At 72.0% G+C, this 45,545-nt stretch carries 52 protein-coding genes and 1 pseudogene; 28 read left to right on the top strand and 25 right to left on the bottom strand.

Annotated elements, in window-relative coordinates; genetic code table 11:
• Nucleotides 1-100 precede the first annotated feature (100 nt).
• The 7 genes from ABD361_RS29460 to ABD361_RS29430 all read right to left on the bottom strand — a co-directional run bounded on the left by ABD361_RS29460 (nucleotide 101) and on the right by ABD361_RS29430 (nucleotide 6,400).
• Nucleotides 101-253 (bottom strand): hypothetical protein, encoded by a 153-nt coding sequence (locus ABD361_RS29460; RefSeq protein ID WP_344439893.1) that lies wholly within the window; start codon nucleotides 251-253, stop codon nucleotides 101-103.
• 92 nt (nucleotides 254-345) lie between these two features.
• Nucleotides 346-699, bottom strand: coding sequence for a hypothetical protein (locus ABD361_RS29455; protein ID WP_344439891.1), 354 nt, complete (start codon nucleotides 697-699; stop codon nucleotides 346-348).
• Nucleotides 700-765: 66 nt separating this feature from the next.
• Nucleotides 766-1,839, bottom strand: a complete 1,074-nt coding sequence (locus ABD361_RS29450; protein ID WP_344439889.1) for an ABC transporter ATP-binding protein — start codon at nucleotides 1,837-1,839, stop codon at nucleotides 766-768.
• A complete protein-coding gene (locus ABD361_RS29445) occupies nucleotides 1,829-2,815 on the bottom strand; it encodes an ABC transporter ATP-binding protein (RefSeq protein ID WP_344439887.1) in 987 nt (328 codons plus the stop codon). Before ABD361_RS29445 ends, ABD361_RS29450 begins: the two co-directional genes overlap by 11 nt.
• An 11-nt stretch (nucleotides 2,816-2,826) precedes the next feature.
• A complete protein-coding gene (locus tag ABD361_RS29440; RefSeq protein WP_344439885.1) occupies nucleotides 2,827-3,810 on the bottom strand; it encodes an ABC transporter permease in 984 nt (327 codons plus the stop codon).
• Nucleotides 3,803-4,726, bottom strand: a complete 924-nt coding sequence (locus tag ABD361_RS29435; RefSeq protein WP_344439883.1) for an ABC transporter permease — start codon at nucleotides 4,724-4,726, stop codon at nucleotides 3,803-3,805. Before ABD361_RS29435 ends, ABD361_RS29440 begins: the two co-directional genes overlap by 8 nt.
• A 30-nt stretch (nucleotides 4,727-4,756) precedes the next feature.
• Nucleotides 4,757-6,400, bottom strand: a complete 1,644-nt coding sequence (locus ABD361_RS29430; protein ID WP_344439881.1) for a peptide ABC transporter substrate-binding protein — start codon at nucleotides 6,398-6,400, stop codon at nucleotides 4,757-4,759.
• Between the two features lie 211 nt (nucleotides 6,401-6,611).
• On the opposite strand from ABD361_RS29430, the gene ABD361_RS29425 reads away from it, so the two are divergent.
• The 5 genes from ABD361_RS29425 (at nucleotide 6,612) to ABD361_RS29405 (ending at nucleotide 9,275) form a co-directional block, all read left to right on the top strand.
• Nucleotides 6,612-6,932 (top strand): hypothetical protein, encoded by a 321-nt coding sequence (locus ABD361_RS29425; protein WP_344439879.1) that lies wholly within the window; start codon nucleotides 6,612-6,614, stop codon nucleotides 6,930-6,932.
• A 31-nt stretch (nucleotides 6,933-6,963) separates the two neighbouring features.
• Complete coding sequence (locus ABD361_RS29420) at nucleotides 6,964-7,488, top strand: SRPBCC family protein (protein WP_344439877.1); 525 nt, start codon at nucleotides 6,964-6,966, stop codon at nucleotides 7,486-7,488.
• Entirely contained in the window at nucleotides 7,485-8,297 is an 813-nt protein-coding gene (locus ABD361_RS29415) for a hypothetical protein (RefSeq protein ID WP_344439875.1), read from the top strand. The genes ABD361_RS29420 and ABD361_RS29415 overlap by 4 nt, the downstream gene beginning before the upstream one ends.
• Nucleotides 8,298-8,420: 123 nt before the next feature.
• Complete coding sequence (locus ABD361_RS29410; protein ID WP_344439873.1) at nucleotides 8,421-8,636, top strand: hypothetical protein; 216 nt, start codon at nucleotides 8,421-8,423, stop codon at nucleotides 8,634-8,636.
• Nucleotides 8,637-8,666: 30 nt separating this feature from the next.
• Entirely contained in the window at nucleotides 8,667-9,275 is a 609-nt protein-coding gene (locus tag ABD361_RS29405) for a DUF7691 family protein (protein ID WP_344439871.1), read from the top strand.
• 22 nt (nucleotides 9,276-9,297) lie between these two features.
• On the opposite strand, the gene ABD361_RS29400 is transcribed toward ABD361_RS29405, so the two are convergent.
• Entirely contained in the window at nucleotides 9,298-9,462 is a 165-nt protein-coding gene (locus ABD361_RS29400) for a DUF6924 domain-containing protein (protein WP_344439903.1), read from the bottom strand.
• Between ABD361_RS29400 and ABD361_RS29395 the strand changes: the two genes are divergently transcribed.
• The gene (locus ABD361_RS29395; RefSeq protein ID WP_344439869.1) at nucleotides 9,422-10,576 is read left to right on the top strand and encodes a permease; all 1,155 of its coding nucleotides are present in this window, start codon (nucleotides 9,422-9,424) and stop codon (nucleotides 10,574-10,576) included. The genes ABD361_RS29400 and ABD361_RS29395 overlap by 41 nt on opposite strands.
• 43 nt (nucleotides 10,577-10,619) lie before the next feature.
• Here ABD361_RS29395 and ABD361_RS29390 read toward each other — a convergent pair whose 3' ends face one another.
• Nucleotides 10,620-10,973, bottom strand: coding sequence for a hypothetical protein (locus ABD361_RS29390; protein WP_344439868.1), 354 nt, complete (start codon nucleotides 10,971-10,973; stop codon nucleotides 10,620-10,622).
• A gap of 395 nt (nucleotides 10,974-11,368) precedes the next feature.
• On the opposite strand from ABD361_RS29390, the gene ABD361_RS29385 reads away from it, so the two are divergent.
• Genes ABD361_RS29385 through ABD361_RS29375 form a run of 3 tightly spaced genes read left to right on the top strand, consistent with a single transcriptional unit; the run spans nucleotide 11,369 to nucleotide 13,059 of the window.
• Nucleotides 11,369-12,226, top strand: a complete 858-nt coding sequence (locus ABD361_RS29385; RefSeq protein ID WP_344439866.1) for a helix-turn-helix domain-containing protein — start codon at nucleotides 11,369-11,371, stop codon at nucleotides 12,224-12,226.
• Nucleotides 12,223-12,450, top strand: a complete 228-nt coding sequence (locus ABD361_RS29380) for a DUF397 domain-containing protein (RefSeq protein WP_344439864.1) — start codon at nucleotides 12,223-12,225, stop codon at nucleotides 12,448-12,450. Before ABD361_RS29385 ends, ABD361_RS29380 begins: the two co-directional genes overlap by 4 nt.
• 21 nt (nucleotides 12,451-12,471) lie before the next feature.
• Nucleotides 12,472-13,059, top strand: coding sequence for an XRE family transcriptional regulator (locus ABD361_RS29375; protein WP_344439862.1), 588 nt, complete (start codon nucleotides 12,472-12,474; stop codon nucleotides 13,057-13,059).
• Nucleotides 13,060-13,080: 21 nt separating this feature from the next.
• On the opposite strand, the gene ABD361_RS29370 is transcribed toward ABD361_RS29375, so the two are convergent.
• Nucleotides 13,081-13,407, bottom strand: coding sequence for a putative quinol monooxygenase (locus ABD361_RS29370; RefSeq protein WP_344439860.1), 327 nt, complete (start codon nucleotides 13,405-13,407; stop codon nucleotides 13,081-13,083).
• Between the two features lie 96 nt (nucleotides 13,408-13,503).
• On the opposite strand from ABD361_RS29370, the gene ABD361_RS29365 reads away from it, so the two are divergent.
• Nucleotides 13,504-13,860: an ArsR/SmtB family transcription factor gene (locus tag ABD361_RS29365; protein ID WP_344439858.1), complete on the top strand. Its 357-nt coding sequence runs from the start codon at nucleotides 13,504-13,506 to the stop codon at nucleotides 13,858-13,860.
• Here ABD361_RS29365 and ABD361_RS29360 read toward each other — a convergent pair.
• The 8 genes from ABD361_RS29360 to ABD361_RS29325 all read right to left on the bottom strand — a co-directional run bounded on the left by ABD361_RS29360 (nucleotide 13,812) and on the right by ABD361_RS29325 (nucleotide 23,000).
• The gene (locus ABD361_RS29360; RefSeq protein WP_344439856.1) at nucleotides 13,812-14,324 is read right to left on the bottom strand and encodes a cupin domain-containing protein; all 513 of its coding nucleotides are present in this window, start codon (nucleotides 14,322-14,324) and stop codon (nucleotides 13,812-13,814) included. The genes ABD361_RS29365 and ABD361_RS29360 overlap by 49 nt on opposite strands.
• A 10-nt stretch (nucleotides 14,325-14,334) precedes the next feature.
• Nucleotides 14,335-14,820 (bottom strand): hypothetical protein, encoded by a 486-nt coding sequence (locus tag ABD361_RS29355; RefSeq protein WP_344439854.1) that lies wholly within the window; start codon nucleotides 14,818-14,820, stop codon nucleotides 14,335-14,337.
• Nucleotides 14,821-14,925: 105 nt separating this feature from the next.
• Nucleotides 14,926-15,981 carry an ABC transporter ATP-binding protein gene (locus tag ABD361_RS29350; protein WP_344439852.1) on the bottom strand — a complete coding sequence of 352 codons (1,056 nt, stop codon included), beginning with the start codon at nucleotides 15,979-15,981 and terminating at the stop codon, nucleotides 14,926-14,928.
• On the bottom strand, nucleotides 15,978-16,964 hold the full coding sequence (locus tag ABD361_RS29345) for an ABC transporter ATP-binding protein (RefSeq protein WP_344439850.1): 987 nt from the start codon (nucleotides 16,962-16,964) through the stop codon (nucleotides 15,978-15,980). The genes ABD361_RS29350 and ABD361_RS29345 overlap by 4 nt, the downstream gene beginning before the upstream one ends.
• A complete protein-coding gene (locus ABD361_RS29340; RefSeq protein ID WP_344439848.1) occupies nucleotides 16,961-17,938 on the bottom strand; it encodes an ABC transporter permease in 978 nt (325 codons plus the stop codon). The genes ABD361_RS29345 and ABD361_RS29340 overlap by 4 nt, the downstream gene beginning before the upstream one ends.
• A gap of 23 nt (nucleotides 17,939-17,961) precedes the next feature.
• Entirely contained in the window at nucleotides 17,962-19,767 is a 1,806-nt protein-coding gene (locus ABD361_RS29335) for an ABC transporter substrate-binding protein (protein ID WP_344439847.1), read from the bottom strand.
• A gap of 34 nt (nucleotides 19,768-19,801) precedes the next feature.
• The gene (locus ABD361_RS29330; RefSeq protein WP_344439846.1) at nucleotides 19,802-20,752 is read right to left on the bottom strand and encodes an ABC transporter permease; all 951 of its coding nucleotides are present in this window, start codon (nucleotides 20,750-20,752) and stop codon (nucleotides 19,802-19,804) included.
• 106 nt (nucleotides 20,753-20,858) lie between these two features.
• The gene (locus tag ABD361_RS29325) at nucleotides 20,859-23,000 is read right to left on the bottom strand and encodes a S9 family peptidase (RefSeq protein ID WP_344439844.1); all 2,142 of its coding nucleotides are present in this window, start codon (nucleotides 22,998-23,000) and stop codon (nucleotides 20,859-20,861) included.
• A gap of 294 nt (nucleotides 23,001-23,294) precedes the next feature.
• Between ABD361_RS29325 and ABD361_RS29320 the strand changes: the two genes are divergently transcribed.
• The 8 genes from ABD361_RS29320 (at nucleotide 23,295) to ABD361_RS29285 (ending at nucleotide 31,618) form a co-directional block, all read left to right on the top strand.
• Nucleotides 23,295-23,489, top strand: coding sequence for a hypothetical protein (locus ABD361_RS29320; protein WP_344439842.1), 195 nt, complete (start codon nucleotides 23,295-23,297; stop codon nucleotides 23,487-23,489).
• A gap of 52 nt (nucleotides 23,490-23,541) precedes the next feature.
• Complete coding sequence (gene mshB / locus ABD361_RS29315) at nucleotides 23,542-24,432, top strand: N-acetyl-1-D-myo-inositol-2-amino-2-deoxy-alpha-D-glucopyranoside deacetylase (RefSeq protein ID WP_344439840.1); 891 nt, start codon at nucleotides 23,542-23,544, stop codon at nucleotides 24,430-24,432.
• Nucleotides 24,429-24,821, top strand: a complete 393-nt coding sequence (locus ABD361_RS29310) for a DUF6113 family protein (protein ID WP_344439838.1) — start codon at nucleotides 24,429-24,431, stop codon at nucleotides 24,819-24,821. Before mshB ends, ABD361_RS29310 begins: the two co-directional genes overlap by 4 nt.
• 182 nt (nucleotides 24,822-25,003) lie before the next feature.
• The gene (locus ABD361_RS29305; protein WP_344439836.1) at nucleotides 25,004-27,877 is read left to right on the top strand and encodes a hypothetical protein; all 2,874 of its coding nucleotides are present in this window, start codon (nucleotides 25,004-25,006) and stop codon (nucleotides 27,875-27,877) included.
• 165 nt (nucleotides 27,878-28,042) lie between these two features.
• Nucleotides 28,043-28,996 carry an ABC transporter ATP-binding protein gene (locus tag ABD361_RS29300; protein WP_344439834.1) on the top strand — a complete coding sequence of 318 codons (954 nt, stop codon included), beginning with the start codon at nucleotides 28,043-28,045 and terminating at the stop codon, nucleotides 28,994-28,996.
• Nucleotides 28,993-29,733, top strand: coding sequence for an ABC transporter permease (locus tag ABD361_RS29295; protein WP_344439832.1), 741 nt, complete (start codon nucleotides 28,993-28,995; stop codon nucleotides 29,731-29,733). The genes ABD361_RS29300 and ABD361_RS29295 overlap by 4 nt, the downstream gene beginning before the upstream one ends.
• 29 nt (nucleotides 29,734-29,762) lie before the next feature.
• A complete protein-coding gene (locus ABD361_RS29290; protein ID WP_425583361.1) occupies nucleotides 29,763-31,016 on the top strand; it encodes a sensor histidine kinase in 1,254 nt (417 codons plus the stop codon).
• Between the two features lie 29 nt (nucleotides 31,017-31,045).
• The gene (locus ABD361_RS29285) at nucleotides 31,046-31,618 is read left to right on the top strand and encodes a response regulator transcription factor (RefSeq protein WP_344439899.1); all 573 of its coding nucleotides are present in this window, start codon (nucleotides 31,046-31,048) and stop codon (nucleotides 31,616-31,618) included.
• 37 nt (nucleotides 31,619-31,655) lie between these two features.
• On the opposite strand, the gene ABD361_RS29280 is transcribed toward ABD361_RS29285, so the two are convergent.
• The gene (locus ABD361_RS29280; protein ID WP_344439831.1) at nucleotides 31,656-32,504 is read right to left on the bottom strand and encodes a transglutaminase family protein; all 849 of its coding nucleotides are present in this window, start codon (nucleotides 32,502-32,504) and stop codon (nucleotides 31,656-31,658) included.
• Nucleotides 32,505-32,535: 31 nt separating this feature from the next.
• Complete coding sequence (locus tag ABD361_RS29275; protein WP_344439829.1) at nucleotides 32,536-33,549, bottom strand: GNAT family N-acetyltransferase; 1,014 nt, start codon at nucleotides 33,547-33,549, stop codon at nucleotides 32,536-32,538.
• 114 nt (nucleotides 33,550-33,663) lie between these two features.
• Here ABD361_RS29275 and fdxA point away from each other — a divergent pair, with 114 nt between their 5' ends.
• Together fdxA and dapC are read left to right on the top strand one after the other, a co-directional pair.
• Complete coding sequence (gene fdxA / locus ABD361_RS29270; RefSeq protein ID WP_344439827.1) at nucleotides 33,664-33,993, top strand: ferredoxin; 330 nt, start codon at nucleotides 33,664-33,666, stop codon at nucleotides 33,991-33,993.
• Between the two features lie 109 nt (nucleotides 33,994-34,102).
• A complete protein-coding gene (gene dapC / locus ABD361_RS29265; RefSeq protein ID WP_344439825.1) occupies nucleotides 34,103-35,200 on the top strand; it encodes a succinyldiaminopimelate transaminase in 1,098 nt (365 codons plus the stop codon).
• A gap of 77 nt (nucleotides 35,201-35,277) precedes the next feature.
• On the opposite strand, the gene ABD361_RS29260 is transcribed toward dapC, so the two are convergent.
• The gene (locus ABD361_RS29260; protein ID WP_344439823.1) at nucleotides 35,278-35,682 is read right to left on the bottom strand and encodes an ATP-binding protein; all 405 of its coding nucleotides are present in this window, start codon (nucleotides 35,680-35,682) and stop codon (nucleotides 35,278-35,280) included.
• Between the two features lie 311 nt (nucleotides 35,683-35,993).
• The gene (locus ABD361_RS29255; RefSeq protein WP_344439822.1) at nucleotides 35,994-36,932 is read right to left on the bottom strand and encodes a VldE C-terminal domain-containing protein; all 939 of its coding nucleotides are present in this window, start codon (nucleotides 36,930-36,932) and stop codon (nucleotides 35,994-35,996) included.
• A 73-nt stretch (nucleotides 36,933-37,005) separates the two neighbouring features.
• On the opposite strand from ABD361_RS29255, the gene dapE reads away from it, so the two are divergent.
• Both dapE and ABD361_RS29245 read left to right on the top strand, forming a co-directional pair.
• Nucleotides 37,006-38,085, top strand: coding sequence for a succinyl-diaminopimelate desuccinylase (gene dapE, locus ABD361_RS29250; protein ID WP_344439820.1), 1,080 nt, complete (start codon nucleotides 37,006-37,008; stop codon nucleotides 38,083-38,085).
• 62 nt (nucleotides 38,086-38,147) lie between these two features.
• Entirely contained in the window at nucleotides 38,148-38,897 is a 750-nt protein-coding gene (locus tag ABD361_RS29245; protein WP_344439819.1) for an LOG family protein, read from the top strand.
• Nucleotides 38,898-38,913: 16 nt separating this feature from the next.
• Here ABD361_RS29245 and folP read toward each other — a convergent pair whose 3' ends face one another.
• A complete protein-coding gene (gene folP, locus ABD361_RS29240; protein WP_344439818.1) occupies nucleotides 38,914-39,774 on the bottom strand; it encodes a dihydropteroate synthase in 861 nt (286 codons plus the stop codon).
• 107 nt (nucleotides 39,775-39,881) lie between these two features.
• Here folP and ABD361_RS29235 point away from each other — a divergent pair, with 107 nt between their 5' ends.
• Together ABD361_RS29235 and ABD361_RS29230 are read left to right on the top strand one after the other, a co-directional pair.
• Nucleotides 39,882-40,253: a DivIVA domain-containing protein gene (locus tag ABD361_RS29235; RefSeq protein WP_344439816.1), complete on the top strand. Its 372-nt coding sequence runs from the start codon at nucleotides 39,882-39,884 to the stop codon at nucleotides 40,251-40,253.
• Nucleotides 40,250-40,840, top strand: coding sequence for a DNA-3-methyladenine glycosylase I (locus ABD361_RS29230; protein ID WP_344439814.1), 591 nt, complete (start codon nucleotides 40,250-40,252; stop codon nucleotides 40,838-40,840). The genes ABD361_RS29235 and ABD361_RS29230 overlap by 4 nt, the downstream gene beginning before the upstream one ends.
• 163 nt (nucleotides 40,841-41,003) lie before the next feature.
• Here ABD361_RS29230 and chcB read toward each other — a convergent pair whose 3' ends face one another.
• Nucleotides 41,004-41,804, bottom strand: coding sequence for a 2-cyclohexenylcarbonyl CoA isomerase (gene chcB / locus ABD361_RS29225; RefSeq protein WP_344439897.1), 801 nt, complete (start codon nucleotides 41,802-41,804; stop codon nucleotides 41,004-41,006).
• A gap of 326 nt (nucleotides 41,805-42,130) precedes the next feature.
• On the opposite strand from chcB, the gene ABD361_RS29220 reads away from it, so the two are divergent.
• Nucleotides 42,131-42,298: a DUF3117 domain-containing protein gene (locus ABD361_RS29220; RefSeq protein WP_079123638.1), complete on the top strand. Its 168-nt coding sequence runs from the start codon at nucleotides 42,131-42,133 to the stop codon at nucleotides 42,296-42,298.
• Nucleotides 42,299-42,429: 131 nt separating this feature from the next.
• On the opposite strand, the gene ABD361_RS29215 is transcribed toward ABD361_RS29220, so the two are convergent.
• Nucleotides 42,430-43,095: an O-methyltransferase gene (locus tag ABD361_RS29215; RefSeq protein ID WP_344439812.1), complete on the bottom strand. Its 666-nt coding sequence runs from the start codon at nucleotides 43,093-43,095 to the stop codon at nucleotides 42,430-42,432.
• Between the two features lie 176 nt (nucleotides 43,096-43,271).
• On the opposite strand from ABD361_RS29215, the gene sigE reads away from it, so the two are divergent.
• The 3 genes and pseudogenes from sigE to ABD361_RS29200 form a co-directional block, all read left to right on the top strand.
• Entirely contained in the window at nucleotides 43,272-44,036 is a 765-nt protein-coding gene (sigE, locus tag ABD361_RS29210; protein WP_344439810.1) for an RNA polymerase sigma factor SigE, read from the top strand.
• Complete coding sequence (locus ABD361_RS29205; protein WP_344439809.1) at nucleotides 44,033-44,731, top strand: zf-HC2 domain-containing protein; 699 nt, start codon at nucleotides 44,033-44,035, stop codon at nucleotides 44,729-44,731. Before sigE ends, ABD361_RS29205 begins: the two co-directional genes overlap by 4 nt.
• 93 nt (nucleotides 44,732-44,824) lie before the next feature.
• Nucleotides 44,825-45,545: pseudogene (locus tag ABD361_RS29200) on the top strand (hypothetical protein); the annotation flags it as partial.

Raw genomic sequence — 45,545 nt, 5'->3', positions numbered from 1 at the left:
CGCCCGGACCGCACATGTGCGGTCCGGGCGCCCTTGTGCGCAGGGCCGGCTCGCCGGGCCTCGGAACGGCGGGACGCTGTTCGGAGGGCCGAGAGTGGACTCAGCCGAACCAGGAGACCTGCACGACGACGATGCGCTCGCCCCGGACATCGGTCAGGTAGGTGATCATCGCGCGGCCCCGGGTCTCGGTGCGGAGCCCTGGCCCGGGGCCGGTGTACGACGCGCCATCGAGGAAGACCGTGGAATCACGCATGGTGAATCTCCTGTGCCAAGCGCTCGACCTCGGCGACCGCTTCGGTGGGAAGGCCGTCGAGGAGATCGTCGGGATCGTGCTTCCAGCGCCAATCAGCCACCCTCGACCTCGCGATGCGCAGCCCGGACGATCTCGCCGACCTCACGGATCGCCTGATCTCGTACGGCGGCGTGCTCGCTGTCAACGGCACGTTCGGCCTCGTGCAGTCGACGCGCCGTCATCGGATGGCGTTCGATCTCGACGACCACACCCCAGCGCCGGTAGAACATGCGAATCGGTACGACCCTGCCCTCCTCCCCGGCCTGGACGAACGCGTTCTGCATGTCCTCGAAGAACTCGGGCAGACGTGACGGGGCCACTGCGGCAACGGCCTGGCGCAGGGCCGGGAGCGTCAAAGGGGGTTTGGGGATGAGCGGGCCGTCGTGTTCGGCGTGTTGTACGGTCACGCGCCATCCCTCTCGATCGCGGAATCCATCGTCAGCCCCCGTGAGAGTAGCGTCGCCCCGACGACGTCAACCATCTGCACGATGAGGGCCCTGCTCCGTCGGTAGAATCCCCCGCTCCTCCGCGTAGTGGCACGCCGACGGGTGGGCCGCCGGGCCCGGGGGGTCGCGGAGCCAGGTGGGGGTCTCCAGGGGCGGGACGACCTCGGCGCACTTTGCGCGGGCCTTCCAGCAGCGGGTGCGGAAGCGGCAGCCGGACGGGGGGTTGGCCGGGGAGGGGATGTCGCCCTTCAGCAGGATCCGCTCGCGGCGCTCGCGCGCCGCCGGGTCGGGGACCGGGACCGCCGAGAGGAGGGCCTGGGTGTAGGGGTGGGTGGGGTGGTCGTAGATCTGGGTGTCGGTGCCGAGTTCGGCGAAGCGGCCCAGGTACATCACGCCTACGCGGTCGGAGATGTGCCGTACCACCGACAGGTCGTGGGCGATGAAGACGTAGGAGAGGTCGAAGGTGTCCTGCAGGCGCTCCATCAGGTTGACGACCTGGGCCTGGACGGAGACGTCGAGGGCCGAGACGGGTTCGTCCGCCACGATCACCTCGGGGCGCAGGGCCAGGCCGCGGGCGATGCCGATGCGCTGGCGCTGGCCGCCGGAGAACTGGTGCGGGTAGCGGTTGATGTGTTCGGGGTTGAGGCCGACGACGTCGAGGAGTTCGCGTACCTTCTGCCGGCGGCTGCCCTTGGGGGCGGCCTCGGGGTGGATCTCGAAGGGCTCGCCGATGATGTCGCCGACCGTCATGCGGGGGTTGAGCGAGGTATAGGGGTCCTGGAAGACCATCTGGATGTTGCGGCGTACGGCTTTGAGCGCGCGCCCCGACAGCTTGGTGATGTCCTCGCCCTTGTAGCGGATCCGGCCCGACGTCGGGCGTTCCAGGTGGACCAGCAGCTTGGCGACGGTGGACTTGCCGCAGCCGGACTCGCCCACGATGCCGAGCGTCTCGCCGCGCCGCAGGTCGAAGGAGACGCCGTCGACGGCCCGTACCGCGCCGACCTGCTTCTTGAAGAGGATGCCCCGCGTCAGCGGATAGTGCTTGACCAGATCCCGCACCTCGAGGATCGCCTCGCCGGTGGTGCCGCCGTCAGCTGTCAACGAGCGTCTCCTTCCAGAAGTGGCAGGCGCTCGACCGCCCGGGCGCCACGGTGTACAGCGGTGGCCGGTCGGTGCGGCAGATGTCCTGGGCCCTGGGGCAGCGGGGGTTGAAGGGGCAGCCGGGCGGGATGGCGGTCAGGCTCGGCGGCAGGCCCTTGATGGCGTACAGCTCCTGGCCCTTGCGGTCGAGGCGCGGGATGGAGTCGAGCAGGCCGCGGGTGTACGGGTGGGCCGGGGCGGCGTACAGGTCGCGCACGGGGGCGTTCTCGACGATGCGGCCGGCGTACATCACCGCGATCTTGTCGGCGACGTCGGCGACGACGCCGAGGTCGTGGGTGATGAGGATCAGACCCATGTTGTACTCGCGCTGCAGCTCCGCGAGCAGGTCCATCACCTGCGCCTGCACCGTCACGTCCAGCGCCGTGGTCGGCTCGTCCGCGATGATCAGGTCCGGCTCCAGCGCCAGCGCCATCGCGATCATGATGCGCTGCCGCATGCCACCCGAGAACTGGTGCGGATAGTCACCGGCGCGCTGCCCGGCCGCCGGGATGCGCACGCGGTCCATCAGCTGCACGGCCCGGGCGCGGGCGTCCTTGCGGGCCATGCCCTCGTGCACCTGGAACATCTCGGCGAGCTGGGCGCCGACGGTCATGACGGGATTCAACGACGACAGCGCGTCCTGGAAGATCATGGCCAGCTTGGCGCCGCGGATCCGGCGCCGGTGCTCCTCGCCCATGGTGAGCAGGTCCTGGCCGCGGAAGCGGACCTCCCCGCCGGTGACGAAGCCGGGCGGCGAGTCGAGGATGCCCATGACGGCCTGGGCGGTCACCGACTTGCCGGAGCCGGACTCGCCGAGCACGGCCAGCGTCTCGCCCGCCGCGACGGTGCAGTCGACGCCATTGACGGCCTTGGCCACCCCGTCCCGGGTGCGGAACTCCACGTGCAGGCCGCGGACGTCGAGCAGAGCAGTGGTCATCTCGCGGTACCTCAGCGCAGCTTGGGGTCGAGGGCGTCGCGCACCGCGTCGCCGAGCATGATGAAGGCGAGCACCGTGATGCTCAGTGCCGCCGCCGGCCACAGCAGCATGTGCGGGGCGTTGCGGATCATGGTCGAGGCGTTGGAGATGTCGATCCCCCAGGAGACGGTGGGCGGCTTGAGGCCGACGCCCACGAACGACAGCGTCGCCTCCAGCGCGATGTACGTGCCGAGTGCGATGGTGGCGACGACGATGACGGGGGCGACGGCGTTGGGCGCGATGTGCCGCAGCAGCAGCCTCCCGTTGCCGGCGCCCAGGGCGCGGGCGGCCTGGACGTAGTCGTGCTGTTTGGCGCCGACGACCGCGCCGCGCGCGATGCGGGAGACCTGCGGCCAGCCGAGCAGCACGATGAAGCCCACGACCGGCCAGACCGAGCCGCTGGGCACGACGGACAGGAAGACCAGGCCGCCCAGGATGATGGGGATGCCGAAGAAGACGTCGGCCAGCCGGGACAGCAGTGCGTCCCACCAGCCCCCGTAGTACCCGGCGAGCCCGCCGAGCAGGCTGCCCAGCAGGGCGGACCCGGCGGTGGCGCACACCCCGACGGTGATGGAGGCCCGCGCCCCGTAGACCGTACGGGTGTAGACGTCGCACCCTTGCGCGTCGAAGCCGAAGGGGTGGCCGGCCTGCGGCCCGTCCTGCGCCTTGGCCAGGTCGCAGGTGAGCGGGTTGCCGGAGGCGACGAGCGAGGGCCACACGGCGATGAGCACGAGGAAGACGATGACGAGGGCGGAGGCGAGGAAGACGGGGTTGCGCCGCAGGTCGTGCCAGGCGTCGGACCACAGGCTGCGGGCCTTGCCGCCGGCGGCGCCGGGCAGCGGGCCGCGTTCGAGGGTCTCGGCGTCGCTGGTGGCCAGCGACATGGCCCCGCCGCCGCCCGGGGTGATGGTGTTCTTGGCCTCGTGCTGCACCGGCGGGTCGTCGGGCTCAGGCATAGCGGATCCTCGGGTCGAGCACGGCGTACAGGAGGTCGACGACCAGGTTGGCCACCAGGAAGACGATGACGAGGATGGTCACGAAGCCGACGACGGTGGGCGAGTTCTGGCGCAGGATGCCCTGGTAGAGCTGGAAGCCGACGCCGTGGATGTTGAAGATCCGCTCGGTGACGATGGCCCCGCCCATCAGGGCGCCGATGTCGGTGCCGATGAAGGTGACCACGGGGATGAGGGAGTTGCGCAGCAGGTGCCGGGTGACGACCCGGTGCCGGGGCAGGCCCTTGGCGACGGCCGTGCGCAGGTAGTCGGCGCGGGTGTTCTCGGCGATGGAGGTGCGGGTCAGGCGGGTGACGTACGCCAGTGAGGTGAGGGCGAGGACGACGCCGGGCAGCAGCAGTTCGTCCAGCGGGGCCTCGGGGGAGACGGACGGGGAGGCCACGGCCCACTTCACGCCGAAGAGGAACTGCAGCACGTAGCCGCTGACGAAGGTGGGGACGGAGACCACGACCAGGGTCAGCAGCAGGACGGTGGTGTCCGTCCCGCGGCCGCGCCGCAGGCCGCTGAACAGGCCGAGGGTGAGGCCGATGACGATCTCGAAGGCGATGGCGACGAGCGTCAGGCGCACGGTCACGGGGAAGGCGGTGCCCATCAGCTCGGTGACCGGCTGGCCGTTGAAGGCGGTGCCGAAGTCGCCGGTGAGGATCTGCCCCATGTAGTGCACGTACTGCTTCCACAGCGGCTGGTCGAGGTAGAGCTCGGCGCGGATGCGGGCGGCGGTCGCCGGGTCGGGCGCCTTGTCGCCGAACAGGGCGGCGACGGGGTCGCCGAGGGCATAGACGAGGAGGAAGATCAGGAAGGTGCTGCCGATGAACACGGGGATCATCTGCAGCAGCCGCCGGATCACGTACCGTCCCATCAGGGCTCCTCGCGCCGCTTGCTGTTCGGGCTACTTGACGGTGATGCGCTCGTAGACGGGCACGCTGAAGGGGTTGAGCTCGACGTCGGAGACGGCGGTGGAGTAGCCGGCGCTGCCGTTCTGGTACCACAGCGGGATGGCGGGCATCAGGTCGGCGAGGACGTGCTCGGCGGAGCGGAACCGCGCCACCGCCTTGGCCGTGTCGGACTCGGCGTTCGCCTCGTCGACCAGCCGGTCGAAGTCCTGGTTGGAGAACTTGCCGTAGTTGGACGAGGCGCCCGTGTAGTAGAGGGGCTGCAGGAAGTTCTGGGCCAGCGGGTAGTCCATCTGCCAGCCGGAGCGGAACATCCCGGTGATGCGCTGGTCGGTGACCTGGTTGCGGAAGTCGGCGAAGGTGCCGACCGGGTTGACGGTGCACGCCCCGTTGTTGCCGAGGGCGTTGTTGATGCTGTTGCAGACGGCGTCCATCCACACCCGGTGCGAACCGGTGTCGACGTTGGAGGTGATCGTCACCTTGCCGCCCGGCAGCCCGCCGCCCTCCTCGATCAGCTGCTTGGCCTGCCCGGGGTCGTAGGTGCAGGCGTCGCCGCACAGCCCGGCCTGGTAGCCGCCCTTGTCGCCCAGCACCGGCGAGGTCCAGTCGGAGGCAGGGGTGCGCGTCCTGCGGTAGATCTGCTGGGTGATCCGGTCCCGGTCGATGGCCATGGAGATGCCGCGCCGGACCTTCTCCTTGCCGGGCGCGGCCCAGGCGGGGTCGTACATCGGGAAGACGAGCGTCTGGATGATGCCGGCGGGCTGGTTGATGTAGCGGTCGTCGAGGTCGCTCTTGACGTTCTTCAGCTGGTTGCTGGGGATGTCGTCGACGACGTCGAGGTTGCCGGCCTGCAGGTCGGTGTAGGCGGTGTTGCTGTCGGTGTACACGCGCAGCTCGACGCCGGCGTTGCGGGCGCGGTCCTCGCCCGGGTAGCCCTCCCAGCGGCTGAGCCGCATCTGCGAGCCGCGGGTGTAGGAGTCCACCAGGTACGGGCCGTTGCCCACCGGCCGCTTCAGCCAGCGGGCGTGGTCGTCGAAGAACGCCCGCGGCAGCGGGGCGTACGCGGCGTAGCCGAGGGTGTCGGGCCAGGTGGAGAACTTGGTGCGCAGGGCGACGGTGAAGGTGCGCTCGTCCTTGAGCGCCAGCCCGGAGAGCGTCCTCGCGGTGGGGGAGCCGGAGGCCGGGTGCACCTTGTCGTAGCCCTCGACGTCCTGGAAGAAGGAGGCGTTCTTCTGCTTGTTGGTGACGAGGGCGGCGTAGTTCCACGCGTCGACGAAGGATCGTGCCGTGACCTTCTCGCCGTTGCTGAAGCTCCAGCCGTCCTTGACGGTGACGGTGAAGTGCTGCTGATCGGCGCTGTCGATCCTCTCGGCCAGCATGTCCTTGGCCTCGCCCGTCCTCGGGTCGTACTGCTTGAGGCCGCGGAAGATCATGGCGAGCACCTTGCCGCCCTGCACCTCGTTGGTGTTGGCCGGCTCCAGCGGGCTCTGCGGATCGCCCCAGGAGGCCCGTACGACACCGGCGCCGCTCGCGCCCCCGCCGCCACTGCAGCCGCCCGCCGCCGCGGCGATGCCGGCGACGGCGGCCAGGGCCAGTACGGCCCTGGCGCGGGCGGCCCTGGCGCGGGTGCGTGCGCGCATGGAAGTGCCTCCTCGGGGGGACCTCCTCGGGTGGTTTGTCCTCATAACACCTCATGCGATGCCCTGGGACGGTGCGCCGGGGACGGCCGGCAGCAGAAACCGCCCATATGCGGGAGCGGGGCCGAGTGGCAGATCGGTCCATATGTGTGAGTTGTGGCTAGTGTGCTGTTTGTCAGGAATCGCCGGGATCAGCGAGGAAAGGACGACCGACATGCGCGACGACATGGGCGACGAGGTGTGGGGCCGGGTCCGGGAGCAGGTCATGGACGAGGTCATGGACGTGGCCGGGCTCATGGGCGCCACCCCGGCGCCCGCCGTACCGGCCGGACCCGCCGTCCCGGCCGGACGCCGGGCCGACATCGACGACGTGGACGGTGACGACCTGATCGGCGACGACGACATCACCCTCGACACCGCCATGGGAGCCGCCGCGTTCATGGAGCGCATCGTCGTCGGAGCCGGCCTCGGGCCCAACGCCAGCGCCGGCGAACTGCTGCGGACCCGCAGCGAGGCCCTGCGGACCCTGGGCTGAGGCGGCGGCGGGGCGGACGGGAGCGGTGCGCATGGACCCGTACGCGTACGCGTGCGCCGCGGCCCTCGCCGCATGGCTGCTGCTGTCCGCCGCGGCCCAGCTCGGGCCGCTGCTCCCACGACTGAAACAGTGGCACCAGCGCTACGACCCGCTCGGCTTCGTCCCCCGCTACCACTTCTTCGCGCCACGGCCCGGCACGTACGACTACCACCTGCTGGTCCGTACGGGCCCGGACGGAACCCCGTCCTTCGGGCCGTGGCGCGAACTCGCACCACCCCGGCGCCGGCGCTGGTGGCACGTGCTCTGGAACCCCGACCGCCGGCAGCGCAAGCAGCTCTTCGACCTCACCATGCGGCTCTGCCGGGCCGACGCCCGGTGCGAGGACCCGGCGACGCCGCTGTCCATCCCCTACCTGCTGCTGCTCGGCCACGCCGGCGGTGCCGTCGGCGACGACGGGCAGGTGCAGTTCATGATCGCCCGGTCGGCGGGCTACCGCCGGGGCGAACCCCCGCAGGCCGTCTTCGTCTCCCGCCCCCACCGGCTGGGCACCGGATGACCGGCCTGCCCCCGCACACCGCCCTGCGCCTGGTCGAAGCCGTCGCCGCGGCCGGCGTCCTGCTGGGCTCCCTCGAACGACTGGCACGCCCGCGCGAACTCGCCGACACCTCGCTCGCCAGCTGGCCCGTCCTGCGCCTGCGCCACCCGAGGTACGCCTTCGGGCTCACCGGCGCCGCCCTCCACCCCGTCGTCGCCTACCCCGCCGTCCTCTGGCTCGTCGCCGCCCGCGCCGCCGCCGCGGCCTGCCTCCTCGCCCCCGGCGCCGCCGCGCACCGGCCCCTGCACGTGGCCCTGCTGACCGCCGTGGTCACCACCGGCGCCGCCCTCGGCCTGCGCGGCGCCGGCGGCGGCGAGGGCTCCGACCAAGTACTCAGGATCGTCTTCGCCACCCTGCTGCTCGTCGCCCTCCACCCGACGGCGGCGGTCGTGCGGCTGGGCCTGTGGTTCCTGGCCCTGCAGGCGTGCCTGGCCTACTTCGTCTCCGGCATCTACAAGGTCACCTCCCGCCCCTGGCAGGACGGCACCGGCCTGACCGGCATCCTGAGCACCCGCTGCTACGGCCACCGCGGCGTGGCGACCTGGCTGACGGCGCGTCCGGCGACGACCCGATGGCTGTCGCGCGGGCTGAGCACGGCGGAGATGCTCTTCCCCCTGGTCCTGCTCGCCCCCGCCCCCCTGGTCCCCCTCGCCCTGGCGGCGGGCGCCCTCTTCCACCTCGCCTGCGCGGCGGTCATGGGCCTCAACTGCTTCGTCTGGGCCTTCACGGCCCTGTACCCGGCGGTGGCGTGGGCGGCGCTGGGACAGTAGGGCGGGGCCGGAGGCACCTCACGAGCCCCATGCGAATCAGGTTCAATGGACATGCCGTTGATCGAAAAGCAAGGAGAGGGAGCAGCTGTGCCCGAGCGCGGCAGGGTGGAGCCCTCGGATCCTGTGCATCCACTGGTGGTCAAGCGGCACAGGCTGACCTCCGAGTGGTTCTACGAGTTCTGCGCGAAGTACGGCGTCGACTATCCGGACGAGGCGACACCGGAGCAGCAGGAGGAGTACGAGGCGGGTATGGATGCCATCCATGCCCGGATCCGGGAGGAGTACGCGCAGGCGGAGGCCCGGGGCGAGGGGTGGCAAGCAACGGGGCACTGCCGCTGAGCTGTCAGTGGCCGCCGCTAGATTCACCGCATGAGTTCCGGACTGAGCATCTACCTTCTCGACCTGACGAAGACGCGAGCCCTCATCGGCTCGGGCGACGACCAGTTGCTCGACGTCATCCGCGCCGAGTTCGGCGACCACCTGGCCGCCGACGACCGCTACTTCGAGAGCGAGATCGAGCAGGGCGCCCCCACGGCGTACGAAGCCCTGCGCGCCGTGGTGCACGGCGGCCCCTTCAGCGAGGACAAGAACCACGCCTTCCAGTACGCCTACGCGTACAAGCGGCTCTGCGAGCTGACGGGCCACTTCCTCGACAACTCCAACTTCTGCCCCTTCCGCGGCGACTGGCTCTCGGTCGTCGACCAGGGGCTGACGGCACTGGGCATCACCGCGGTCTCGGTTGCCTCCTTCGACCTCGGCTCCCTGCCCGACCCCCTGCCGTGGACGTACACCCCGGGCTACGGCGAATGGACCCCGGAACAGTGCGCCCAGGCGCTGGAACAGTTCGAGGAGACCAAGCGCAAGGGCCACGCCCCGCCGCTGGAGCCGGAGGTGGTGGAGACAGTGATGGACTGCATCGGCTGGATGCGCCACGCGGCGAGCCGCCCCGGCCACGGCATAGCGGGCTTCCGCTCCTGAGCCGAGATCGTCTGGGCCTGCCTCAGAGGTCCCGGAAGACGCCGTCCTCGTCGGCGGCGTCGACGAACTCGTCGAAGTCCATGTTGCTGAGTGACAGATTGTTCTCGATGCTCCAGAGCGCGCCGGGCGTTGGGAAGGCTTCATGAATGCACGCCGTACTGCACGCACTGTCGATCGCCGGATCCATGACCTGGGAGATCACCTGGGCCCTGATCCTGGGCTTCGCCCTGTCCGCCGTCGTCCAGGCCGTGGTCCGCAAGTCCACCATCGTCTCCCTCCTCGGTGACGACCGGCCCCGCACCCTGGCCGTGGCCGCGGGCCTGGGCGCGGCGTCCTCGTCCTGCTCGTACGCCGCGGTCGCGCTGGCCCGGTCGCTGTTCCGCAAGGGCGCGGACTTCACCGCCGCGATGGCCTTCGAGATCGCCTCCACCAACCTCGTCGTCGAGCTCGGCGTGATCCTGGCCCTGCTGATGGGCTGGCAGTTCACCGCCGCCGAGTTCATCGGCGGGCCCGTCATGATCACGGCGCTGGCCGTGCTGTTCCGGCTGTTCCTGCGGGACAGACTGTTGCACCAGGCACGCGAACAGGCAGAACGCGGGCTGACCGGCTCGATGGAGGGCCACGCCGCGATGCACATGTCCGTCCACCGGGACGACTCCTTCGCCCGGCGCCTGTTCTCCCGCGAAGGCGTGACCTCGACCGCGCACGTCTTCGTCATGGAGTGGGCGGCGATCCTGCGCGACCTGGTCATCGGCCTGCTCATCGCCGGTGCCATCGCCGCCTGGGTCCCCGACTCGTTCTGGCGCACCTTCTTCTTCGACGGCCACCCGCTCGCGTCCAAACTGTGGGGCCCGCTCGTCGGCCCGCTGGTGGCGATCGCCTCGTTCGTGTGCTCCATCGGCAACGTGCCACTCGCGGTCGTGCTCTGGAAGGGCGGTATCAGCTTCGGCGGCGTCGTGGCGTTCATCTTCGCCGACCTGCTGATCCTGCCGATCCTCACCATCTACCGGAAGTACTACGGCGCCAGGATGACCTTCTTCCTCCTCGGCACCTTCTACCTCGCGATGGTCATCGCCGGATACGTCGTCGAGTTCGCCTTTGGTGGCCTCGGCCTGATCCCCGACCAGGCCGACGCAAAAATCCCCATGGAAGGCATCAGCTGGAACTACACCACCTGGCTCAACATCGCCTTCCTCACCCTGGCCGCAGCCCTCCTGGTGCGCTTCGTGCGCACCGGCGGACTGTCCATGCTCCGCACGATGGGCGGCCCACCCGACACCGACGACCGCCACCACCACTGACGAGGCGGAGGGCGGTCGGTGCCGTGGCACCGACCGCCCTCCGTCAGTGCGCCGCGCGCAGGTGCACGCCCATGACCGCCGTCATGCGTGCCGCCTTCACCTGATCGCCGGCCTCCAGGGCCTGGTGGCGGCGGTGCTTGATCTTCAGGCATGCCTCGCAGCGCTGCGTGGCTGGCTGACCGCGCCCTTGTCTACTGCGGGCGTTGGCCTCGGCGACCTTGGAGCGGAGCTCGTCCGCCAGGGTCGCCGGGCAGAGCGCGGGCGAGAGCGCCTCCCACTCGCGGCCGGTACCGGGAGCCCGGAGCAGCACCCGCTCGCCGGCGGCCCGCATGACCTCGCCGATGCGGTTGCGCGCGGTGTCCAGGACGAGTGAGCCGACCTCGGGGAGCTCGGTCATCACTTGCCTGCCTGCGCCCGGGAGGCGAGGTCGAAGCCGTGTGCGGTCACCCGCAGGGTGAAGGGGGCTCCTCCTGGGGCCTCTGCCGTGGGGCGCAGGTGCGGCACTGTGAAATGGGGGTGTGGCGGGTGAGCAGAGACCTCGCCCGTTCAAGGCAGCGGAAGATAAACTTTGGCATGTCGGCGCTCCTAGTGCAGCGTTGACCACGCCCCGGGACTGGTCGCAACAGTCGCCGGGGTTTCCTTGTGCTGCAGCATGTCCACCGGCGAGCCATGTCTGCAACATCGTCGCCCAAAGTGCATACGCAGGAGTGAACGCGCAGCTTCACCGGGGGCACTCTGCGGAACACTGTCCCGCAAAGCCGAGCGCTTCAACCGTCAGGGAGGCTCGTTCCAGTGCCTGCTACGCCCACCGTGCACCGCCGGATGCTCGGCGCCGAACTGCGCAAACTTCGCGAGGCTTTGGGGATGACGGCAGACGAGGTGGCCGATCGCCTCGGATGGCATCAAACCAAGGTGAGCCGAGTCGAGAACGGCCGATCGGGCGTGCGTGCCCACGACCTGGAAGCCGTATTCGAGGTCTACCAGGTCACCGAGCCGGCAGTGCGCGCTGCGCTCTCGGGGTTGGCGCACCAGGGAAGGCGGCGGATGTGGTGGACGCCGTACGCGGACGTCATCGCGCCGCGCTACTCGTCCTACATCGCACTGGAGGCGGAGGCGAGCGCCATGCTGAGCTTCCGCGACGCCCTGATCCCGGGGTTGCTGCAGACGCCGGAGTACACCCGCGCCGTCACCCGAGCGCTCCAGTCGGATGCTTCTCCCGACACCGTCGATGCCCTCGTCAACGTGCGACTCGCCCGACAGAACGCTGCCTTCAGGCGTTCCGAGCCCTTGAAATTCCATGCTGTGGCCGATGAGGCCGCCTTGAGGAGGGTGGTGGACAGCCCGCGGACGATGATCGACCAACTCCAGTACCTGCTGGAGGCGTCCGAGGCGAGTCACGTCACCTTGCAGGTTCTCCCCTTCGCCGCCGGTGCGCACGCAGGCTTGATGGGGTCGTTCGTGATCTTGCGGTTTCCCGTCCAGAGCGAGCTGGACGTCGTTTACACCGAGTCGTACACGAGCAACACTCAGCTGGAACGCAAGACCGATCTCGTGACCTACAGCCGCATGTTCGAGGAGATTTGCGCGGCAGCGCTCGATACGGCGATGTCCCGCGATCTCATCGCAGACGTCGTAAGGGATCTCCAATGAGCTGCACGACTCTCCACCGTGTCGACGTGAACGGCGCCGTGTGGCGCAAGAGCTCCCACAGCGGTCACCAAAGCGACTGCTTACAGGTCGCGGACGGCTTCCCGGCCTGGGCGCCCGTCCGCGACAGCAAGTGCCCCGGTGGGCCCTGCCTGGCGTTTCCCCGGCCGGTGTGGGCAGCATTCATAGCGGTTCTGAAGGACAACACGTTGCCGACATCTGGCTGATGCACCACCGGTAGGAGCGTCATGTCGTGGCCGAAGGCAGTCAGGGACCGGATGCAGGGCAGGAGCGGCCAGGACGTCGTCCAGAGCTACCCCTATCGGTCCGCGTGTCCGTCCACCGTGTGGGGCGAGCTCATCGCGGGTGCGCGGGACGAGCTGTTCTTCGGCGGCTACACCTCGTACTTCCTGTGGACGCAAGTGCCCGCGCTACCCGACGTCCTGCGGAGGAAGGCGGCTGCCGGATGTCGGGTGCGCTTCCTGATCGGAGATCCGGACGGGGCCGTCACGCGGCAGCGGGAGGAGATCGAGGGCGTCGCCCTCGCCGTGTCGACGCGCATCCGGATGACGATCGAGCAATTGGCCGGGATGAACGCGGACGAGGGTGTCGAGGCCCGCTTCTCGGCGCCTGCCGATGCCGTCAACCACATCTCCCTGTCCGTCTTCCGCTTCGACGACGACGCTCTCGTGACTCCGCACCTCGCGCGGCAGGTGGGCCACGACTCCCCGCTGCTCCATGTGCGGCGCCGCGGGGAAGGCGGGGGGATGTTCGCGCGATTCGTCGCGCACGTCGAGGAGCTGTGGGCGCGAGGTCACCCCGTGGCCGGCTCGTAGCCTCGGGCCTGTGGTGCCGGCTTACGCGCGGGCGGCGGTGCGCTCCTCGTACGGGCTGTGCATCGTGAGGTAGCGGATCTCCAGGTCGCGTTCCAGGTAGTCCATGCGGCGCTCCCAGAAGTCCTGGAGGTGGGGGAGGGCCAGGTGGGCGTCGAGGTCCTCCTTGGTGCGCCAGGCCTCGTAGAAGACGAAGACGCCCGGCGCGTCGCGGTCCTCGTGGAAGTGGTACTCCAGGCAGCCGGGCTCCTGGCGCGTCGGTTCGACGAAGGAGAGCAGGAGTTCGCGGAGTTCGTCGGCGCGCTCGGGCTTGGGGTGGGCCGTGCCGACGAGGGTGAAGGGCTGGGGCATGGGTCCTCCAAGGCAATAGGTACGGTCGTTTTCGTACCTTGCGGACGCTAGCGGGCCGCGAGGTACGATGCAACTCGTACCTGGGAGGTGATGGTGATGCCCGACGAGGAAGGGCACCCCGAGGTGGCCGAGATGGAGCTGGGCGCGGTCCTGGCGGCGCTCGCCGATCCGCTGCGGCGGCGCGTCGTGCGGGAGCTCGCGGCCGGGCCCGACGGTGAGGCGCGGACCTGCAGTTCCTTCGCGCTGCCCGTCGGCAAGGCGACCGTCACCCATCACTTCCGCGTGCTGCGCGAGGCCGGGCTGGTCCGGCAGGTCGACCGGGGCAACAGTCGGATGGCCACCCTGCGCCGGGCCGACATCGAGCAGCGCTTCCCCGGCCTGCTGGCCCTGCTCGTCGCCGAGGGTCAGTTCCCGCTCTCCAGCGCCGCGCGCCACGCCGGGCTGTCGACGTAGTGGTTGTCGAAGCGCTCGGAGGAGTCCTTGATCTCCTGGGGGCTCGCCTCGCCGCGCAGGACGCGGTTCAGGAGGCGGAAGTAGTCGAAGCGGCCCATGCCGGGCGTGAAGGTGCACAGGACGTCGGCGTCGTGGCCGGGCGCGGCGCGGAAGGCGTGCGTCGTGTGCGGCGGGACGAGGAGGAAGTCGCCCGCGGTCAGCGTGGTGATCTCCTCGCCCAGCAGGACCTGCAGGGCGCCGTCGAGGACGTGGAAGAGCTCGGTCGCGCGGGTGTGGAAGTGGGCCGGGGCGCCCACCGCGCCCTTCGTGAAGCGGGAGCGGTAGGTGGTCACCAGGCCGCCGGTGGTGTCGGAGTCCGCGAGGAGCGTCATGGTGCTGCTCGGGTCGCTGACGGTCTCGGCCTCGGCGGCGCGGACGACGAGGGCGGCGGCGGTGGGGTGCGGGTGCGGGTTCGTGCTGTTCATGACATCGACCTTAGGTAGCCGGAAGGCCCCGTGAAGGGTGCAATTCCGGGGGGTTTTCGTGGGCCACTTGGTCAGCTTCGTGCCGTCGACAGGCCCAGGGCGCGGAAGGTGACGCGCTGGTCGAACCACAGCAGCGTCGTCCCCGTCGCCCCATCACCACGGCCAGCGTCAGGTGGCCCGCCGTCGAGGTGATCCCGGCCCCGGCGAGGCCCAGTACGCCGTGCAGGCCCACGCGCAGGGCGATCAGGCCGGCGGTGATCCAGCGGGTGCGGGAGTTCTTGAGCATGGCCTTGACCAGCTTCGCCCTGCCGCGCAGCACGGTCAGGCCCACGACGAGGTTCACCAGGCCCATGGCCACCAGGACCATCCAGGCGTTCTCCCATGCCGTGCACAGGTCGTACGCCGCGCCCATCGAGCCCTCGAAGGCGAAGAACCACGCCGGGAGGGGCTTGACGGACGACAGGCCGGGAGCAGTCTCGGTGGTCGTGGCGGTCATCTCGGGTCCCCCGGTGTCGTGGCCTGTTCCTTCAGCACCCACGATCCTTCCGGGAAGCCGCCCGGCGCGGCAGATGCGCACGTCACCGGTGGCCCGGGACAAATGTCAGGGCCGCAGCGCCGGGTCGAGGACGACCTCCGTGTCCCGCGCGACCGTCGGCGGCTCCGGGAAGTGGCAGGCGGACAGGTGCCCTTCGGCGCTGCCCGCCGCCCGTACCAGCGGGGGTTCCTCCGTCGCGCACCGGTCCGCGGCCTTCCAGCAGCGGGTGCGGAAGCGGCAGCCGGAGGGCGGGCTCACCGGGGACGGTACGTCGCCGGCCAGGCGGATGCGCTCGCGCACCGTCCCCTCGGGCGAGGTGTCGGCGGCATCCAGCGGTTCCGGCACCGCCGACAGCAGGGCGTGGGTGTACGGGTGGCGGGGGTGGCGGTAGATGTCGTCCCGGCCGCCCACCTCCACGATCTTGCCGAGGTACATCACGGCGACGCGCTGCGAGAAGTGCCGTACGACGGCGAGGTCGTGGGCGATGAAGACGAAGGCGATGCCGAGCTCCCCCTGCAGGGTGCGCAGGAGGTTGACGACCTGGGCCTGGATGGAGACGTCCAGGGCGGAGACCGGTTCGTCCGCCACGATCACCTTCGGCTCCAGGGCCAGGGCGCGCGCGATGCCGATGCGCTGGCGCTGGCCGCCGGAGAACTCGTGCGGGAAGCGGTTGTAGTGCTCGGGGTTGAGACCGACCACCTCCAACAGCTCCCGGACGCGGGCCTCCCGCCCGCCGCGCGGCGCAATGCCGTTGATCTCCATCGGGCCGGCGACGATGCGGCCCACGGTCTGCCGCGGATTGAGGGACGCGTACGGATCCTGGAAGATCATCTGGATCTCGGAGCGGATCGGAGCCAGCTCCTTGCGGCCGGCGTGCGTGATGTCCTCGCCGCGGTAGCGGATCCGGCCGGCCGTCGGCTCCAGCAGGCGCGTCAGCAGCCGGCCGGTCGTCGACTTCCCGCAGCCCGACTCGCCGACCAGGCCGAAGCTCTCCCCGGACCGGACGGCGAGGTCGATGCCGTCGACCGCCTGGACCGCGCCGATCCTGCGCTTGAAGGGAAAGCCGGCCATGAGGGGGAAGTGCTTGGTCAGGCCGTCGGCGACGAGGATGTCGTCGGTCATGTGCGGCTCCCCTGCAGGTGGCAGGCCGCGCCGTGGCCCGTGCCGGGCGGCAGTTCCGGACGTTCGCTGCGGCAGCGGTCGCCGCCCACCTCGGCCGTGTACGCGCACCGCGGATGGAACGGGCAACCGGGCGGAGGGGCCAGCAGGCTCGGCGGGGTGCCGGGAATGGGGGTCAGCGGCCGGTCGACGTCCGAGGTCAGCCGCGGCATCGAGCCCAGCAGGCCCCAGGTGTAGGGGTGTTGTGGATCGCGCAGCACCTCGCGGACGGTGCCGCGCTCGACGGCCCGGCCCGCGTACATCACCAGCACCTCGTCGACGGTGTGGGACACCACGCCCAGGTCGTGCGTGATCAGGACGATCGCCGAACCCGTCTGTTGCTGCAGGTCCTTCAGCAGATCCAGGATCTGCGCCTGCACGGTGACGTCCAGGGCCGTCGTCGGCTCGTCGGCGATCAGCAGCTCCGGATCGCAGACCAGGGCCATCGCGATCATCGCGCGCTGCCGCATGCCGCCGGAGAACTGGTGCGGATAGTCGTCCACGCGCAGGGCCGGATTCGGGATGCCCACGCGGTGCAGCATCTCGATCGCCCGCAGGCGGGCGTCACGGCGCGAGACACCGGTGTGCTTGCGGAACGGCTCCGCGATCTGGCGGCCGACGGAGTAGTACGGGGAGAGGGCGGTCAGCGAGTCCTGGAAGATCATCGCCATCTTGTTGCCGCGCAGCTTTTCGAGGACGGACTCGGGGGCGGCGGTGATGTCCTCGCCGTCGAGAAGGATCTCGCCGCGGGTCGTCGTCGTACGGGGATCGTGCAGTCCGAGCACGGCGAGACTGGTCACGGACTTGCCGGAGCCGGACTCGCCGACGATGCCGAGGGTGCGGCCGCGGGGGAGGGAGAAGGAGAGGCCGTCGACGGCCTTGACGGTGCCGTCTTCGGTGGCGAAGTGGACGTGGAGGTCGCGGAGGGAGAGGAAGGGGGTGGTCATGCAAGCCTCACCCTCGGGTCGATGGCCGCGTAGGCCGCGTCCACGGCGATGTTGGCGATCACGATGGCCGTGCAGCCCACCAGCATCACCGCCATCAGCGTCGGCAGGTCCGTCTCGCTGACGGAGGAGACCGCGAGGCGGCCCAGGCCGTGGAGGCTGAAGGTGGTTTCCGTGATGATGGCGCCGCCGAAGAGGGAACCGAGGTCGATGCCGAAGATGGTGACGATGGGGGCGAGGGCGCCGCGCCAGGCGTAGCGGAAGAAGACGGTGCGGCGGGAGAGGCCCTTGGCGCGGGCGGTGCGGACGTGGTCCTCGGCGAGCTGCTCGATCATCTGGGAGCGGGTCATGCGGCTGTAGTTGGCGATGAAGATGATGGAGAGCACCAGCCAGGGGATGAGCATGCCGGTGAACCACTTCACCGGGTCCTCGGTGATGGGGTGGTAGGCGGGGTTGTCCATCCAGTGCAGCCCGCTGACGAGGACGGCGAGGGCGATGACGCCGACGAAGTAGATCTGCAGGGCGTTGCCGAGGAGCGACAGGGAGCTGAAGAACTTGTCGATCCACGTGCCCCGGAAGGCCGCGGCGAGCATGCCGATGCCGACGCCGACGGTGAGGAAGACGACGGCACCGCCGAGGGTGATGGACAGCGTGGTCGGGAAGCGGTCGACGATGGTGTCCCAGACCGGTTGCTGGTTGGAGAAGGAGTAGCCGAAGCAGGGGGCCGGGCAGTGGCCGACGGAGAAGTCGCGGCCGGTGAAGATGCCGGCCATGTAGTGCCAGTACTGCACGGGCACCGGCTGGTCGAGGCCCAGGTTCTTGTTGATGACGGCCAGCGCGTCGGGGGTGCAGTTCTTGCCGCAGGACATCAGGGCGGGCTCGGAGGGCAGCGCGAAGAAGAGGAAGAAGGTGATGGCGCTGATGAGCACGGTGATGACGGCGGCCCCCAGGATGCGGCGGGCCAGGAATCTCAGCACGGTCCGGTCCCCCTGCCCGCCGACTACTTCACGAAGACCGCGGTCGGGTCCACGGTTCCGTACACCGGGTGGTACTTCACGCCGCCCAGGTTCGAGCCCCACAGGGAGAACTGCCGGTTGTAGAAGGTGGGCACGCCGGCGACGTCCTCGGTGAGGATGCGGTCGGCGAGCTTCTGCCACTCGGGTGCGGCCTGCTTCACGTCCGGGATGGCGGAGATGCGGTCGTCCTCGGCGTTGACCTTGGGGTTGTCGAGGTGGACGTAGTTCTGCGAACCGTCGGCGATCTGCCGGCCGTCGAAGAGCGGCGGTACGACGGTGGAGCTGATGGGCCAGTCGGCGCCCCACGAGTAGCGGTAGATGTCGAACTTGTTCTTCACCTCGGCGATGGCCGTGCGCCAGATGTTCGCGTCCACCTCCTTCTTCTCCACCTTGAAGCCGGCCCGCTCCAGGGCCTGGGTGACCACGACGGAGACCTTCTGCTGCACGTCGGTGTTGGCGTAGGCGTAGACGATCTCCTGGCCGAGCTTGCCGGCCTCCTTCAGCAGTTCCTTGGCCTTCTCGGGGTCGCCGGCGGGCTTGGCCTTCTTGCCGAAGGGGTCGGTGGGCTGGTAGCCGTCCATGGCGGGGGAGAGGTAGTTGGTGGCGACGACGCCGGCCGTGGAGCCGCCGTTCTGCTGCAGGATCTGGCCGTTGGGCATGGCGTACGCGAGCGCCTTGCGGACGCGGACGTCGGTGAGGCGGCTGGTGTTGAAGGCCATGTAGTCGACGTAGGGCTGGATCTCCAGCAGGCGCCGGGCCTTGGTGTCGGCCTGGGCGAGGACCTTCTCGGTCATCTCCGGTGCCACGGCGTTGGTGAAGGACAGCGCGTTCTTGTCGCCGCCCTGGTCGGCGAGGAAGCGGCGGGTGGAGTCCGCGTACTGGTGGCCGAAGCTGATCTCGAACCGGTCGGCGTACTGGTGGCGCACCGGATCCGTCTTCGGGTCCCAGTTCTCGTTGCGGACGAGGGTGAGCGACTTGCCCACCTTGTAGTCGCCGACCTTGTACGGGCCGCTGGAGAAGGGCGCGTTGTCGTACTTCTGCTTGGTGTCCTTCGCCGCCTTCACCGGCCCCATGTTGGGCATCGCGGTGGCGTACGGGGTGTCCGCGTGCGGCCGGCGGAAGTGGAAGACGACGGTCTTGTCGTCGGGGGTGTCCAGCACCGACGCCGGCAGGTGCTGCCCGTTGTAGGGGCCGTCGGGCAGCGCCTTGCGGAAGTCGTTGGCCTCGCCGGAGAGCCACTGCGGGATGTACAGGGGGCCGTCGGTCTCGAAGGAGGCGTACAGGCGCTCGATGCCCCAGCGGACGTCCTGCGAGGTGATCGGCGAGCCGTCCTCGAACTTCAGCCCGTCCTTGAGGGTGAACCGCCACGTCTTCCCGCCGTCGGACGCCGTGCCCGCGTCGGTGGCCAGATCCCCGACGATCTTCACCCGGCCCTTGTCGTCGATCTTGTACGAGGTGAGGGTGCGGTTGTAGAGCATCTGGTTGGTCAGGGTGTCCGCGTAATAGATCTGACCGGGATCCAAGTGGTTGAAGGCGTCCCGCTGCAGAACGGCGACCGTCCCGCCCTTCTTCGCCCCCGGCACCTCGGGCGCGGGGCCCGTGGAGTCGGCCCTGGTGCCGATCGAGTAGTTGCCCGAGACCGTCTTGTCCTCGCCCGCCTGCTGACTCTCGCCGCCCTGCCCGCCGCCACCTCCTCCTCCGCTGCTGCACGCGGTGAGCACCAGGGCACCCGTGGCAAGAAAGGCGGCGAGGCGCGCTCTCGGCGGAGCCGGACGGTGGCACGGTCGCATGGGCGTCATGGTCGAAGCACCTGCCTGTCGGTCGTCATCGTCTCGTCCTGGGGTCGAAGGCGTCCCGCACCGAGTCCCCGAGCAGGTTGAAGGCGACGACGAACACGATCATCGCCAGCCCGGGGAAGAAGATGTAGGTGATGTCGCTCTCGTAGTAGCGGGCGCCGTTGGCGAACATGCGGCCCCAGTCCGGGGTGGGCTCCAGGATCCCGACACCGATGAACGACAGGCCAGCCTCTACGGTCACCATCGAAGGCAGCATCAGCGTCGTCTGGACGAGGATCGGCGTCCACAGGTTGGGCAGCAGCTCCCGGGAGATGATCCGCCACGGCGAGGCACCGGTCACGCGCGCCGCCTCGACGAACTCCCGCTCCCGCAGGCTGAGCACCTGCCCGCGCAACAACCGCGCCAGCCCCATCCAGCCCAGCACCCACAACACGAGGATCAGGGTGACCACGCGGAGGGAGGTCGGCGTCTCCTTCTCCGGGCTGACGAAGAGCGAGTACACGACCGGGGTGAAGGCGATGAACGACAGCTGCGCCGGGAAGGCGAGCAGCAGATCGATGAAACGGCCCAGGAAGTAGTCCGTCCGACCGCCCGCGTAGCCGGCGGTCACCCCGACGAGGACGCCCGTCAGGACGCAGAGCACCGTCGCGGCGGTCGCGATCAGGAGGGAGGTGCGGATGCCGTACGCGAGCTGGGTGAGCACGTCGCGGCCCAGCGTCGGCTCGATGCCGAACCAGAAGTCGGACGAGATGCCGCCGTTGGGGCGGACGGGGTAGCCGTACTGGTTGAGGAGGCCGGGGTCGTTCAGGCCGTAGGTGGTGGTGGGGTCCTTGCCGTACAGGGCGGAGATCAGGGGCGCGGCGAGGGCGACGAGGAAGAAGAAGGCGACGACGTAGGCGGAGACCACGCCGGAGCGGTCGCGTGTGAAGCGGCGCCACATGAGTTGGCCGGGTGAGCGGCCGACGAGCGCGTTGTCCATCGCCAAGTCCCCCGCGGATGGGTGTTGTTGCTGCGGACTGTGGCAACGGATGAACGGTGCAGTCAAGGGGGCGGGGGCAGGGGGCCCGGCCCCCTGCCCCCTGCGATTACTTCGCGGCCGGCGGCAGCGAACGCCGCAGGAAGTCGACCTGCAACAGCAGCAAGTTCTCCGCCACCTGTTCCTGCGGGGTCATGTGGGTGACGCCGGACAGGGGGAGGACCTCGTGGGGGTGGCCCGCGGCCAGGAGGGCCGAGGACAGGCGCAGCGTGTGGGCCGCCACCACGTTGTCGTCGGCCAGGCCGTGGATGATCATCAGCGGCCGGGCGGGGGCGACGGGGGCCGACAGGCCCTCGTCCGTGACGAGGGAGTTGCGGGCGTAGACCTCCGGGCGCTCCTGCGGCAGCCCCAGGTAGCGCTCGGTGTAGTGCGTGTCGTACAGCCGCCAGTCGGTGACCGGCGCCCCGGCCACCGCCGCGTGGAAGACGTCGGGGCGGCGCAGGACGGCGAGGGCCGCGAGGTAGCCGCCGTAGGACCAGCCGCGGATGCCGACCCGGCCGAGGTCGAGCGGGTAGCGCCCGGCCAGTGCCTGCAGGGCCTCGACCTGGTCGTCGAGGGTGGCGCCGGCGAAGTCCTCGTGGATCGACTTCTCCCACTCCGGCGAGGTGTGCGGGGTGCCGCGGCCGTCGGCGACGATCACCGCGAAGCCCTGGTCGGCGAACCACTGGGAGGTCAGGTGCGTGTTGTGCGCGGCGACCACGCGCGGGCCGTGGGGGCCGCCGTAGGGGTCCATGAGCACCGGCAGCGGGCCGTCGCCGTCGCGGTAACCGGACGGCAGGAGCACGGCCGCGGGGATGCGGCGGGCGCCGGCGCGGGTCAGGTGCGGCCGGGCGGTCAGGACGGGGGTCTCGGCGTGGGAGACGACGGTGGCGATCTGCTTGCCGTCGCGCAGCACCCGCACCGCGGAGCCCGGCTCGCCCAGGGAGGCGGAGACCAGGACGGTGACGGCCCCGCTGCGGACGGCGGAGTTGCGGCCGCCGTCCGTGAGCCGCTCCAGGAGGCCGTCGGCGACGCGGTAGACGTGGGACTCGCCGGTCGCGCTGTCGTCCTCACCGGCCGCGGGGCCGGCGGAGGCGGCGACGAGCACGTCCTCGTCCGTGATGTCGAGGACGGCCTGGACGTGCAGCTCGGGCCCGGTCAGGGCCCGGTCGCCGACGAGCAGGACGCGGGCGCCGTCGCGGTCGGCGATGCGCACGAGTCGTCCGTCCGGTGTCCATGCGGGCACACCATCGAACAGTTCAAGCCACTTCGGATCCTCTTCCGTCAGCAGTACATCTGTGGCACCAGTGGCCGGATCCACGGTGAGGTAAGCCTGCGCGCGCTGGTCGCGGGCCTGTACGAGCAGCAGCGGGCGGCCGCCGTCCGACCAGTGGACGCGCGCGAGGTAGGGGTAGCGCTCGCGGTCCCACACGACGTCGGTGCGCGAGCCGTCCAGGCGCAGCACGGCCAGCGACACCGTCGCGTTGGGCGTGCCGGCCGCCGGGTAGGCCACCTCGGCGGGGGCGCTGCCGGGGTTCGCGGGGTCGGCGATCCACCAGCGCTCGACGGGCGCGTCGTCCGCGCGGGCCGCCAGCAGCGCGCTGCTGTCCGGCGCCCACCAGAAGCCGCGCATCCGGCTCATCTCCTCCGCGGCGATGAACTCCGCCAGCCCCCAGGTGACCGTCGCCGCCTCCGGCTCGGCCAGCGCCCGGTCGGCGCCGCCCTCGGCGTCCACCACCCGCAGGGCGCCGCCCGCCACGTACGCCACGTGGCGGCCGTCGGGGGAGGGGCGCGGGTCGATGACCGGGCCCGGAACGGGCAGTTCGCGGGCCGTGCCGCTGCGCAGCTCGGCCACGAACAGGCGGCCGGACAGCGCGAAGGCCGCCAACTCCGCCGTGTCGTCCGTCGCGTACCCCACGACGCCCGCCGAGCCCTCGCGGACGCGCTCGCGGCGGGCCCGCTCCTCGGCCGAGAGCTCCTCCTCGGAGCCGCCCAGGAGCACCTGCGGGTCGGCGGCCGGGTACTCCCGGCCCTCGTCCAGGTCGAGCACCCACAGGACGTTGGCCCGGTCGGTGCCCGCGCGCGAGCGCAGGAACGCGACACGCGCGCCGTCCGGCGAGACGGTGAAGGCCCGCGGCGCGCCCAGGGAGAACCGCTGGGTGCGGGCGTACTGACGGGGGAAGGAGGCCGGTTCGCGGTGCTGTGCGGTCATGCGCGCGAGCCTACGTCCCCTACCATCCGGTTCACCCAGGTCGGCGAGAACTCGCCGTGCGCCCCGTGTTTGCTCCCGTGCTCCGAGTCATGCGCACACACGGAAAGTTATGATCGCTCGCGCATAGTGGGCACGGTTGTGGGGTGTCCGGGTGCCCCCGGGCATTCGTATGTCTTTTGCCGTGCCGCCCGCGTAGTTCGCTGTGTGCTGTTCGCTGTTCCGCTGTACTCGTCTGTGCTCGTGCGTATTCGTTGCTGAACCGTCCCGACCGCGCGTCCCTGGAGGTGAGCCGCTGTGGCGCTCTCGATTTCGGCGGTGGTGCTGCTGGCGATCATCGTCTTCCTGCTCGTCCGGAAGTCCGGACTGAAGCTGGGGCACGCGGTCGTCTGCATGCTGCTGGGCTTCTATCTCGCAAGCTCCTCGATGGGCCCGACCATCCACCAGCTCACGTCGAGCGTGACGGCGATGGTCAGCAACATCAAGTTCTGACGGGCGGCCCCGGCGGTCGGGCCCCGGTCCGTACGACTCGTAGGCTGGTCCCATGACGGATCTTCCCGGCCGCCGGCTGCTCCTGGTGCACGCGCACCCGGACGACGAGTCGATCAACAACGGCGCGACCATGGCCATGTACGCCGCCGAGGGTGCCCACGTCACGCTCGTCACGTGCACGCTCGGCGAGGAGGGCGAGGTCATCCCGCCCGAACTGGCACATCTCACCGCGGACCGGGACGACACCCTCGGCACCCACCGCGCCCAGGAACTCGCGGCCGCGATGCGGGAGCTGGGCGTCACCGACCACCGCCTCCTCGGCGGCCCCGGCCACTACCGCGACTCCGGTATGACCGGCGCGCCCCAGAACGACGACCCGCGCAGCTTCTGGCAGGCCGACACCGACGAGGCGGCCACATCCCTCGTAGAGGTGATCCGCCAGGTACGCCCCCAGGTCCTCGTCACCTACGACGCCGACGGCGGCTACGGCCACCCCGACCACATCAAGGCCAACCGGGTGGCCATGCGCGCCGCCGAACTCGCCGCCGAACCGGTCTTCCGGCGCGACCTCGGCGACCCCCACGAGATCGCCAAGATCTACTGGAACTGCGTACCGGCCTCCGCCGTCGACGCCGGCTTCGCGCGGCTGCGCGCGCAGGCGGACGAGCACCCGGCCTTCACCGGCATCGCCGCGCCCACGGACGTCCCCGGCGTCGTGCCCGACGACGAGGTCACCGCCGTGCTCGACACGGCCCCCCACGGCGACCGCAAGGCCGCCGCCATGCGCGCGCACGCCACCCAGGTCGTCGTCGACGGCGACTTCTTCGCCCTCTCCAACGGCCTCGGACAACCGCTCTTCACCACCGAGTACTACCGCCTCGTCCACGGCACGCCCGGCGGGCCGCTGCCCGAGAACGACCTCTTCGCGGGAGTGACGCAGTGAACGACGGCCTGATCCGCCTGCCCGGCCCCGGACGCCTCGCCGCCTACCTCGGCCTCGCCGTCCTCGGCTTCGCCGTCGGCGTCGCCGGGGCCCTCGTCCAAGGCGGCTGGTTCCCCGCCGGATTGCTGCTGGCCCTGGCCGCCACCGGCGCCGTGTGCTGGGGCGCCGTCCTCCTCTCCGGCGCCCGCGGCGGCGGCTACGCCGCCGGCCTCGGCTGGCTCGCCGCCGTCCTGGTGCTCGCCGCCAACAGACCCGAGGGCGACTTCCTCTTCGGAGCCGGCATCGGCTCCTGGGGGTACCTGATCGGCGGAATGACCGTCGCTGTGATCTGTGCCACGGTTCCGAAGGCGGCGCAACCGGACGGGCCTTCGGCCCGACTTGGCAAGTGACGTGACGATTTCTCCCCGACCGCCGTCCGGCCGGTCGGGGGAGTCCGCCAACGGACGTCAATGACCGGCACGCGGTGCCCAGTATGGTGGTGCGCGCCGCCGAGCCTCCCCTGGCCTCCGGCAAATGGGCGACCCCGAGCGAGGTCAACGAGGGCGGCAAAGAGTAACCGGGAGATCCTGCTTTGAGCCGTGCATCTGACAGTTCGTCCTCCGGGCCCAAGGGCCGCGGTGGCGCCTCGTACCCCTCGGGCACCCAGCCGTACGGGACGCCGACCGGGGAGGAAGCGGCCGCCGCTGGCGCCGCACCCGCATCGCCGGCTTCGGCGCCCGACCGGGGCGAACCGAAGACCGAGACCACCATGACGACGCGGATCCGCATCAACATCCCGGGCTCACGGCCCATCCCCCCCGTGGTCATGCGCACGCCCGTCGGCGAGCAGGGGGCCACCGCCGACCCGGCCGCGGCGTCCGCGTCCGCGCCCGCCCCGGCGCCCGGTGGCGGCGAGCCGCCGCGCAGCAAGGCGGGACTGCCGACGCGGCCCAAGCCGACGAAGAAGACGCCTGCCGCCGCGGCCGGCGCCGCGGCCGCGGCCGCCGCCGACGGGACGCCCGCTGCCGGTGCCGGTGGTGCGGGCGGTGCCGGTGGTGAGAAGACCAGCGACTGGTTCGCCCCGCGCAAGTCGTCGGGCGCCACGTCCGCGCCGCGCCGCCAGCCCCCGCTGCCGCGCCGCGACTCCGCGGGGCGCCCGCCCCAGGGCGGTACGCCCGCGGGTGCGGATGCTGGTTGGCAGGGTGACGTGCCGTCGACCGGCACGCCCGCCTGGACGGACACGGCGCAGGGTCAGCCTCAGAGCCAGGGCCAGGGCCAGGCCGGTGCTGCGAAGAGGCAGCCTGCGGGCCGCAAGGCCCGTGGCGCGGCCCCCCAGGGCGCCCCGGCGGCTGACGCCGCGTCGAGGGGTACGGACGCCTGGGCGAACGGCGCCGCGCCGTGGCCGGGTGACACCGCGTCGACCGGCACGGGTGCCGGCGCCGGCAGCGGTACGGACGCCTGGGCGAACGCCCAAAGCCAGGGCCAGGGACAGGGCCAGGCCGGGGGCGGTAACGCCTGGGCCGGTGGCGCTGCCGCCGCGGGCAGCGGTGCGGACGCGTGGGCCAACGGCCAGGGCCAGGGTCCGGGCCAGGGCCAGGCCGGTGCCGGGAAGAAGCAGCCTGCGGGCCGCAAGGCCCGCGGCGCGGCCGCGCCGGGCGCCGCTCCTGCCCCCGGTGCGGGTGCCGGTGCCGGCGCTTGGGCCGGCGGCCAGGGTCCGGTCGGTACCGGTTCCGCGGCCGGTATGGGCAGCGGTGCCGACGCGTGGGCGAACGGCCAGGCGCAGGCCGGCGGTCCGGTCGGGGCTGCGGCCGGCAGCGGCACGGGCCAGGGTCCGGCCGGTGTGGGCAGCGGCGCGGATGCGTGGGCGAACAACGGCCAGGCGCAGGCCGGTGGTCCGGCCGGTGTCGGCAGTGGTGCCGACGCGTGGGCCAATGGCCAGGCGCCCACCGGCGGTCCCGCCGGGTGGGCCGGTGACCCCGCGCAGGGTGGCGGGCAGAAGTCCAACCGTGGCAAGGGGTGGGTGCGCGACACCGCGCAGCAGCCCCAGACCCCGCCCCAGAGCCGGCCCCCGGCCCAGCCGCAGGCCTCGGCGGCGCCGGGTGCCCAGACCACGCAGCAGTTCCCCGCCCCCAGCATCGGTGGGGTGCCCGCCGGTGGGGCCGCGTTCACGGCCGGGCGTACGGACACGCCGCGTGAGGGCGTGCCCGCCGTGCAGCCGCAGGCACAGGCACAGGCACAGGCACAGGCGCAGGCCAAGCCCAAGGGCAAGAAGAAGGGTGGCGGGCAGAAGCCCGCCGGTGCCACGGCTCCGGCGCCCGTGCCGAACCCCGCCGGCGAGACGCTGGTCAGCGGCGTGCCGCCGGTGCCGCCGGCGGGTGGTCAGGGCGGCAGGCCCGTGGACGGCGGTGCGCCGCGTGTCGCCGTGCCCAAGCCCAAGGGCGCGCCCAAGGGTGCCGTACCGGCTCCCGCTCCGGCCAAGCCGGCTGCCGGCAAGGCCGCGGCGAAGGCGAAGCCGGCGCCCAAGAAGAAGGGCCGTTCGAAGCTCGTGCTCCTCGGCGGTGGCCTCGTGGGCCTGGTCGCCGTGGCGTACGGTGCGGGGCTGCTGCTCGACCACGCGGACGTGCCCAACGGCACGACCGTGCTGGGCGTCGACATCGGCGGCAAGTCCAAGGACGAGGCCGTCAAGAAGCTGGACGCGGCACTGGGCGGCCGGGCGTCCGCGCCGCTGAAGGTGTCGATCGGCGGGAAGTCGGCCGAGCTCAAGCCGTCGGTGGCGGGTCTGGCCATCGACACGCAGGAGACCGTGCGCGCGGCGGCCGGCCGGGACTACAACCCGGTCACCGTCCTCGGTTCGCTGGTCGGCAGCACGCACGCCGCCGAGCCGGCCGTGACCGTGGACGAGGAGAAGGTCGCGGCGGCGCTGAAGACGCTGGCCGGCGAGACGGGCGCGGCGAAGGACGGCACGATCAAGTTCGAGCCGGGCAAGGCGGTGGCCGTCTACGGCCAGCCGTACCAGGGCCTGGACGTGGACCAGTCGGTGCAGGCCGTCGCCAAGGCGTACCGCGACCGGGCGGCGAGCGGGCAGGACCGGCCGGTGACGCTGACCACCTCGGCCCAGCAGCCGAAGGTCAGCAATGCCGAGGTGGACCGGATGATGAAGGAGTTCGCGGTGCCCGCGATGTCCGGCCTCGTCACGGTGCAGACGGACCCCGCGCACAGCATCCAGTTCGGCCCGGAGCGCTCCCTGCCGAAGATCCTCTCGGTCAAGGAGGTCGGCGGCAAGCTCGTCGAGAACTACGACCTCGAAGCGCTCAAGGAGCTGTACGGCACCAAGTTCAACGGTGTGCTCATCCAGCGCGGCGACGGCACCAAGAAGCCCGTCACCCCGCAGGACGTCGCCGGTGCCCTCGGCAAGGCGCTGCGCGCCAAGGGCGCGGCCCGCGTGGGGGTCATCCCGCTCAGCTGACGCCCGGGGCACGTGCACCGGCCCCCGTCGCCCCCTCGGCGACGGGGGCCGATCGTTTTCGGCCGTTCCCGGCAGGGTCACGGGAGCACCCATGACATCTGTCATGCCTGCCTGACGACGGCTGACACTGCCCGAAGCCGTGTTCGGCTTGGGATGATTCTTGCCATGACCACTACTGCAGGCACGTACACGGGGGAAGGGCGCCGCACGGGCGCTCCCGTGGTCAGCTTTTCGAACGTGAGCAAGAGCTACGGCACCGTGCGCGCCGTCGCCGACCTGAACCTCGACCTCTACCCGGGTGAGACCGTCGCCCTGCTCGGCCCCAACGGCGCCGGCAAGTCCTCGACGCTCGACCTGCTGCTGGGGCTGCGCAACCCCGACGCGGGCCGGGTGGAGGTCTTCGGCACCACGCCCGGGCAGGCCATCGCCCAGGGCCGGGTCGGCGCGATGCTGCAGTCCGGTGGCCTGATGGAGGAGGTCAAGGTCCGTGAGCTGGTCAAGCTCGCCTGCGACCTGCACCCCAAGGCCTTCCCCGTGGAGCAGGTGCTCGAAGCGGCCGACCTGACCTCCATAGCCGACCGTATGGTCAACAAGCTCTCCGGCGGCCAGGAGCAGCGCGTGCGCTTCGCGATGGCGACGGCCGGCGCCAACGATCTGATCATCCTGGACGAGCCGACCACGGGCATGGACGTGTCGGCCCGCCAGGCGTTCTGGAGCGTCATGCGCGAGCAGACGCGCCAGGGGCGTACGGTCCTGTTCGCCACGCACTACCTCGAAGAGGCCGACGCGATCGCCGACCGCGTGGTCGTGCTGCGCCAGGGCCGCGTCCTCGCGGACGGCTCCGCCGCCGAGATCAAGGCGCGGGCCGGCGGCCGGCGGATCGTCTTCGACCTGGACCAGCCGATCGGCGAGGGCGCGCTGCGCGAGCTGCCGTTCGTCAGCTCCCTGGAGGTGAACGGGCGCACCGTGCGCATCCAGTCCCAGGACGCCGACGCCACCGTCCACGCCCTGTACGGGCTCGGTCTCTACCCGCGCAACCTCGAGGTCGCGGGCCTCGGCCTGGAGCAGGCCTTCCTCGCCATCAACGACGCCGCGACCGCCGAGGAGGCGGCCCGATGAAGACTCTCATCAAGCTCGAAATCACGCGCACCCTGCGCAACAAGAAGTTCATGTTCTTCTCCGTGCTCTACCCGGCGCTGCTCTTCGTGATCATCGCCGGTGGTGCCAGCGAGAAGGAGCTCGTCAAGGGCACGGACCTCACCCTGCCGCTGCTGATGATGGTCTCCATGGCCTCCTTCGGCGCCATCACCGCCGTCCTGGTGGGCGCCAGCGAGCGCATCGCCAAGGAGCGCGAGAAGGGCTGGGTGCGCCAGCTGCGCCTGACCGCCCTGCCGGGCCGCGGCTACGTGGGCGCCAAGGTCGCCTCCGCCGCCGTGGTCTCCCTGCCCTCCATCCTGGTCGTCTTCGCCGTCGCCGCGGCCGTCAAGCACGTCCGGCTCGACGCCTGGCAGTGGGGCGCCCTGACGGGCTGCATCTGGGCCGGCAGCATCGTCTTCGCCGCGCTCGGCGTGGCCCTGGGCTACCTCGTCACCGGTGACGCCGTCCGCCCCGTGACGTTCATCGTCTACTTCCTCCTGTCGATCCTGGGCGGCCTGTGGATGCCCACCGCGACCTTCCCGGACTGGCTGCAGAGCATCGCCAAGTGGATGCCCACCCACGCGTACGCCGCGCTGGGCCAGGCCATCGAGGTCGGCGACGCCCCGCACCTGAAGGACGTCTCGCTGCTGGCGGTGTACCTGGTGCTGTTCGCCGGCGCGGCCGCGATGCTGTACCGCAAGGACACCCACAAGTCCTGACGGGCAAGGGCGAGCGAGGAGAGAAGGCCGTGGCCGCAGCCGAACGGCTCCGCAACGGATGGCGGATCCTGATGGAGACGCAGGACGTCCCGTCCTACGACAACGCCATCGGGCAGGCACCGGAGAACCGGCGCCAGATGGTGATCAAGCTGATATGGATCGCCATCTGGTTCGCCTACCTCGCCGGCCCCGCGGAGGACGTGCTCGGCCACCACCACGGCACCGCCGGCACGGCCGTCGGCGCCGTGGGCCTGCTGGCCTTCGTCGGCGCCTACCTCGCCCTGGTCTTCCGGCACATGGGCCGGGCCCTGCGGCGGCCCCTGGTCCTGTCCTGGCTCTGCGTTCTGCTCGCGCTCGCCATGGCGCTCTCGCTGACGCTGGGCACCCGGTGGCTGGTGCTCTTCGTCTTCACGAGCATCGCCTGCGGGGCCGTCCTGCCCGCAAAGCTCGCCCGCTGCGCGATTCCACTGGTCACGGGGGTACTGGTGGCCGTCGCAGTGGGCGCACCCCCCGCCGAGGGAGCGTCGGGAACCTGGGGCGAACTCGTCGTCGCCCTGCTCTTCCCGGCGCTCCTCGGCGGCTTCGCCATGGTCGGCGTGCGCCAGATGGCCCTGACCACCCGCGCCCTGCGCGAGGCCCGGGCCACCGTCGCCCACCTGGCCGCCAACGAGGAACGCCTGCGGCTCGCCCGCGATCTGCACGACCTCCTCGGCCACTCCCTCTCCCTCATCACCCTCAAGAGCGAACTGGCCGGGCGCATGCTGCCCGAGAAGCCCGAGGCCGCCGCCCAGCAGGTCGCCGACATCGAACGCGTCAGCCGGCAGGCCCTGGTCGACGTCCGGGAGGCGGTGAGCGGCTTTCGCCGCCCCACCCTCGACGCCGAACTCGCCGGCGCCCGCACCGCCCTCGCCGCCGCCGGCATCGCCGCCGACCTCACGCGCGCCCCCGGCAGCGGCCACCCCGACCTGCCGCCCGACGCCGAAGGCGCACTGGCCTGGGCCCTGCGCGAAGCCGTCACCAACGTCGTACGGCACAGCGGCGCCGGCCGCTGCGAGGTCGTCCTGGAGGAAGACGGCGACACCATGTGCCTGACCGTCACCGACAACGGCAGCGGCGCCCCCGCCGGGACGTACGGCAACGGCCTGACCGGCCTGTCCGAACGGCTCGCCCTCGCCGACGGCCGCCTGGCCACCGGCCCCGCCCCCGGCGGCGGCTTCCGCCTGCAGGCCCGCGTTCCCCTGTCACGCCGGGCAGCGGCGCAGGACCCTACGCTGTCGCTGTGATACGAGTACTGCTTGCCGAGGACCAGTCGATGGTCCGGGAGGCCCTGGCCGCGCTCCTGGGACTGGAAGAGGACATCGAAGTCGTCGTCCAGGTCGCCCGCGGGGACGAAGTGCTGGCAGCCGCCCGGCGCACGCCCGTCGACGTGGCGCTGCTGGACATCGAGATGCCCGGCATGACCGGACTGGACGTGGCGGGCCTGCTGCGGCGGGAGCTGCCGCAGCTCAAAGTCGTCATCCTCACCACCTTCGGCCGGCCCGGCTACCTGCGCCGCGCCATGGAGTCCGGGGCGGACGCCTTCCTCGTCAAGGACGCGCCGGCGGCACAGCTGGCCGATGCGGTGCGCAGGGTCCTGCGGGGGGAGCGGGTCATCGACCCCACGCTCGCCGCGGCCGCCCTGGCCGAGGGCGCCAACCCCCTCACCGACCGCGAACGGGCGGTGCTCGCGGCGTCGGCGGACGGCTCGACGAACGCGGAACTGGCGAAGGGCCTGAACCTGTCGCCGGGGACGGTGCGCAATTACTTGTCGACGGCGATCCAGAAAACGGGCGCACGCAACCGCGCGGAGGCGGTACGCATAGCGCGCGACAAGGGCTGGCTGTGACGGGGGCGACCCCCGCCGACGGGAGTGGCCCCCGCCGTCAGTTCAGCATCGCCCGCGCGGCGAGCGCCCGGTGGCGCACCGATTCCGCCGCTGCCGGTTCGACCGGGGCGATGACCTCCGCGTACTCCTCCATCTCGCGCGCCCCGCGCGCGAAGTCGCCGCGTTCCACCAGCAGCTCCGCCCGTTCGTAGCGCAGGCGTGCCGGGTGGGTGGGCAGCAGCAGGGAGAGCTCGACGGCCCACAGCTGGACGTCGCTGCGTTCGGGGCGGGCCGCCGCCCAGGCGCGGATGTTGTTGAGCATGCGCAGGACGATCTCCAGGGGCTCCGCCGGGGAGAAGGCCGCCGCGTCCAGGGGGGTGCCGGTGGCGCCGGCGACGAGGAGCCGGGCGTCGTCCTCGGACAGCACGCGTCCGCCGTCGAAGGGGTCGGCCAGGACGTGGCGGCCCCACGGGTCGCCGAAGCCGACGACGAAGTGGCCGGGCAGGGCCACCCCGTACACGGGGGCCCCGGCGCGGCGGGCGACCTCCAGCCAGACCACGGACAGCAGGATCGGCAGGCCGCGCCGCCGCTGGAGGACCTCGTGGAGCAGGGAGGACTCCAGGCGGCGGTACTCGGCGGGCGTGCCGTGGAAGCCGCAGCGGTCGCCGAGGAGCCGGGCGAGGGCGTCCGCCCACTGCCGGGGTTCGGCGGCGCGGCCGAGGGCGGGCAGCAGCCCGGCGAGCCGGTCCAGCTCGATCTGGGCGGCGTCGAGGTCGGCCTCCGGCAGTCCGCCCGCCGCCTCGGCGGAGATCAGCAGGCACAGGTGTGCCAGGTCGGGACGGTCCTCGCGGGCCTCGGCGGCGAAGCAGCGCCGCCGGTCAGTGGTCTCGTCGTACATACCTGCCATACCTGCCTCGTACCCTCACCGTTCCAGCGTCCTACCGCACCGGCCCGCGCCGGTAGTGGTAGGCGTGGTGGGTGGTGAAGCCGAGCTCGTCGTAGAGGGCGGCGGCCGCGCCGTTGTCGGTCTCGACCTGCAGGTACGCGGCGGAGGCGCCCTCGTCGAGGGCGGTGCGGGCGAGGGCGGCCATGACCAGCGTGGCCAGGCCCTGCCGGCGCCGGGCGGGGCCGACGTGCAGGGCGGCGAAGCCGGCCCAGCGGCCGTCGACGACGCAGCGCGCTATGGCCGCCGGTTCCTCGCCGGCCTCCTCGCCGGGGACGGTGGCGAACCACACCGACGGCCCGCCGGTGAGCACGGCCAGGGCGCCGGCGGGGTCGCCGGTGCGGCCGTAGGCCCGGAGCCAGGCGGCGTCCGGTTCACGGCTCAGCCGTACGCCGGCCGCGGCCTCGGCGGCCGGGACGGCGTCGGCGACGGGGGCCAGGGCCGCCGTGCGCATCAGGGCGTGCCGCTCCGCGGTCCAGCCGTGGGCGGCCAGCTCCGCGTCCAGCCGTTCGTCGGCCGCGGCGTCCCCGGTGCTGACCTGCACGCACGGGGCGAGCCCGCGTTCGGCGTACCAGGCGGTGATCCGTTCGAGGGCCTGTGGCAGGGGCAGGCCGCTCTCGCCGAGGGGCAGGACGGAGTTCGCCCGGTGGGTGAAGCCGCCGGCGGCGCGCAGGGTCCATGCGCCCAGCCGGCCGGTGTCCGGGGCGGGCCAGCCGCGGGCGGCGACCTCGACGAGCTCGCGGCGCCCGACGGCCGGGCCCCGGCGCCGGGCGGGGGCCTGCGGCACCACCTTCGCCGCGACGAGCGTGGATTCCGCGACTTCCACGACCTCCCCGGAACGCCGTGTGATGCGCAGCACACCCGCTGTCCACGAAGTGAGCACGCCGACCGTGTCGGTGAATCGCTCGGGGGAACTCCCGGGCTCGTTCAGACGCCGGATCGAGACCCTTTTTCCCACATCTGTGGCGCTGATCCGCACCGCCGGCCCTCCGCCCGTGGTGAATTCCACAGCTCTGCTCGCCCCTCTTGTTCGTCAGGTGCTCCGGGAGGGAGATACTAGGTGTGGGCATCGACGACGCCGCGCTCCCGCGCGAGATGAGCCCTACCGAGGAGGAACGACAGCGTGACCTACGTCATCGCGCAGCCTTGTGTCGACGTCAAGGACAAGGCATGCATCGAGGAGTGCCCCGTCGACTGCATCTACGAGGGCCAGCGGTCCTTGTACATCCACCCGGACGAATGCGTCGACTGCGGCGCCTGTGAGCCGGTGTGCCCGGTCGAGGCGATCTTCTACGAGGACGACACTCCCGAGGAGTGGAAGGACTACTACAAGGCGAACGTCGAGTTCTTCGACGAGCTCGGTTCGCCCGGCGGCGCCTCGAAGCTGGGCCTGATCGAGCGCGACCACCCCTTCATCGCCGCGCTCCCGGCGGACATCAACCCCGCCCACTGACCAGCGGAAGCCACCGGGCCCCGTACGGCCGAGCCGCCGTGCGGGGCTCCGGCGTTTCCCGGTGTTCCCCCCGCCGCACCACCAAGCACCAGCGCACGAGAGTGAGCCCATGAGCGCAGTCTCCTCCCGCCTCCCCGTCTTCCCCTGGGACCGGCTCGAGCCGTACAAGGCCACCGCCGCCGCCCACCCGGACGGCATCGTCGACCTGTCGGTGGGCACGCCCGTCGACCCGGTCCCGGCCGTGATCCGGCAGGCGCTGGCGGACGCCGCGGACAGCCCCGGCTATCCCACGGTGTGGGGCACCGCCGCCCTGCGCGACGCGCTCACCGGCTGGGTGGAGCGCCGGCTGGGGGCCCGCGGCGTGGAGCACGCGAACGTGCTGCCCGTCGTCGGCTCCAAGGAGCTGGTGGCCTGGCTGCCCACCCAGCTGGGCCTGGGCCCCGGCGACAAGGTCGCCTTCCCGCGGCTGGCCTACCCCACGTACGCGGTGGGCGCCCGGCTGGCGGGCGCCGAGCCCGTCGAGTACGACGAGCCGTGGGAGCTGGACCCGGCCGGGCTGAAGCTGCTGTGGCTGAACTCGCCGTCCAACCCCACCGGCCGGGTGCTGTCCAAGGAGGAGCTGCGGCGCGCCGTGACCTGGGCGCGCGAGCACGGGGTGCTGCTGCTGAGCGACGAGTGCTACCTGGAGCTGGGCTGGGAGGCCGACCCCGTCTCCGTGCTGCACCCGGACGTGTGCGGCGGCTCGTACGAGGGCGTCGTGGCCGTCCACTCGCTGTCCAAGCGCTCCAACCTGGCGGGCTACCGCGCGGCCTTCGTCGCCGGTGACGCGGCGGTGCTGGGCGAGCTGCTGCAGATCCGCAAGCACGGCGGCATGATGGTCGCCGCGCCCGTGCAGGCCGCCACCGTCGCGGCCCTCGGCGACGACGCGCACGTCGCCGAGCAGCGGGCCCGCTACGCCGCCCGGCGCACCGCGCTGCGCGCCGCCTTCGAGGGCGCCGGCTTCCGCATCGAGCACAGCGAGGCGTCGCTGTACCTGTGGGCGACGCGGGATGCGTCGTGCTGGGAGACGGTGGGCGAGCTGGCGGAGCGGGGCATCCTCGTCGCGCCGGGCGACTTCTACGGCGAGGCGGGGGAGCGGTTCGTACGGATCGCCTTCACCGCCACCGACGAGAGGGTGGAGGCGGCGGTCCGCCGTCTGGCCGAGTAGGTCTACGCACGGCGACCGTGCAAAGGGGGCCCGGAACGTCACGTTCCAGGGCCCCCTTCGCGTGTACGCGCGCCGGATCAGCCGAGGGGAAGACCCTGGGTCGGCAGGCCCTGGGTGGGCAGACCGGTCTTGGTGACGCCCTTGGCGGTCTCGCCCACGGCCTTGCCGGCGCCGCCCGCGACCTGGCCGACGGCCTTCTGCGCGGCCGGCACGTGCTCCTTGGTCGCCTTGCCGACCGTGCTGGTGGTGGTGTGGACGGCCTTGGCACCGACGCCCTGCGCCACGGACCCGGCCTGGTGGGAGGTCGAGTCGAGGTTGTTGCCCAGGTTGGCGCTGTCCACCGAGCTCAGGCCACCGAGGGCGTCGGGGGCCTTGACGAGGTCCGCGGCGCTCGCAGAGCCGGCCGCACCGACGACGGGAGCGGCACCCGCTGCGACGAGCAGGGCGACCCGGGCGATCCGACGCGTGAGGGGGAGGGACATGTTGCTCCTTTGACGGAGTGATGAGGTCGGTTGTGTCCGGCGTGCGGACGCAGTGACTACCGCGTGAGCCCCTCGAAGGTTGCGGTGGACCAAGGTAAAGAGTGAGTAATGCATCGCATTATCCGCCCCCTCCCAACCCCGTCATACCGGGCAGGTCGTCAATCGATACGGAAGGCTGAAAAGCCTTTGAACGCAGGGAAGTTGAGGACGGATCGAGAATGCGTACGGGTGTGACCGACGGGGGCAACTCCGGTGGATCCCGCGTACTCCCGGAGAGGGGATCGTCGTACTCCTGAACGGCTGCCCGGCGACTACCGAACGGTGGAGATGCGCACCGCCGGCGAGCCGTACGTCTGCGCCGCCTCCGTCGATTTCCGCCAGCCGTCCGCGGAATTCTTCGCCGTCCAGACGCGACCGTCGAAGGAAACGCGGTCGATGCGCAGTTCCGCCGCGTGCGCCACCGCCCACGACGCCAGCGCCCAGCCCAGGTGCCTCCCGTCCTGCGCACCGGCCTCCAGGCCCGTGCCCTGCCCCACCGGAACCGTCAGCGTGCCCGCCCCGCCGGCGGCGCCCGACCGGCCGTCCGCGCCCGTGCCGCCCGTGACCGACGGCCGCACCAGCGCGCCGAACTCGCGCGTCAGCTTCGTGCGCACCGCGCCCGTGTCGCCCGCCTTGCCGTCCCCCGGGCTCGTCGTGCAGCTGAACGACGCCGCCACCCGGCCGGTGAGCGCCGCCGACAACAAGGAGGCGTCCGGCTCGTGCTTGGCGTACGCCTGCGGGAACCCGCTGCGCTGCACCTTCTGCGCCGCCACCGTCAGCGGCAGCCGCGAGTAGCCCGGCACCTCCACCAGGTGGTCGTAGAACTTGCCCGCCGCGTACACCGGGTCCGTGATCTGCGCCGCCGTGCCCCAGCCCTGGGTCGGCCGCTGCTGGAACAGTCCCAGCGAATCGCGGTCCCCGTGGTGGATGTTGCGCAGCCCCGACTCCTGCATCGCCGTGGCCAGCGCGATCGTCACCGCCCGCTCCGGCAGCCCGCGCGAGGAGCCCACCGCCGAGATCGTCGCCGCGTTCACGGCCTGCTCGGGCGACATCCCGTACGACTCCCCGTCCGCCCGCACGGTGCACCGCGGAGCGCCCGGCCCGCCCGTCACCAGTTGGACCACGAGATAGCCGATCAGCGCCAGCAGCACGGCGCAGGCGGCCACGGTTCGCAGCAGTCGGCCACGGCGGGTGACGGTGATCCGGGACATGCGGGTCACGTTACTTCAGAGACCGACCACCGGCCGCCCCCGGCGTCACCGGCGGCCGCGTTAGGCTCGCGGCATGGATCACACCGCACTGGACCTGTCCCTCGACGCCGCCGCCCTCACCGCACGGCTCGTCGACTTCCGTTCCGAAAGCGGTACCGAGAAGGACCTCGCCGACGCCATCGAGCAGGCACTGCGCGCCCTGCCGCACCTGACCGTCGACCGGCACGGCAACAACGTCGTCGCCCGGACGAACCTCGGGCACACCGAGCGCGTCGTCCTCGCCGGCCACATCGACACCGTTCCCATCGCCGACAACGTCCCCTCGCGGCTCGACGAGAACGGCATCCTGTGGGGCTGCGGCACCAGCGACATGAAGTCCGGCGTCGCCGTCCAGCTGCGCATCGCCGCCACCGTGCCCGCCCCCAACCGCGACCTGACCTTCGTCTTCTACGACAACGAAGAGGTCGCCGCCCACCTCAACGGCCTCGGGCACGTCGCCGAGGCCCACCCCGAATGGCTCGCCGGCGACTTCGCCGTCCTCCTCGAGCCCACCGACGGCCAGGTCGAGGGCGGCTGCCAGGGCACCCTGCGCGTGCACCTGCGCACCACCGGCGAGCGGGCCCACTCCGCGCGCAGCTGGATGGGCTCCAACGCCATCCACACCGCCGCCCCCGTCCTCGCCCGGCTCGCCGCCTACGAGCCCCGCCGCCCCGTCGTCGACGGCCTGCAGTACCACGAGGGCCTCAACGCCGTGCGCATCGAGGGCGGCGTCGCCACCAACGTCATCCCCGACGAGTGCACCGTGACGGTGAACTTCCGCTACGCCCCCGACCGCACCGAGGAGGAGGCCCTCGCCCACGTGCGCGAGGTCTTCGCCGACTGCGGGGTGAGCGAATTCGTCGTCGACGACCACTCGCCCGGCGCCCGCCCCGGCCTCACCCACCCCGCCGCACAGGCCTTCATGGCGGCCGTCGGCGGCACGGCCCTGCCCAAGTTCGGCTGGACGGACGTCTCCCGCTTCAGTGCCCTCGGCGTACCCGCCGTCAACTACGGTCCCGGTGACGCCCTCTACGCCCACAAGCGGGACGAACACGTGCGCACCGAACGGATCCTCCACTGCGAGGAGCGGCTGCGTACCTGGCTGACCGGCTGACAGGCCGCGCCGGGGGCCTAGGCTGGAACGCCAACGATCTCTGTAGCGGAGGGAGCCTGCGCATGGTCAGTTCCGAGGAGATGCGGGCACTGCGGGAGCAGCGCCGCGGGCCGGTCGTACGGCGCCAGAGCCAGATGCAGGCGGGCACCACCGACCAGCACCTGCTCGACACCCGCGGCACGGCGGACTGGGTGCACGAGGACCCCTTCCGGGTCCTGCGCATCCAGTCGGAGTTCGTCGAGGGCTTCGGCGCCCTCGCCGAACTTCCCCCCGCCATCAGCGTCTTCGGCTCCGCCCGCACCCGCCCGGGCAGCACCGAGTACGAGGCGGGCGTCGCCATCGGCCGCGGCCTGGTCGAGGCCGGCTTCGCCGTCATCACCGGCGGCGGCCCCGGAGCGATGGAGGCCGCCAACAGAGGCGCCATGGAGGCCGGCGGCGTCTCCGTCGGCCTGGGCATCGAGCTGCCCTTCGAACAGGGGCTCAACCCGTACGTCAACCTCGGCGTCGACTTCCGCTACTTCTTCGTGCGCAAGACGATGTTCGTGAAGTACGCGAGCGGCTTCGTGGTCCTGCCGGGCGGCCTGGGCACCCTGGACGAGCTCTTCGAGGCCCTCACGCTCGTCCAGACCAAGAAGGTCACCCGCTTCCCGATCGTCCTCTTCGGCTCCGCGTACTGGCAGGGCCTGGTCGACTGGCTCAAGGGCACGCTCGTCTCCGAGGGCAAGGTCGGCCTGCACGACCTGGAGCTCTTCCACGTCACCGACGACGTCGACGAAGCGGTGACCCTGGTGACGAAGGAGGCGGGCGCGTAGGGCCCCTTACGGGGCGCTAGGCCAGGCCGCGGCGGGCCACTGCAGGGGGGCGGTGGCCGGCGATGGAGGCGACCATGTCCAGCACCTGCTTCGTCTCCGCCACCTCGTGGACGCGGTAGACCTGTGCGCCCAGCCACGCCGACACCGCCGTCGTGGCCAGGGTGCCCAGCAGCCGCTCCTTGACCGGCCGGTCCAGGGTCTCCCCGACGAAGTCCTTGTTCGACAGGGAGACCAGCACCGGCCACCCCGTCCGCGTCATCTCCTCCAGCCGCCGCGTCGCCTCCAGCGAGTGGCGGGTGTTCTTGCCGAAGTCGTGGCCGGGGTCGATCAGGATGCCGTCGCGCCGCACGCCCAGTGCCGCCGCGCGCTCGGCCAGCCCCACCGTGACGCGCAGGATGTCCGCCATCACGTCCTCGTACTCCACCCGGTGCGGGCGGGTGCGCGGCTCCACGCCGCCCGCGTGCGTGCACACCAGGCCCGCGCCGTGCCGGGCCGCCACCTCGGCCAGCTTCGGGTCGACCCCGCCCCAGGCGTCGTTGAGCAGGTCGGCGCCCGCCTCGCACACCGCCTCGCCGACCTCGTGCCGCCAGGTGTCCACGCTGATCACCACGTCCGGGTGGCGGCGGCGCACCTCGGCCACGAAGCCCACCGTCCGGCGGGCCTCCTCCTCGGCCGTCACCTCTTCGCCCGGGCCCGCCTTGACCCCGCCGATGTCGATGATCGCGGCACCCTCGGCCACCGCCTGCTCCACGCGGGCCAGTGCCGGTTCGTCGCTGAAGGTGGCGCCCTGGTCGTAGAAGGAGTCCGGCGTGCGGTTCACGATCGCCATGATCACCGGTTCGTGGTCGGCGAACTCGCGCCGTCCCAGCCTCAGCATGTCCCCAGCTTCCTCTCCGTGGTCCGGCAGCGACCTTAACTGTCGGCGGGGCATGGCACGATCGGGGTGGACGGTTTGGCTGACGGACGACTGACGGGGAGACGGCCGTGTTCTGGTTCCTGCTCATCGCGCTGGTCGTGGTGGTCGCCGCGGTCACGCTCGCCGTGGCCGGCGGCGGCGACCGCGGCGTGCTGCCCGAGGCGGCGCCCGAGCGCATGGCCTGGCCCCTGCCCGCCGGCCGCCCGGTCGTCCGGGCCGACGTCGAGGCGCTGCGCCTGCCGCTCGCCCTGCGCGGCTACCGCATGGCCGAGACCGACGACGCCCTCGACCGCCTCGGCGCCGAGCTCGCCGAGCGCGACGCCCGCATCGCCGAGCTGGAGGCCGCCCTCGCCGGCGCGCAGGCCGCGGCGATAGGGGTGCGGGGGCTGCTGGACAAGGAGACGCGAGGCCCCGAGGGCCGCGAGGAGGGGGCGTCATGAGCACCGCGAGCGCTGTCGTCATCGGCCCGGACGGGCTGGCCCGCTGCCCCTGGGGCGGCCTGGACACCGAGTCCGGGGCGGACTACCGCGTCTACCACGACACCGAGTGGGGCCACGCGGTGCACGGCGACGACGCGCTGTTCGAGCGGATATGCCTGGAGGCGTTCCAGTCGGGCCTGTCGTGGCTGACGATCCTGCGGCGGCGCGAGGGCTTCCGGACGGCCTTCGCCGGCTTCTCCATCGCGAAGGTGGCCGCCTTCGACGACGCGGACGTCGAGCGGCTGCTGTCCGACACGGGCATCATCCGCAACCGGGCGAAGATCACCGCGTCGATCGCGAACGCCCGGGCCGCGGCGGAGCTCGGCCCGGGGGAGCTGGACGCCCTCGTGTGGTCCTTCGCCCCCTCGCCGGGCCGCCCGGCGCCCAGGACGGCGGCGGACGTACCGGCGATCACGCCGGAGTCGACGGCGCTGGCGAAGGAGCTCAAGCGACGCGGCTTCCGCTTCGTGGGGCCGACGACGGCGTACGCGCTGATGCAGGCGTGCGGGCTGGTCAACGACCACCTGGCGGACTGCCACGCGCGCTAGCGCCCCGTAAGGGGCGCGGGGAACTGCGCGATCGGCCACCGACGGCCCGCAGTCGACGCGCCGCCCCAGGGCCCCGGGCGCAGCCCGGCACTCCACCTGCGGGCGCGTCGTGGCTTGTCGCGCAGTTCCCCGCGCCCCTTACGGGGCGCCCGCCGCGGGGCGCTCAGCGGCCCACGAAGTGGGGGCGCTCCTTGGCCAGGAAGGCCGCCACGGCGATGCCGTGGTCCTCCGTCGTGGCCGCGGCCCGCTGCAGCCGCTCCTCCGTGCCCAGGGTCTCCACCAGCCCGTGCGCGGCCCCGTACGCAAGGGACTCCTTGATCGCCGCGTACGCGCCCGTGGGGCCCTCCGCCAGCTTCCGGGCCACGGCCCGCGCCCGCTCCGCGAGGTCCTGCGCCGGGACGATCTCGTTCGCGATGCCCAGGTCGTACGCCTCCTGCGCCGGCACGTTCCGGGGGAAGAGCAGCAGGCCGGCGGCGCGGCCGTGGCCGATCAGGCGGGGCAGGGTCCACGAGACCCCGGAGTCGGCGGTCAGTGCGACCCCCGCGAAGGATGTGTTGAAGGACGCCGTGTCCGCCACGACCCGGTAGTCCGCCGCGAAGGCGAAGCCCGCGCCGGCTCCCGCCGCGACCCCGTTGACCCCGGCGACGACGGGCTTGGGCATGCCGGCGATCGCGGTGACGATCGGGTTGTAGTGCTCCTCGACCGTGTTCATGGCGTCGCGGGTGCCGTGCTCCCGGTCCGCGGCCAGCGCGCCGACGTGCTCCTTGAGGTCCTGGCCGACGCAGAAGGCCCGCCCGGTGGCGGTCAGCAGCACCGCCCGTACGGCCGTGTCCCCGGCGGCCTGCCGCAGGCAGTCGCGCAGGGCGACCTTGGTCTCCGTGTTCAGCGCGTTCATCGCGTCGGGACGGTTCAGCGTGATCGTCGCGAGCCCGTCGGTCACCTCGTACAGCACGGCGTCCGCCATGTGCGGCCCCTCCTCCGTCGGCTCCGGATGGGGGTGGTCCCCCATGCCGTTCTGGTTACGGGGGCCAGGATGCCGGAGATCATCCGCAGCCGATATGTGACCTGCGTCAAAGAATCGGCCACCGTGAGGGCCCCGAGAGGGACCCGCGAATACCGCGCGATCGCCGAATTGAGTGGTTTTGCGGCAGCGTGTTGCCGAAGGATTGCGGACCGATGTTGGTCATTGGGTCGCGCGATGCGGGATAATGGCCTGGAAGCAATGTGTTCGATGCCGGTGACACCTGGGTTGTCGGCTGCGACAAGCTGGTTTCAGGAAGGGGAACGAGCATGGCGGCCATGAAGCCGCGGACGGGCGACGGCCCGCTCGAGGTGACCAAGGAGGGGCGGGGCATCGTCATGCGGGTTCCGCTTGAGGGCGGCGGTCGTCTCGTCGTCGAGCTGACCCCGGATGAGGCCAAGGCTCTCGGCGAGGCCCTGGAGAAGGTCGCCGTCTGACGCACAGGCGCACAGGCCAATAGATGTCCCACCGCCCCGGTGGCCGGTTCCGCCCGGCCCCGGGGCGGTGGCATGCCCGGGCCCGGCGTACGTCGTACGGCGCCGTACGCGCACCCCGTGCCGCCGCCGGGTCAGCCGCGCCGGACGGCGCACAGCAGGCCGTCCCCCACCGGCAGCAGCGACGGCACCAGCGCCGTCGACTCGCGCACCGTGCGCAGCAGTTCGCGCAGGTGCTGGACCTCGGCCGGCGGCAGGGACGCGTCGACGGTGCGGCCGTCGGCGAAGACCCCCTCGAAGCACACCAGCCCGCCCGGCCGCAGCAGGCGCAACGATTCGGCTAGGTAGTCCAGGCACTCCAGCCGGTCCCCGTCGCAGAAGACCAGGTCGTAGCCCCCGTCGGCCAGGCGCGGCAGCACCTCCAGGGCCGGGCCGGGGATGAAGCGGGCCCGGTTGGCGGCGAAGCCGGCGGCGCGGAAGGCCTGCCGGGCGAACTGCTGGCACTCGGGGTCGCTGTCCACCGTCGTGAGCACGCCGTCGGGGCGCATGCCGTGCAGGAGGTGGATGCCGGAGACGCCCGTGCCCGTGCCGATCTCGGCGACGGCCTTGGCGTCCACCGCGGCGGCGAGCAGGCGCAGCGCCGCGCCGGTGCCGTTCGACACCGAGCGGAGCCCTGCGTCGTAGGCCCGCTCCCGGGCCCAGCGCAGCGCCTCGTCCTCGGCGACGAACACATCGGCGAACGCCCAGCTGGTCTGCTGGTTGCCGGTAATGGCCCTCTCCTGTCCCCGTAGTCGACGCAACGGTGACTGTAGCCGCTGCCCCCGGGAACCCGCAGATGGGACCGGGCGTTGAGGGGGCAGGAGAGCACGGGCGCAGCCGGAACCGCCCGGGCCCGGAGGGGCGTCCGCGAATCCGGTGGATCAAGGACAAAATCCGGGTCAAAAATGCTTATCCGGAGCTAACGGGCGAGGTGGATATGGTAGGGGCTCCACTGGACACCACCAGAGCCGACAGGGGAGGTGCGGCTGCGGTCGGCGACCGCCGCGGGTTGCTCCGGCTCCTGCGTCCGAGGTCCGCCGCCGAGCCGAAATCCGTGACCTACATCGCTGACAGTTCCGCCGCAGACGCCGCAACCACCGCGACCTTCGCCACCGATGCGGATCCGCAGGCCTGGACTCCCCCCAGCTGGGAGGAGATCGTCAGCACGCACAGCGCCAGGGTCTACCGCCTCGCCTACCGCCTGACGGGCAATCAGCACGACGCGGAGGACCTGACGCAGGAGGTCTTCGTCCGCGTCTTCCGCTCCCTGTCGACCTACACCCCCGGCACCTTCGAGGGGTGGCTGCACCGCATCACCACCAACCTCTTCCTCGACATGGTCCGGCGCAGGCAGCGCATCCGCTTCGACGCGCTCGGCGAGGACGCCGCCGAGCGGCTGCCCAGCCGCGAGCCCTCCCCGCAGCAGCACTTCAACGACACCCACTTCGACGCGGACGTCCAGCAGGCGCTGGACACGCTCGCCCCGGAGTTCCGCGCCGCCGTCGTCCTGTGCGACATCGAGGGCCTCTCCTACGAGGAGATCGCCGCGACCCTCAACGTCAAGCTCGGCACCGTGCGCAGCCGCATCCACCGCGGCCGCTCGCACCTGCGCAAGGCCCTGCAGCACCGCTCGCCCGCCGCCCGGTCCGAGCAGCGCGCCGTGGCCGCCGTCGCCCTGGGTGGGGAGGTCGGACTCGCGTGACCACCTCCGGCGGTCAGTCCCCCGCCGAGCACCACCTCGGCGACCGCCTCGCTGCCCTCGTCGACGGGGAGTTGGGGCACGAATCACGGGAGCGGGTGCTCGCGCACCTCGCCACCTGCTGGAAATGCAAAGCCGAAGCCGACGCGCAGCGCCGGCTCAAGAACGTGTTCGCGCAGTCGGCGCCACCGCCGCTGTCCGACTCGCTGCTCGCCAGGCTCCAGAGCCTGCCCGTCGCGGACCTCGGCCGGGAGGACGGTGACGGCCCGTCGGGCCCACCCGGCGGCGTCGCCGTGCTCCCGCTCGACCGCGGCTTCCGCATCCACCCCGTGCGCAGCCCTGACGCGCACTGCGAGGCGGCGGACGCGGCAGCCGTGCGCGCCGCCTCCCGGGGGCGCCGCTTCGCCTTCGCCGCAGCAGGAGCCGTCTCGCTCGCCGCGATCGCCCTGGCCGGCGCACAGCCGCTGCAGACCGCCGTCGCACCGCCCCAGAGCCGCGGCAGCGGCTCCGGCACGGCCGCCAACACCCTCGCCGTCACCCCCGGCTACGCGGGCAACGAACGCGACCTCGCACGGCGGGCCGGCAGCGAGCGGCCACAGCCCGCCAGGAGCGTCTCGCTGCTGCGGACCTCCCCGGCCCCGGCCCTGCCACCGCTGGCCCGCGCCGGCCTCGCGGGTCCGACCGCCACCGCTCCCTGAGGGCGCCCACCTCCCCTCCGCGTACGCGTGGGGACCTGGTGTAATCGTCCGTGGAGCGCGCCCGCCGCGCCCCACGGACGAACGGGGAGAGCCATGAGCATGGGCATGGACGACGGTCAGGCGCGCGCGTCCGCGCCGACGAAGCGCCGCCACTGGTGGAACCGCGGCCCCGCCGCCCCCGGGCCGACGACACCCATGCCGTACGGGACGCCGGCGGTTCCCCAGCAGACGCCGTACGGGGCGCCCGGCGCCCCCGGCGCCGAGGGCGGGCTGCCGCAGGGCGGGACGTACGGGGCGGGCGTCCCGGCGCCGGCCGCGCCCGGTGCCCCCGCCGCCGGCGGTGTGCAGGTGCCCGGGCCGACGCCGTTCCCGGCCCCCGGCGCCGAGGGTGCGGCGGCGCAGGGCGGGACGTACGGGGCCGGCCTCCCCGCACCGGCCGCGCCCGGTGCGGGGCGCCCGCTGCATGCGCCGGACCCGTACAGCACGCCCCCGTACGGCGGCCCGGGCCCCTGGGCCCCCGCGCCGCCCGTCCAGCGCCCCACCCTGCCCCAGCTCCACCTGCCGGCGCAGCCGGCGCCTCCGGCGACCCCGCCGACAGCTGCCCCCATGGCCCCGCAGCCCACCCCGCCGCAGGCGCCGGCCGCCGGGCCCGCGCCGGCGGCCACGCCGGGCCCCGTGCGGCTGGACAAGGCGCCCCCGGAGGCGGGCGGCGGCGCGGCTGACGCCGCACCGGCGTCTCCGGCGCAGCCGGAAGCCGCATCCGCGGCGGTGGCGCACGTCCCCGCCGACGACGCGACCGCCCTGCCGGCGGCCG

The sequence above is a fragment of the Streptomyces luteosporeus genome, from assembly GCF_039532865.1.
Taxonomy (GTDB): domain Bacteria; phylum Actinomycetota; class Actinomycetes; order Streptomycetales; family Streptomycetaceae; genus Streptomyces; species Streptomyces luteosporeus.
The sequence above is the reverse complement of the archived record's forward strand: the minus strand, read 5'-3'. Positions and strand labels throughout refer to the sequence as shown.

Coding starts and splice junctions, on each gene's coding strand:
- ABD361_RS29460 (WP_344439893.1), bottom strand. CDS start 253: ATGCGTGATTCCACGGTCTTCCTCGATGGCGCGTCGTACACCGGCCCC.
- ABD361_RS29445 (WP_344439887.1), bottom strand. CDS start 2,815: ATGACCACTGCTCTGCTCGACGTCCGCGGCCTGCACGTGGAGTTCCGC.
- ABD361_RS29440 (WP_344439885.1), bottom strand. CDS start 3,810: ATGCCTGAGCCCGACGACCCGCCGGTGCAGCACGAGGCCAAGAACACC.
- ABD361_RS29435 (WP_344439883.1), bottom strand. CDS start 4,726: ATGGGACGGTACGTGATCCGGCGGCTGCTGCAGATGATCCCCGTGTTC.
- ABD361_RS29430 (WP_344439881.1), bottom strand. CDS start 6,400: ATGCGCGCACGCACCCGCGCCAGGGCCGCCCGCGCCAGGGCCGTACTG.
- ABD361_RS29425 (WP_344439879.1), top strand. CDS start 6,612: ATGCGCGACGACATGGGCGACGAGGTGTGGGGCCGGGTCCGGGAGCAG.
- ABD361_RS29420 (WP_344439877.1), top strand. CDS start 6,964: ATGGACCCGTACGCGTACGCGTGCGCCGCGGCCCTCGCCGCATGGCTG.
- ABD361_RS29415 (WP_344439875.1), top strand. CDS start 7,485: ATGACCGGCCTGCCCCCGCACACCGCCCTGCGCCTGGTCGAAGCCGTC.
- ABD361_RS29405 (WP_344439871.1), top strand. CDS start 8,667: ATGAGTTCCGGACTGAGCATCTACCTTCTCGACCTGACGAAGACGCGA.
- ABD361_RS29395 (WP_344439869.1), top strand. CDS start 9,422: ATGCACGCCGTACTGCACGCACTGTCGATCGCCGGATCCATGACCTGG.
- ABD361_RS29400 (WP_344439903.1), bottom strand. CDS start 9,462: ATGGATCCGGCGATCGACAGTGCGTGCAGTACGGCGTGCATTCATGAA.
- ABD361_RS29390 (WP_344439868.1), bottom strand. CDS start 10,973: ATGACCGAGCTCCCCGAGGTCGGCTCACTCGTCCTGGACACCGCGCGC.
- ABD361_RS29380 (WP_344439864.1), top strand. CDS start 12,223: ATGAGCTGCACGACTCTCCACCGTGTCGACGTGAACGGCGCCGTGTGG.
- ABD361_RS29375 (WP_344439862.1), top strand. CDS start 12,472: ATGTCGTGGCCGAAGGCAGTCAGGGACCGGATGCAGGGCAGGAGCGGC.
- ABD361_RS29370 (WP_344439860.1), bottom strand. CDS start 13,407: ATGCCCCAGCCCTTCACCCTCGTCGGCACGGCCCACCCCAAGCCCGAG.
- ABD361_RS29365 (WP_344439858.1), top strand. CDS start 13,504: ATGCCCGACGAGGAAGGGCACCCCGAGGTGGCCGAGATGGAGCTGGGC.
- ABD361_RS29360 (WP_344439856.1), bottom strand. CDS start 14,324: ATGAACAGCACGAACCCGCACCCGCACCCCACCGCCGCCGCCCTCGTC.
- ABD361_RS29355 (WP_344439854.1), bottom strand. CDS start 14,820: ATGACCGCCACGACCACCGAGACTGCTCCCGGCCTGTCGTCCGTCAAG.
- ABD361_RS29350 (WP_344439852.1), bottom strand. CDS start 15,981: ATGACCGACGACATCCTCGTCGCCGACGGCCTGACCAAGCACTTCCCC.
- ABD361_RS29345 (WP_344439850.1), bottom strand. CDS start 16,964: ATGACCACCCCCTTCCTCTCCCTCCGCGACCTCCACGTCCACTTCGCC.
- ABD361_RS29335 (WP_344439847.1), bottom strand. CDS start 19,767: ATGCGACCGTGCCACCGTCCGGCTCCGCCGAGAGCGCGCCTCGCCGCC.
- ABD361_RS29330 (WP_344439846.1), bottom strand. CDS start 20,752: ATGGACAACGCGCTCGTCGGCCGCTCACCCGGCCAACTCATGTGGCGC.
- ABD361_RS29325 (WP_344439844.1), bottom strand. CDS start 23,000: ATGACCGCACAGCACCGCGAACCGGCCTCCTTCCCCCGTCAGTACGCC.
- mshB (WP_344439840.1), top strand. CDS start 23,542: ATGACGGATCTTCCCGGCCGCCGGCTGCTCCTGGTGCACGCGCACCCG.
- ABD361_RS29300 (WP_344439834.1), top strand. CDS start 28,043: ATGACCACTACTGCAGGCACGTACACGGGGGAAGGGCGCCGCACGGGC.
- ABD361_RS29295 (WP_344439832.1), top strand. CDS start 28,993: ATGAAGACTCTCATCAAGCTCGAAATCACGCGCACCCTGCGCAACAAG.
- ABD361_RS29285 (WP_344439899.1), top strand. CDS start 31,046: ATGGTCCGGGAGGCCCTGGCCGCGCTCCTGGGACTGGAAGAGGACATC.
- ABD361_RS29280 (WP_344439831.1), bottom strand. CDS start 32,504: ATGGCAGGTATGTACGACGAGACCACTGACCGGCGGCGCTGCTTCGCC.
- dapC (WP_344439825.1), top strand. CDS start 34,103: ATGAGCGCAGTCTCCTCCCGCCTCCCCGTCTTCCCCTGGGACCGGCTC.
- ABD361_RS29260 (WP_344439823.1), bottom strand. CDS start 35,682: ATGTCCCTCCCCCTCACGCGTCGGATCGCCCGGGTCGCCCTGCTCGTC.
- ABD361_RS29255 (WP_344439822.1), bottom strand. CDS start 36,932: ATGTCCCGGATCACCGTCACCCGCCGTGGCCGACTGCTGCGAACCGTG.
- dapE (WP_344439820.1), top strand. CDS start 37,006: ATGGATCACACCGCACTGGACCTGTCCCTCGACGCCGCCGCCCTCACC.
- ABD361_RS29245 (WP_344439819.1), top strand. CDS start 38,148: ATGGTCAGTTCCGAGGAGATGCGGGCACTGCGGGAGCAGCGCCGCGGG.
- folP (WP_344439818.1), bottom strand. CDS start 39,774: ATGCTGAGGCTGGGACGGCGCGAGTTCGCCGACCACGAACCGGTGATC.
- ABD361_RS29230 (WP_344439814.1), top strand. CDS start 40,250: ATGAGCACCGCGAGCGCTGTCGTCATCGGCCCGGACGGGCTGGCCCGC.
- chcB (WP_344439897.1), bottom strand. CDS start 41,804: ATGGCGGACGCCGTGCTGTACGAGGTGACCGACGGGCTCGCGACGATC.
- ABD361_RS29220 (WP_079123638.1), top strand. CDS start 42,131: ATGGCGGCCATGAAGCCGCGGACGGGCGACGGCCCGCTCGAGGTGACC.
- sigE (WP_344439810.1), top strand. CDS start 43,272: ATGGTAGGGGCTCCACTGGACACCACCAGAGCCGACAGGGGAGGTGCG.